This is a genomic window from Streptomyces sp. NPDC006332 (assembly GCF_040612855.1).
Classification (GTDB): domain Bacteria; phylum Actinomycetota; class Actinomycetes; order Streptomycetales; family Streptomycetaceae; genus Streptomyces.
Map to the genome: position 1 here is coordinate 112,618 of NZ_JBEXRA010000009.1, position 57,536 is coordinate 170,153.

The 57,536-nt window shown below is 71.3% G+C and carries 47 protein-coding genes and 4 pseudogenes (1 of these 51 running past the window's edge); 28 read left to right on the forward strand and 23 right to left on the reverse strand.

What is annotated here, in order from left to right; all coding sequences use genetic code 11:
- From ABZ027_RS11175 to ABZ027_RS11205, 7 genes and pseudogenes are all read right to left on the reverse strand, one after another.
- Positions 1-130: the beginning of a hypothetical protein gene (locus ABZ027_RS11175; RefSeq protein WP_356766726.1), read on the reverse strand. 416 nt of this gene lie to the left of the window's left edge; the window shows 130 of its 546 coding nt (coding positions 1-130); it begins with the start codon at positions 128-130; the stop codon falls past the left edge of the window.
- Entirely contained in the window at positions 127-1,911 is a 1,785-nt protein-coding gene (locus tag ABZ027_RS11180) for a nickel-dependent hydrogenase large subunit (RefSeq protein WP_356766728.1), read from the reverse strand. Before ABZ027_RS11180 ends, ABZ027_RS11175 begins: the two co-directional genes overlap by 4 nt.
- Before the next feature lie 79 nt (positions 1,912-1,990).
- Positions 1,991-3,079, reverse strand: coding sequence for a hydrogenase expression protein HypE (locus ABZ027_RS11185; protein ID WP_356766730.1), 1,089 nt, complete (start codon positions 3,077-3,079; stop codon positions 1,991-1,993).
- Positions 3,080-3,142: 63 nt separating this feature from the next.
- Positions 3,143-4,920 (reverse strand): annotated as a pseudogene (locus ABZ027_RS11190) (hydrogenase maturation protein).
- 191 nt (positions 4,921-5,111) lie between these two features.
- Positions 5,112-5,369 (reverse strand): hypothetical protein, encoded by a 258-nt coding sequence (locus ABZ027_RS11195; RefSeq protein WP_356766732.1) that lies wholly within the window; start codon positions 5,367-5,369, stop codon positions 5,112-5,114.
- Entirely contained in the window at positions 5,356-5,670 is a 315-nt protein-coding gene (locus tag ABZ027_RS11200) for a DUF6400 family protein (RefSeq protein WP_356766734.1), read from the reverse strand. The genes ABZ027_RS11195 and ABZ027_RS11200 overlap by 14 nt, the downstream gene beginning before the upstream one ends.
- 189 nt (positions 5,671-5,859) lie before the next feature.
- Positions 5,860-7,080 (reverse strand): acyl-CoA dehydrogenase family protein, encoded by a 1,221-nt coding sequence (locus tag ABZ027_RS11205; protein ID WP_356766886.1) that lies wholly within the window; start codon positions 7,078-7,080, stop codon positions 5,860-5,862.
- Positions 7,081-7,309: 229 nt separating this feature from the next.
- Between ABZ027_RS11205 and ABZ027_RS11210 the strand changes: the two genes are divergently transcribed.
- From ABZ027_RS11210 to ABZ027_RS11235, 6 genes are all read left to right on the forward strand, one after another.
- Positions 7,310-8,134, forward strand: coding sequence for an enoyl-CoA hydratase-related protein (locus ABZ027_RS11210; RefSeq protein ID WP_356766736.1), 825 nt, complete (start codon positions 7,310-7,312; stop codon positions 8,132-8,134).
- Positions 8,135-8,282: 148 nt separating this feature from the next.
- Positions 8,283-8,915: a hypothetical protein gene (locus ABZ027_RS11215; protein ID WP_356766738.1), complete on the forward strand. Its 633-nt coding sequence runs from the start codon at positions 8,283-8,285 to the stop codon at positions 8,913-8,915.
- Positions 8,912-11,608, forward strand: a complete 2,697-nt coding sequence (locus tag ABZ027_RS11220) for a putative PEP-binding protein (protein WP_356766740.1) — start codon at positions 8,912-8,914, stop codon at positions 11,606-11,608. The genes ABZ027_RS11215 and ABZ027_RS11220 overlap by 4 nt, the downstream gene beginning before the upstream one ends.
- Positions 11,605-12,741, forward strand: a complete 1,137-nt coding sequence (locus ABZ027_RS11225; protein ID WP_356766741.1) for an acyl-CoA dehydrogenase family protein — start codon at positions 11,605-11,607, stop codon at positions 12,739-12,741. The genes ABZ027_RS11220 and ABZ027_RS11225 overlap by 4 nt, the downstream gene beginning before the upstream one ends.
- 90 nt (positions 12,742-12,831) lie before the next feature.
- Entirely contained in the window at positions 12,832-13,251 is a 420-nt protein-coding gene (locus ABZ027_RS11230) for an OB-fold domain-containing protein (protein ID WP_356766742.1), read from the forward strand.
- Positions 13,248-14,402, forward strand: a complete 1,155-nt coding sequence (locus ABZ027_RS11235; protein WP_356766744.1) for a thiolase family protein — start codon at positions 13,248-13,250, stop codon at positions 14,400-14,402. Before ABZ027_RS11230 ends, ABZ027_RS11235 begins: the two co-directional genes overlap by 4 nt.
- Positions 14,403-14,519: 117 nt before the next feature.
- Here ABZ027_RS11235 and ABZ027_RS11240 read toward each other — a convergent pair whose 3' ends face one another.
- A complete protein-coding gene (locus ABZ027_RS11240; RefSeq protein WP_356766746.1) occupies positions 14,520-15,176 on the reverse strand; it encodes a TetR/AcrR family transcriptional regulator in 657 nt (218 codons plus the stop codon).
- Between the two features lie 143 nt (positions 15,177-15,319).
- On the opposite strand from ABZ027_RS11240, the gene ABZ027_RS11245 reads away from it, so the two are divergent.
- A complete protein-coding gene (locus tag ABZ027_RS11245; RefSeq protein WP_356766748.1) occupies positions 15,320-15,937 on the forward strand; it encodes a helix-turn-helix domain-containing protein in 618 nt (205 codons plus the stop codon).
- Positions 15,938-16,105: 168 nt separating this feature from the next.
- Here the strand turns inward: ABZ027_RS11245 and ABZ027_RS11250 are convergent, their stop codons facing one another.
- From ABZ027_RS11250 to ABZ027_RS11265, 4 genes are all read right to left on the reverse strand, one after another.
- Positions 16,106-17,596 carry a 2-oxo acid dehydrogenase subunit E2 gene (locus tag ABZ027_RS11250; protein WP_356766750.1) on the reverse strand — a complete coding sequence of 497 codons (1,491 nt, stop codon included), beginning with the start codon at positions 17,594-17,596 and terminating at the stop codon, positions 16,106-16,108.
- 5 nt (positions 17,597-17,601) lie between these two features.
- A complete protein-coding gene (locus ABZ027_RS11255; RefSeq protein WP_356766752.1) occupies positions 17,602-18,627 on the reverse strand; it encodes an alpha-ketoacid dehydrogenase subunit beta in 1,026 nt (341 codons plus the stop codon).
- Between the two features lie 5 nt (positions 18,628-18,632).
- Positions 18,633-19,643 carry a thiamine pyrophosphate-dependent dehydrogenase E1 component subunit alpha gene (locus ABZ027_RS11260; RefSeq protein WP_356766754.1) on the reverse strand — a complete coding sequence of 337 codons (1,011 nt, stop codon included), beginning with the start codon at positions 19,641-19,643 and terminating at the stop codon, positions 18,633-18,635.
- A gap of 106 nt (positions 19,644-19,749) precedes the next feature.
- Entirely contained in the window at positions 19,750-20,241 is a 492-nt protein-coding gene (locus tag ABZ027_RS11265) for a VOC family protein (RefSeq protein ID WP_356766756.1), read from the reverse strand.
- Between the two features lie 249 nt (positions 20,242-20,490).
- Here ABZ027_RS11265 and ABZ027_RS11270 point away from each other — a divergent pair, with 249 nt between their 5' ends.
- The 4 genes from ABZ027_RS11270 to ABZ027_RS11285 all read left to right on the forward strand — a co-directional run bounded on the left by ABZ027_RS11270 (position 20,491) and on the right by ABZ027_RS11285 (position 24,841).
- Positions 20,491-21,765, forward strand: a complete 1,275-nt coding sequence (locus ABZ027_RS11270; protein ID WP_356766758.1) for an aromatic ring-hydroxylating dioxygenase subunit alpha — start codon at positions 20,491-20,493, stop codon at positions 21,763-21,765.
- The gene (locus tag ABZ027_RS11275; RefSeq protein ID WP_356766760.1) at positions 21,762-22,586 is read left to right on the forward strand and encodes an SDR family NAD(P)-dependent oxidoreductase; all 825 of its coding nucleotides are present in this window, start codon (positions 21,762-21,764) and stop codon (positions 22,584-22,586) included. The genes ABZ027_RS11270 and ABZ027_RS11275 overlap by 4 nt, the downstream gene beginning before the upstream one ends.
- A gap of 103 nt (positions 22,587-22,689) precedes the next feature.
- Positions 22,690-24,426: a PEP-utilizing enzyme gene (locus tag ABZ027_RS11280; RefSeq protein ID WP_356766762.1), complete on the forward strand. Its 1,737-nt coding sequence runs from the start codon at positions 22,690-22,692 to the stop codon at positions 24,424-24,426.
- An 88-nt stretch (positions 24,427-24,514) separates the two neighbouring features.
- Entirely contained in the window at positions 24,515-24,841 is a 327-nt protein-coding gene (locus ABZ027_RS11285) for a putative quinol monooxygenase (RefSeq protein WP_356766764.1), read from the forward strand.
- Positions 24,842-24,921: 80 nt separating this feature from the next.
- On the opposite strand, the gene ABZ027_RS11290 is transcribed toward ABZ027_RS11285, so the two are convergent.
- Genes ABZ027_RS11290 through ABZ027_RS11305 form a run of 4 tightly spaced genes read right to left on the reverse strand, consistent with a single transcriptional unit; the run spans position 24,922 to position 27,918 of the window.
- On the reverse strand, positions 24,922-25,968 hold the full coding sequence (locus ABZ027_RS11290; protein WP_356766766.1) for an NADP-dependent oxidoreductase: 1,047 nt from the start codon (positions 25,966-25,968) through the stop codon (positions 24,922-24,924).
- A 4-nt stretch (positions 25,969-25,972) separates the two neighbouring features.
- The gene (locus ABZ027_RS11295; RefSeq protein ID WP_356766768.1) at positions 25,973-26,191 is read right to left on the reverse strand and encodes a transposase; all 219 of its coding nucleotides are present in this window, start codon (positions 26,189-26,191) and stop codon (positions 25,973-25,975) included.
- A gap of 3 nt (positions 26,192-26,194) precedes the next feature.
- On the reverse strand, positions 26,195-26,515 hold the full coding sequence (locus ABZ027_RS11300) for a 2Fe-2S iron-sulfur cluster-binding protein (protein ID WP_356766770.1): 321 nt from the start codon (positions 26,513-26,515) through the stop codon (positions 26,195-26,197).
- On the reverse strand, positions 26,512-27,918 hold the full coding sequence (locus ABZ027_RS11305) for an aromatic ring-hydroxylating dioxygenase subunit alpha (protein ID WP_356766772.1): 1,407 nt from the start codon (positions 27,916-27,918) through the stop codon (positions 26,512-26,514). The genes ABZ027_RS11300 and ABZ027_RS11305 overlap by 4 nt, the downstream gene beginning before the upstream one ends.
- Positions 27,919-28,357: 439 nt before the next feature.
- Between ABZ027_RS11305 and ABZ027_RS11310 the strand changes: the two genes are divergently transcribed.
- The 4 genes from ABZ027_RS11310 to ABZ027_RS11325 are packed head-to-tail and all read left to right on the forward strand — an operon-like array spanning position 28,358 to position 33,321.
- Complete coding sequence (locus ABZ027_RS11310; protein WP_356766774.1) at positions 28,358-29,500, forward strand: substrate-binding domain-containing protein; 1,143 nt, start codon at positions 28,358-28,360, stop codon at positions 29,498-29,500.
- A 60-nt stretch (positions 29,501-29,560) separates the two neighbouring features.
- Positions 29,561-31,144 (forward strand): sugar ABC transporter ATP-binding protein, encoded by a 1,584-nt coding sequence (locus ABZ027_RS11315; RefSeq protein WP_356766776.1) that lies wholly within the window; start codon positions 29,561-29,563, stop codon positions 31,142-31,144.
- A gap of 1 nt (position 31,145) precedes the next feature.
- Complete coding sequence (locus ABZ027_RS11320; protein WP_356766778.1) at positions 31,146-32,276, forward strand: ABC transporter permease; 1,131 nt, start codon at positions 31,146-31,148, stop codon at positions 32,274-32,276.
- A gap of 1 nt (position 32,277) precedes the next feature.
- The gene (locus tag ABZ027_RS11325; RefSeq protein WP_356766780.1) at positions 32,278-33,321 is read left to right on the forward strand and encodes an NAD(P)-dependent alcohol dehydrogenase; all 1,044 of its coding nucleotides are present in this window, start codon (positions 32,278-32,280) and stop codon (positions 33,319-33,321) included.
- A gap of 260 nt (positions 33,322-33,581) precedes the next feature.
- Here ABZ027_RS11325 and ABZ027_RS11330 read toward each other — a convergent pair whose 3' ends face one another.
- Genes ABZ027_RS11330 through ABZ027_RS11340 form a run of 3 tightly spaced genes read right to left on the reverse strand, consistent with a single transcriptional unit; the run spans position 33,582 to position 36,418 of the window.
- Complete coding sequence (locus tag ABZ027_RS11330; RefSeq protein WP_356766782.1) at positions 33,582-34,367, reverse strand: ThuA domain-containing protein; 786 nt, start codon at positions 34,365-34,367, stop codon at positions 33,582-33,584.
- Between the two features lie 3 nt (positions 34,368-34,370).
- A complete protein-coding gene (locus ABZ027_RS11335) occupies positions 34,371-35,135 on the reverse strand; it encodes an SDR family oxidoreductase (protein WP_356766784.1) in 765 nt (254 codons plus the stop codon).
- A gap of 41 nt (positions 35,136-35,176) precedes the next feature.
- Positions 35,177-36,418 carry an acyl-CoA dehydrogenase family protein gene (locus ABZ027_RS11340; RefSeq protein ID WP_356766786.1) on the reverse strand — a complete coding sequence of 414 codons (1,242 nt, stop codon included), beginning with the start codon at positions 36,416-36,418 and terminating at the stop codon, positions 35,177-35,179.
- Between the two features lie 303 nt (positions 36,419-36,721).
- On the opposite strand from ABZ027_RS11340, the gene ABZ027_RS11345 reads away from it, so the two are divergent.
- The 4 genes from ABZ027_RS11345 (at position 36,722) to ABZ027_RS11360 (ending at position 41,226) form a co-directional block, all read left to right on the forward strand.
- Entirely contained in the window at positions 36,722-38,260 is a 1,539-nt protein-coding gene (locus ABZ027_RS11345) for an AMP-binding protein (RefSeq protein WP_356766788.1), read from the forward strand.
- A gap of 37 nt (positions 38,261-38,297) precedes the next feature.
- Positions 38,298-38,903 carry a histidine phosphatase family protein gene (locus ABZ027_RS11350; RefSeq protein ID WP_356766790.1) on the forward strand — a complete coding sequence of 202 codons (606 nt, stop codon included), beginning with the start codon at positions 38,298-38,300 and terminating at the stop codon, positions 38,901-38,903.
- 53 nt (positions 38,904-38,956) lie between these two features.
- Positions 38,957-40,144 (forward strand): acetyl-CoA C-acyltransferase, encoded by a 1,188-nt coding sequence (locus ABZ027_RS11355; protein WP_356766792.1) that lies wholly within the window; start codon positions 38,957-38,959, stop codon positions 40,142-40,144.
- A 74-nt stretch (positions 40,145-40,218) separates the two neighbouring features.
- The gene (locus ABZ027_RS11360) at positions 40,219-41,226 is read left to right on the forward strand and encodes a PDR/VanB family oxidoreductase (protein WP_356766794.1); all 1,008 of its coding nucleotides are present in this window, start codon (positions 40,219-40,221) and stop codon (positions 41,224-41,226) included.
- Between the two features lie 40 nt (positions 41,227-41,266).
- Here the strand turns inward: ABZ027_RS11360 and ABZ027_RS11365 are convergent, their stop codons facing one another.
- Positions 41,267-42,268, reverse strand: coding sequence for a LacI family DNA-binding transcriptional regulator (locus ABZ027_RS11365; RefSeq protein WP_356766888.1), 1,002 nt, complete (start codon positions 42,266-42,268; stop codon positions 41,267-41,269).
- Positions 42,269-42,502: 234 nt separating this feature from the next.
- Between ABZ027_RS11365 and ABZ027_RS11370 the strand changes: the two genes are divergently transcribed.
- From ABZ027_RS11370 to ABZ027_RS11390, 5 genes are all read left to right on the forward strand, one after another.
- A complete protein-coding gene (locus ABZ027_RS11370; RefSeq protein WP_356766796.1) occupies positions 42,503-43,453 on the forward strand; it encodes a TIM barrel protein in 951 nt (316 codons plus the stop codon).
- Between the two features lie 9 nt (positions 43,454-43,462).
- Positions 43,463-44,890 carry a sugar porter family MFS transporter gene (locus tag ABZ027_RS11375; RefSeq protein WP_356766798.1) on the forward strand — a complete coding sequence of 476 codons (1,428 nt, stop codon included), beginning with the start codon at positions 43,463-43,465 and terminating at the stop codon, positions 44,888-44,890.
- 23 nt (positions 44,891-44,913) lie between these two features.
- On the forward strand, positions 44,914-45,933 hold the full coding sequence (locus tag ABZ027_RS11380; protein ID WP_356766800.1) for a Gfo/Idh/MocA family oxidoreductase: 1,020 nt from the start codon (positions 44,914-44,916) through the stop codon (positions 45,931-45,933).
- Positions 45,930-46,796, forward strand: a complete 867-nt coding sequence (locus ABZ027_RS11385) for a sugar phosphate isomerase/epimerase (RefSeq protein ID WP_356766802.1) — start codon at positions 45,930-45,932, stop codon at positions 46,794-46,796. The genes ABZ027_RS11380 and ABZ027_RS11385 overlap by 4 nt, the downstream gene beginning before the upstream one ends.
- 179 nt (positions 46,797-46,975) lie before the next feature.
- Positions 46,976-47,980: a sugar ABC transporter substrate-binding protein gene (locus ABZ027_RS11390; protein ID WP_356766804.1), complete on the forward strand. Its 1,005-nt coding sequence runs from the start codon at positions 46,976-46,978 to the stop codon at positions 47,978-47,980.
- 67 nt (positions 47,981-48,047) lie between these two features.
- Here ABZ027_RS11390 and ABZ027_RS11395 read toward each other — a convergent pair whose 3' ends face one another.
- Entirely contained in the window at positions 48,048-48,989 is a 942-nt protein-coding gene (locus ABZ027_RS11395) for an aldo/keto reductase (protein WP_356766806.1), read from the reverse strand.
- A 46-nt stretch (positions 48,990-49,035) separates the two neighbouring features.
- Here ABZ027_RS11395 and ABZ027_RS11400 point away from each other — a divergent pair, with 46 nt between their 5' ends.
- Positions 49,036-51,528, forward strand: coding sequence for an aminotransferase class I/II-fold pyridoxal phosphate-dependent enzyme (locus ABZ027_RS11400; RefSeq protein ID WP_356766808.1), 2,493 nt, complete (start codon positions 49,036-49,038; stop codon positions 51,526-51,528).
- A 54-nt stretch (positions 51,529-51,582) separates the two neighbouring features.
- Here ABZ027_RS11400 and ABZ027_RS11405 read toward each other — a convergent pair whose 3' ends face one another.
- The gene (locus ABZ027_RS11405) at positions 51,583-52,608 is read right to left on the reverse strand and encodes a 6-phosphofructokinase (RefSeq protein WP_356766810.1); all 1,026 of its coding nucleotides are present in this window, start codon (positions 52,606-52,608) and stop codon (positions 51,583-51,585) included.
- A gap of 172 nt (positions 52,609-52,780) precedes the next feature.
- Positions 52,781-54,426: pseudogene (locus ABZ027_RS11410) on the reverse strand (NAD-dependent malic enzyme).
- A gap of 199 nt (positions 54,427-54,625) precedes the next feature.
- Here ABZ027_RS11410 and ABZ027_RS11415 point away from each other — a divergent pair.
- The 3 genes and pseudogenes from ABZ027_RS11415 to ABZ027_RS11425 all read left to right on the forward strand — a co-directional run.
- A pseudogene (locus ABZ027_RS11415) lies at positions 54,626-55,861 on the forward strand (SMI1/KNR4 family protein); the annotation flags it as partial.
- 309 nt (positions 55,862-56,170) lie between these two features.
- Positions 56,171-56,605, forward strand: a pseudogene (locus ABZ027_RS11420) (peroxiredoxin-like family protein); the annotation flags it as partial.
- Positions 56,606-56,823: 218 nt separating this feature from the next.
- Positions 56,824-57,357 carry a TerD family protein gene (locus ABZ027_RS11425; RefSeq protein WP_356766812.1) on the forward strand — a complete coding sequence of 178 codons (534 nt, stop codon included), beginning with the start codon at positions 56,824-56,826 and terminating at the stop codon, positions 57,355-57,357.
- Positions 57,358-57,536 lie beyond the last annotated feature (179 nt).

Sequence of the window (57,536 nt, forward strand, 5' to 3'; positions counted from 1 at the left end):
ACCGTACGAGTTCCTCCGCCGCCGCGGCGGCGGCCGGGTCGCCGCTCGCGGTCAGTCGTTCCAGGACCTCCTCGACCCGGCGTCCGGTCTGCTCCGGGCTCACCGGCACGGCGGTCGTTCTCGCGCTCATCCGCCCAGTCCGCTCAGGCCGGTGGGCACGTGCATCGACTTCACCGTCTTGCCGCCCCCGACGTACATGTGGACGCCGCAGGGCAGACACGGGTCGAAGCTGCGGACGGCGCGCATGATGTCGATGCCCTTGAAGTTCTCCGGGGTGTTCTCCTCGAAGATGGGCGTGTTCTGCACGGCGTCCTCGTACGGGCCCGGCGTGCCGAAGGTGTCCCTGGTGCTGGCGTTCCAGGGGGTGGGCGGGTACGGGTGGTAGTTGGCGATCTTGCCGTCGCGGATCACCATGTGGTGGGAGAGGACACCGCGGACCGCCTCGGTGAAGCCGACACCGATGCTCTCGTCCGGTACCTCGAACTTCTCCCAGGTCTGGGTGCGTCCGGCCCGGACCTCCTCGAGGCCCTTCTCCGCGAAGTGCAGGGCGACGGCGGCGGTGTAGGCCTGGAAGTAGGTGCGCGCGCGGTTGCGTTCCAGCGCGTTGCTCCACTTCGGGATCTTCCACTCGAAGGTGGTCTCCGGCCTGGTCATGGTGCGGGGCAGGTTGATGACGACGCTGTGGCCGGTCGCCTTCACGTATCCGGTGTCGACGAGTCCGGACAGGGCGGTCGACCAGAGGCGGGCGATGGGGCCGCCGCCGGTGTCCAGGGCGAGGTGGTCCTTGCCGTCGAACCACCGCGGGGACATGACCCAGCTGTACTTGTCGTCGAAGTTCCGCTTCTGCGGGGCGGGGATGGTGTGCTGGTTCCACGGGTGGCGCGGGTCCACCGGGTTGCCGAGCGGGTCGTGGGTGACGAACTGTTCCTGGCCCTGCCAGTCCTCGTAGTAGGAGCTGCCCAGCAGGATGCGCATGCCGAGGTTGATCTCGGTGAGGTCGTTGGTGACGAGTTTGCCGTCGACGATGATGCCGGGGGTGACGAACATGCGCCGGCCCCAGTCGGTCATGTTGGCGTAGGTGAAGTCGCAGTACTCGGGGTCGTTGAGCGCGCCCCAGCAGCCGAGCATGACCCGGCGGCGGCCCACCTCCTCGTACCCGGGCAGTGCCTCGTAGAAGAAGTCGAACAGGTCGTCGTGCAGGGGCACGACGCGCTTCATGAACTCCACGTACTTCATCAGCCGGCTGAGGTAGTCCGTGAAGAGCTGTACGGAGGCGATGGTGCCGACGCCGCCCGGGTAGAGCGTGGAGGGGTGCACATGGCGGCCTTCCATCAGGCAGAACATCTCCCGCGTGTAGCGGCTGACCTGAAGGGCCTCGCGGTAGAACTCCCCTTCCAGGGGGTTCAGCGAGCGCATGATGTCGGCGATGGTGCGGTAGCCGTGGTCGGCGGCGTGCGGGGCCTCGGTGCGCTCGGCGAGTTCGAGGACGCCGGGATTGGTCTCCTTGACCATCTTCTCGCAGTAGTCGACCCCTACCAGGTTCTCCTGGAAGATGTTGTGGTCGAACATGTACTCCGCGGACTCACCGAGGTTGATGATCCACTCGGCGAGGTGCGGGGGCTTCACGCCGTACGCCATGTTCTGCGTGTACACCGAGCAGGTGGCGTGGTTGTCGCCGCAGATGCCGCAGATGCGGCTGGTGATGAAGTGGGCGTCTCGGGGGTCCTTGCCGCGCATGAAGACGCTGTAGCCGCGGAAGACCGACGAGGTGCTGTAGCACTCCGCGACCCGCTTCTGCTTGAAGTCGATCTTGGTGTGGATGCCGAGGCTGCCCACGATCCGGGTGATCGGGTCCCAGGCCATTTCCACCAGGCCGCTGCCGTCGCCGGCCGCCTTCGTCTTCGGTGCCATCTGTGTGCCGTGCCCTTCGTTGCGCGGGAGGTTCGTGGGGGGTGCACGAAGCGGGGAGCGGATCACCTGCGGCGAATGCTCACCAGGGGGGTCGGTATCCGGTGGTGATCTTGTCTCCGGTGCGGCGCCACTTGGGCTCCATGTCCACCGTCTTCGCGGTGATCGACCGCAGTTTGCGGACCACGGCGCCGTACGCTCCGCTGGCGTTGCTGGACACCTTGGCGCCGGGGGGTTCGTCCATGAACGGCATGAACTTGTCGGGGAATCCGGGCATGGTGCAGGCGATGCAGATGCCGCCGACGTTGGGGCAGCCGCCGATGCCGTTCATCCAGCCGCGCTTGGGCACGTTGCACTTGACGACCGGGCCCCAGCAGCCGAGCTTGACCAGGCAGGTCGGCGAGTCGTACGACAGGGCGAACTGGCCCTGTTCGTAGTAGCCCGCGCGGTCGCAGCCCTCGTGCACGGTGGCCCCGAACAGCCAGGTCGGACGCAGCTTGTCGTCCAGCGGGATCATCGGGGCGGCGCCGGCCGCCTGGTAGAGCAGGTAGGTGAGCGTCTCGGAGAAGTTGTCGGGCTGGATCGGACAGCCGGGGACGCACACGATGGGGATGCCGGCGTGGGACTTCCAGTCCCAGCCGAGGTAGTCCGGAACGCCCATCGCGCCGGTCGGGTTGCCCGCCATGGCGTGGATGCCGCCGTAGGTGGCGCAGGTGCCGATGGCGACGACCGCCAGGGCCTTCGGGGCGAGCCGGTCGATCCACTCGCTGGTGGTGATCGGCTGCCCGGTCTCCGGGTTGTCGCCGAAGCCGCACCAGTAGCCCTCGGGTTTGATCGCCTCGTTGGGGACGGAGCCCTCGACGACCAGCACGAACGGGTCGATCTCGCCCCGCTCCCCCTTGAAGAACCACTCGATGAACGTGTCCGAGCCGCCGATCGGGCCGCACTCGAAGTCGATGAGCGGCCAGTGGACGGCGATCTTCGGCAGACCGGGCAGGACACCGAGCGCGATCTCCTCGATGCTGGGCTGCATGGCGGCCGTCAACGAGACCGAGTCGCCGTCGCAACTCAGACCCGCGTTGATCCAGAGGATGTGGATCGTGGGTGTCTCGTCGGCGAGCGCGCCGTCCGCGTCCGCAGCGCCGACCGTGTCCGGCGTCGCCTCAGTCATGGGACCGCCTCCCGGGGAGGTAAGGGATGAAGGCCTGCATTTCGGCCGTCGCTCTTCTTCGTATCAGGGGTTCGGCGGTGACGAGACGTCATCGAGGGCCGTTCCGGTGACATCGGCGGAGGGGGTCGGGCCGGTCAGGCGAACGGGGCGCGAGCGAGGTGCGGCGGGGTGCCCTGGGGCCGCTCCTTGTGGACGAAGGAACGGCGCAGGGCGTGATACGGGGCGCCCGGGTCGTCGAAGGTCCAGCGCATCCGGGCCAGCTCCCACGCACGGAAGCCGGCCAGCGGGGTCGTGCTCTCCAGCCGGTCCAGTGCCGTCTTCTTCGCGGCGATCCGTGACGCCGTGGCCGGGAGTGACGCCAGCCGCGCGGCCAGGTCGCCGACCTCGCGTGCGAACGCGTCAGGGCCGCGGTCGACCACCCGGTCGACGAGACCGAGGCTCAGTGCGCCCGCCGCGCTCACCGGGAGAGCCTCATGCATGAGCCGTTCGGCGGTCGCGGTACCCACCCTGCGCGGCAGGGTGTACGTCCAGTACTCCGAGCCGTACAGGCCCATCAGACGGTAGTGGGGGTTCAGCACGGCGCCGGAGCGGCACCACACCTCGTCGGCGGCGAGGGCGAGCATCACCCCGCCCGCCGCGGCGTTGCCCGCGACCGCGGAGACCACCAGGCGGTCCGTCGTCGTCAGGACGGCCTCGACCAGGTCGTCGATGGCGTTGATGTTCGCCCAGGACTCGGCGGCGGGGTCGTCTGCGGCCTCGATGACGTTGAGGTGGATCCCGTTGGAGAAGAAGTCGCGTTCGCCGCCCAGCACCAGTACCGACGTGGGACGCGTGCACGCCTGACGGTAGGCGTGCAGCAGACGCCGGCACTGGTCCGTGCTCATCGCACCGCCGGGGAAGGAGAAGGAGAGGAAGCCCACGTTCCCTTCCTCCCGGTAGCGGATGTCCGTCCAGGTCTCGTACCGCGGAGCGGGCAGCAGGGGCAGGGTGTGTTCGGGCAGCGGCGGCAGCCGGTCGCCCAGGGCACGCACGGCGGGCAGTTTGAAGGTGGGCGGCTGCCCTGGCACGCGCCGGGGCCGCAGCTCGGGGATCCACACGGCGCCGTCCGTGGTGGCACGGCAGATGGCCCCGGCCCGGGTGGCGAGCAGTTCGCCCGGGCGGCCGCGCAGCACGCTGTCGGGATGACCGCCGTGCAGATACCACTCACCGCCGAGCAGCACATCCAGCACGCCCGGCTGCGAGTCCGCCGCTCTCAGCTTGCGCAGGACGGTCCGAGTGGGGTCCTCGGCCCAGTCGATCCGCCGGACGCTCTGGTCGAGGTAGGGGCGCGTGCGCAGACGGGCGTCGGTCGTTGCTGCCGCGTCCTGCTTGCGCGGTACGTGGGTTCCCGCGGCGTAGCGTTCCACGGCGAGCAGGAGGGCTTGGAGCGCGGCGTCGGCGATCTCGCCGCGGTACAGCTCGCTCTTGGAGACCGGGGGGACCCGGCACGGTACGCAGGCCCACACGTCGCCGGCGTCCATCTCCGCGTCGGCCTGCAGGACGGTGACACCCCAGTGCTCGACGCCCTCGTGAATCGCCCAGTCCAGGGAGGACGGCCCACGGTCGCCCACCGGCCCCGGATGGACGATGAGGCAGGTGTACGCCGCCCACACCTCCTCGGGGATCACCGCCTTCAGCATCGGCGCCACGACGAGCTGCGGTGCGTGCCGACGTACGGCGTCCGGCAGCGGGTGGCCGGGCAGGGCGAGTTCCACCGCCACGGTGTGGCCGCGGTCGCGCAGCTCGGCGTGGGCGCGCTGGGTGAGACTGTTGAACGCGCTGGCCAGGATCAGGATGTGCACGGCTGCCTCCGGGCGGACGAACGGCTGGCAGGGAATGGCCACCGACCGCGATCGTCCGCCAGGAGGGGACGCCGTCCCCGACGACGGCCGGTGAGGTCATCCGAAAAGCGGGCGCCGATCCGCCGTCCGGCCTCACCGGTCATGGCCGCGGGAGGGACGACCCGCTCATCGGGTCGGCGGTCGTCAGGGGATCACTGTCGTCGCAGGCCGCTGGTGACGCGCCGCCACGGGGAGCGGGTGGCACCGAAGTGGGTCTCGTGGGTCCAGATGTGGGTGCACGAGCGGCACTGCAGGTGGAGCAGGCTGCCGACGTTGGAGAGCAGGTAGCGCCAGTGCTCGGAGCAGGTGCGGCCCTGCTCGCAGGTGTCGCACCCGCGCCGGTCGTCGCAGTTGGGGCAGGCCACCCAGGCGCGACGCCCGATGTCGGCCTGCGGGTCAAGCGGCAGCACGGCCGCCCCCTCTCCGCGGCAGCACACCGGCCGAGACCAGCTCGTCGTACACCCGCTGCTGTTCCGCGTCCAGGCCGGAGTACAGCAGCGCGTAGGCCGCTTCCTCGCCGTTGAGCGCGGCGACGGGGTCCCAGTCGGGGCCGAGGGCGTCCAGGACATGAACGCGCCTGAGCAGTTCGTGGGAGCTCAGGTCGATGGCCAGGTCGAGTGTGGGGAGGGCGTCAGGTCGGTCCGCCGCAGGCCTGCTCGCCTCAGCGGGTTCGTCCGGTTCGCCGGGATGGGCGCGACCATGGGGGGACATGCGACCGAACGTTAGGTAAGCGCCGCTCGCCCCGGCAAGGGCAGGTGGGGGAAGTCACAGTCCTCCGGAAGCCGTACGGACTGGGACAGTAATCCCCGTACCGCACGGTTTCCGGTGACCTTTCCCATTGAGTTAACTGTATCAAGCGTAAAGAAAGTAATGCGGCAGGAGCAGTCGGCCGACGTTCCGTCAGGAGCCGCTGGGTTCGGTCTGCCGGGGTCGGCGGTACGGCTTCACCGCGCGGCGGGCGATGGCGAACCGGTGGGTCTCGGACGGGCCGTCGTAGATCCGGAACGGCCGCACCTCCCTGATCAGTCGCGCCAGCGGGGCGTCCTCGGCGGAGATGCCCAGCGCGCCGCAGATCTGCACCGCCCGGTCCACGATCCGGCCCACCGCCTCCGCCACGAAGACCTTGGACACCGACGAGAACTGGTTGGCGCTCGCGGAGCTGTTGTCCAACTCCCAGGCGGTACGCCAGATCAGCGCCCTGCTCGCCTCGATGTCGATCTCGGAGTCGGCCAGCATCTGCTGCACCATGCCGAGATCCCCCAGCAGCGAGCCGAAGGCCTCCCGGGTCGCGGCCCGTTCCAGGGCGACGTCCCGGGCACGGCACGCGGCCCCGAGCCAGCGCATGCAGTGCGTCAGCCGGGCGGGGCCGAGGCGGACCTGGGCGTTCTCGAAGCCCCGGTCCACCTGGCCGAGCACCTGACCCTCGCCGACCACACACTCCTCGAACACGACCTCGCTGTGTCCGGCGAACAGGCTCTCGTCCAGCGTGTCGATATTCCTGACCACGCGCATACCCGGGTTGCCGGCGTCGACGAGGAACATGGTGGCGCCGCCCGGACCGCCGGGGCTGCCGTCGGTGCGGGCCATCACGATGGTGAAGTCGGCGCCGTCAGCCCCGGTGATGAACCACTTGCGCCCGTCGATGCGCCAGCCCCCGGGGACACGTACGGCCGTGGTCCGCAGGGCGCGGGGGTCGGCGCCGGCGCCCGGCGCGGGCTCGGTCATCGCGAAGCACGAGCGGAAGTCGCCGGCGGCCAGCGGGCGGAGGTAGCGGGCCTGCTGCTCCTCGGTGGCCACCTTCTCCAGCAGGTGCATGTTGCCCTCGTCCGGGGCCGCGCAGTTCAGCGCCAGCGGGCCGAGCACGGAGTACCCGGCGGCTTCGAACACCACCGCCTGTCCGCGCAGGTCGAGCCCGTGCCCGCCCCACCGCTCGGGGACGTGCGGCGCGAACACGCCCGCCTCGCGGGCCCCCTGCTGCAGGGCCTCACGCAGGGCCCGCGGGGCGTCGTGGACGGACCCGCCGCACTCGCGCTCGGCGGGGATGACCACCTCGCGGACGAACTCGGCGGTGGCCTCGGCGAGCCGGGCGACTGACGGATCGACATCGAACTGGATCGGCACGGTTCCTCCCGCCGACAGGCGAGCGGGCGCCGGTGCCCGTCGCATCGCGGAAACTGTACAACGAATCAAGTATCTATTGACCCGAATGAACAGAGAAGCCTCGACGGCGAGCCAATCTCCGTCGGCGACAGCGAACCGGCCATTGCCGAAACTGTAGGTCGGGTCCAGTATGTGAGCGCCGTTCCCGAGGAGGGGAACGGCCGTTCCCGACGAGGGGAGAAGATCTCCGATGAGCACCCAGCCGGTCCGGGTCGTCCGCCATGTCGACGGGGTCGTCGAGCTGCTGCTCGACGACCCCGCCCGTGGAAACGCCCTCGACCTCCCGACCGCCGAGGCCCTGCGCGACGCGGCCGCCCAGGTCACCGCGGATCCCGGCGGGGCGGTGCTCCTGCGGGCGGCGGGCGGGAACTTCTGCGTGGGCGGTGACCTGCGCGCCTTCGCCGGGCGTGGAGCGGACACCGCCACGTACGTCCAGGCGGTCGCCGGCGCCGCGCACGAGGCCGTGCGGGCCCTGCACGACCTGCCCGTCCCGGTGGTGAGCGCCGTGCGCGGGGCGGCGGCGGGCGGCGGGGTCGGGCTGGCCCTGGCGGGCGACATCGTCGTGGCGGCCCGCTCGGCGCGCTTCCGGCTGGCGTACACGGCGATCGGGCTCACCCCGGACTGTGGCGCCTCCTGGATCCTGCAGCGCCTGCTGGGCCCCGGGCGGGCCGCGGACCTGATCCTCACCAACCGGGTCCTGACCGGCGAGGACGCCGAGCGATGGGGGCTGGTGTCCCGGGTCGTGGAGGACGACGAACTGGACGACACCGCCCACCGGACGGCGGCCGGGCTGGCCGCCGGCTCCAACACCGCGCTACGGGCCGCGAAGGCGCTGCTGCGGGCGGGCGCCGAGGCACCGCTCGGCGAGCACCTCGCCGCGGAGGCGCACTCCATCGCCACCCTGGCGGGCGGGGCGGAGGCCCAGGACGCGATGGCCGCGTTCCTCGCCGCACGGTCCGGCGGCAGGGGGTCCGCTGAGCGGACGGCAGCCGAGGAGCCGCAAAGTGTTTCTTGAGTACCTCTTCACTAACAGGGGGGCTTGAGCGTAACCTCCGGGCAACACAGATCGCAGTCCCCTGCGTCGCACCACAGATCGCAGTCCCTGCGACCCGGCAACCGTCGCCGCGCGGCCTGAGTCCGCGCCCCACAGAGAAGGTGTGGAGATGCATTCTGCTGCCGCCGAGCGGACAGACGCTCTCGACCATTCCCTCACCGATGCCGTCGTCGACCTCGTCCTGCGCGGCATGTGGCGCGGTGAGCCGGAATCCCGCTACCGCCCGCTGGTCGACGCGGGGCTCGCCATGGTCAAGGGCCAGTTGGTGCTGCCCACCGAGTACGCCAAGAGCGCCGCCGCGAAACTGCTGCGGATCCCGGCGGGCTCCGAGCTCCAGGACCGGATCACCGCGGTCTACGAGGCGTTCCTGCCGGTCAACAGGCAGGTCCGCGAGGTCTGCACGGCCTGGCAGTGCCGCCCCGACGGCAGCGTCAACGACCACACCGACAGCGTCTACGACGCCGAGGTCCGCGAGATGCTGGAGGACGTCCACGAGGCCATCCAGCCGGTGCTGCGCAGGCTGGAGCGGCTGCTCGCGGGCAGCGGCCGGTATCTCGCCGGCCTGGAGGAGGCGCTCGACCGGTTCGACGACGGTGACGCCCAGTGGCTGGCCTCGCCCCTGTGCGACTCGTACCACACCGTCTGGATGCGGCTGCACCAGGAGCTGCTGCTGGTCCTGGGCGTCAGCCGGACCGAGGACGAGGCCCTCGAGGAGGAGCTGGTCCGAAGGAGCCGGGGTTGAGCGTCACCGACGGCCGGGCGGACGCTATCGGCCTGCCCCAGGACATCCCTCAGGTCCCGGACTCCGCCCAGGTGCCGGACCCCGCCCAGGCCCAGGACACCACTCAGACCCGGGACACCGCTCAGCCGCAGGCACCAGGCCTCGCCCTGGTGCCGTACGGCCAGGGCCGCATCCGGGGACTCTACGCGGACGAGCTGGGCGCGCACGGCGTCGCGATGGACCGGCTGGTGGCCCTCGGGCTCCCGGTGGTCCCCGGACTGACCGTGCCCGCGCACTTGGCGTCCACGCTGGGCGAGCCCGGCACCGCGCGCGCGGCCGTCGACCTCGTGGAGCAGCTGTCCGGACGCCGGATCGGGGACCCGGCCCGGCCACTGCTGCTGCGCCTTTCGGCGAGCGCGCCGAGCGAGGTCGCCGGGCTGCCGCCCGACCTGGCCTGTCTCGGCGTCACCCCGGGCAGCGTCGACGACCTGTCCGCCGTCATCGGCCGCGCGGAGGCGCTGTACGAGGTGTGGGCGGCCACCGTCCGGATGATCGCGGAGTACGCCCTCGACGTACCGGCCGCGCTGCTGGACGACGCTCTCCTCGACACGCCCGAGCCCCGCGCCCGGGTCGAGGCGCTGTTGTCCCTCGTCGCACAGCACGCCGAGCGGCCCTTCCCGGACGACCCGGCGCAACAGCTCGCGCTGGCGGCCCGGGCGGTACTGGCCCGCTGGGACTCACCCCGCGCCAGAAGGTCGCGCCGGGCCCAGCGGCTCGCCGCCGACCTGGGTATCGCCCTGCACGTACAGGCGCTGCGCATCGGACCGGCGGACCGCTCCGGATACGGCACCGCGGTCAGCCGGCACCCCGAGACGGGCCGGTTCTCCGCACACGGCACGTTCTTCCGGGGCGTACGCCGAAGCGCGCCGCCCCCGCACACGGGTGAACCGCTGGAGAAGCTCGCCGCGGGCACCACGCTGCTGGAGCATTCGCTGCTCACCCTCGAGCGTCATCTGCACGCGCCGGTCTCCGTCGACTTCGAGGTGCGCGACGGCGAGGTATCCCTGCTCGCCGCCTCGGCGCACAGCCGCCCGCCGTTGCGCGCCTCGGTGTGTCTGGCGGCCGACCTCGCCCGGGACGGGGCGCTCGGCAAACAGGAGGCGGTACGGCGGATCAGGCCCGCGCAGGTGCAGGAGCTGCTGCACCCGCAACTGAGGCTGACCGGCGGCGAGGACCTTCTGGTACGCGGGTTGCCCGCGTCCCCCGGGGCGGCCGCGGGCGTCGTCGCGCTGTCCAGCGAACGGGCCCTGGAGCTGGCCGCGGAGAACATGCCCGCCGTCCTGGTGATGCACGAGACGACACCGGCCGACGTCCCCGGGATGCTGGCCGCCGCCGCGGTGCTGACCGGCAGCGGTGGTATCGCCTCGCACGCGGCGGTGGTGGCGCGCGGCGCCGGGAAGCCGGCGGTCTGCGGCGCGGAGGGGCTGCGAGTGGACCAGGCGGCCGGGACCCTACGGATCGGGGAGCGGGTGCTGAGCGAGGGCGACCCGGTGTCGCTCGACGGCCGCACCGGCGCCGTCTACGCCGGAACGCTGCGGATCAGTGTCGCCGGACCGCCGCCGGAGCTGTCCACCCTGCTGGAGTGGGCCGACGGCGCACGGCGGCTCGGTGTACGGGTCAACGCCGACACCGCGTCGGAGGTGAACACCGCCGTCGCCCTCGGCGCGGAGGGTGTGGGCCTGTGCCGTACGGAACACCAGTTCCTCGGTGAGCGGCTGCCGCTGATCCGCAGTGTCATCCTGGCCGCCGACCCTGCGGCCCGCGAGGAGGCGCTGCTCGCCCTGGAGCACGCACAGCACGAGGACTTCAAGGCACTGCTGGCCGCGGTCGGCGACCGCCCGGTCACCGTGCGCCTGCTGGACGCGCCGCTGCACGAGTTCCTGCCCGCGCCCGGCGAGGCGGGCGACGAGGGGGCGGAGCAGCGCGCCGCGTCCTTGCGGGAGGCCAACCCCATGCTCGGGCTGCGCGGAGTACGTCTGGCGCTGCTGCACGAACGGCTCTACCCGGCGCAGGCCGAGGCGCTCTTCTCCGCGTGGGTCGATGTCGCCGCGACCGGTGTCACGCCCCGGCTGGAGGTCATGATCCCGCTGGTCAGCCTGCCCGAGGAGCTCAAGGCGGCCGCCGATTTCGTACGCGGCGCCGCCGCTGCGGTGGCCGCCCGCACCGGCGTGGAGGTGCCGTACCGGCTGGGCACGATGATCGAGACTCCACGGGCCGCGCTGCTGGCCGACGAACTCGCCGAGCACGCCGAGTTCTTCTCCTTCGGGACGAACGACCTCACGCAGCTCACCTACGGGTTCTCCCGGGACGACGTGGAACGGCAGGTGCTGGCCTCGTACCAGGAGCGAGGGTTCCTCACCGCCAGCCCGTTCGCCCGGCTCGATCCGCACGGGGTCGGCGCGCTGATCGCGCTCGCGGTGCAGAAGGCCAGGAGCGTACGGCCGGACATCAAGCTCGGCGTGTGCGGTGAGCACGGCGGCGACCCCGAGTCGATCGCGTTCTGCGACGACCTGGGGCTGGACTACGTCTCCTGCTCCGCGCACCGCGTACCGGTCGCCCGGATGGCGGCGGCGCACAGCGCGCTGCGCGGGAGCGGAAGCGGAAGCGGAAGCGGAAGCGACGGGGACAGAGACAGGGACGTGACGGCGACATGACGACGGTGACCGACCGCGCCGGAGGAGCGACCGAGGTGCCCGAAGCCTCCGCGGCCGAACTGGAGGATCTGCGCGAGACCGTGCGCTCGGTGTGCGCGGACGCGGGCGGTATCGCCGCGGTGCGCCGCCTGAACGAGCACCGCCCCGGTGTCGACGCCGGCCTGTGGGACACCCTCGGCAGGCAGGTGGGCCTCGCGGCTCTCGGGCTGCCGGAGTCCGTGGGCGGCGTCGGGGGCCTCGCGGAGATCGCCGTGGTGTGTGAGGAACTCGGCAGGACGCTGGCACCGGTGCCGCTGCTGTCCTCCACCGTGCTGGCCGGTCAGGTGCTGGCCGGCTGCGGTACCGCCGCGAAGTCACTGGCGGAGCTGGCGAACGGCCGGGTGTACGCGCTCGCCGTGGTCGCGCCCGACGGGGTGTGGCGGCCGGAGGCCGTACCGGTCGGGGTCACCTGGCGGGGCGGCGGCGCGGTCCTCGACGGCACCGCGCCGTTCGTCCTGGACGGGGCGGACGCCGAGGCCCTGGTGGTCGCGGCCGCCGGTCCGGACGGTGTGGACCTCTTCCTCGCCGACCCGCACGAGCCGGGCGTGACCGTCCGCCCGGTGCCCACCCTGGATCTCAGCCGCGGCCAGGCGGTCGTCACGTTCTCCGGTGCCCGGGTCCGTGCGCTGACCGCCGGGGGCGAGGGGACGGAGGTCGTCACCCGCGCCCTGGACACCGCCCTGGTGGCGCTGGCCGCCGAGCAGCTCGGCGGGGCGCAGGCGGCGCTGGACATGACGGTGGCGCACGTCCGCGACCGTACGCAGTTCGGCCGGGCGATCGGCAGTTTCCAGGCGGTCAAGCACACCTGCGCGGACATGCTGCTCCAGGTCGAGTCGGCGCGGTCCGCGGTGGTGCGCGCGGTCCGTGCGGCCGGGTCCCCGGGGGCGCTCGCGGAGGCCGCGTCCGTGGCTCAGTCGTGGTGCGGGGAGGCGTTCACGTCCGTCACCGCGGAGTGCGTGCAGCTGCACGGCGGCATGGGCTTCACCTGGGAGCACGACGCGCACCTGTACTTCCGGCGCGCGCAGTCCGACGCCGTGCTGCTGGGCGGTGCCGCACACCACCGGGAACGGCTCGCCGGGCTGCTGGGCTGGTAGCCCGCGCCCCACCGGCACGAGTCCGTGGCCGGCAAGACATGAGCCCGTAGCCGGTAAGGACACGTAGCCGGTAGGAGACAGGACGACAGCATGACCACCAGACTCATCGACGAGGGCCTGTTCGCCGCCGTGGATCCGCCGCGTCTCGTGGGGGCACGCTGCGCGGGGTGCGGCACCGTCGTCTTCCCCCGGCAGGACTCCTGCCCCAGGTGCTCGGACGGGGCCATGGCCGGACACCCGCTGCCGGTGACCGGGCGGGTGTGGTCGTGGACGCGGCAGGCGTTCGCGCCCAAGCCGCCGTACCGGATGCCGGCCGACGGCCACCAGCCGTACCACGTGGGCTATGTGGACCTCGGCGAGGTACTGGTCGAGGCACGCCTCGCGGTCTCCCGCCCGGACATCCGGATCGGGCTCCCGGTCCGGCTCACCACGGTGCCCGCGTACCAGGACGAGGACGGCACCGAGGTAGTGACCTTCGCGTTCCGCCCGGACCCGGAAGGACAGCGATGAGCCGGGCCGACGAGGTCTACGTGGTCGGATGCGCGATGCACCCCTTCGGCCGCGACGAGTCCGTCACCGGGATGGACATGGCCGCCCGCGCGGTACGTGAGGCGCTGGCCGACGCCGGTGTCGCCTGGGAGGACATCGGTTACGCGGCGGGCGGCTCCGACGTGTCCGGCAAACCCGACACGCTGGTGAGCCGACTGGGGCTGACCGGTGTGCCGTTCGTCAATGTGCAGAACGGCTGCGCCACCGGGGCCTCGACGGTGCTCACGGTGGCCAACGCGCTGCGGGCGGGCGAGGCGTCGCTGGGCCTGGCCGTGGGGTTCGACAAGCACGAGCGGGGCGCGTTCCACGTCTCCGCGGCCCGGTACGGTCTCGGCGACTGGTACGCGGAGACCGGGATGATGCTGACGACCCAGTTCTTCGCCCTGAAGACGCAGCGGTACCTGTACGAGCACGGAATCGGGGAACGGGCGCTGGCGTCGGTGGCCGCGCGCGCCTTCCGCAACGGAGCCCGCCACCCCCTGGCCTGGCGGCGCAAGGAGTTGACGGAGCAGGAGATCCTCGACTCCGCCGAGGTGAGCCCGCCCCTCACGCAGTACATGTTCTGTTCACCGGGGCAGGGCGCGGCCGCGCTGGTGCTGGCACGCGGAGATCGAGCGTTCGACCTGTGCGAACGGCCGGTCAGGCTGGCGTCGTTGGCCTTCCGGACCAGACGGTTCGGCTCCTTCGAGGTGTTCGCGCCCTGGCTGCCACCGGGTCCGCACCGCAGCCCGAGCGTGGACGCGGCCCAGGCGGTCTTCCGAGGCGCCGGCGTCGGGCCCGGGGATGTGCGGGTGGCCCAGTTGCAGGACACCGACAGCGGCTCGGAGTTGATACACCTGGCGGAGACGGGGCTGTGCGGGCACGGCGAGCAGGAGGAACTGCTGGCCGCGGGCGAGACCGACGTCACGGGCCGGATCCCGGTCAACACCGACGGCGGGTGCCTGGCGAACGGGGAGCCGGTCGGCGCCTCGGGGCTGCGCCAGTTCCACGAGGTCGTACGGCAGTTGCAGGGTCGTGCCCCGGGCGTACAGGTGCCGGGCGGCCCCCGGGTGGGATTCACCCATGTGTACGGGGCGCCCGGAATCAGCGCCTGCGCGGTGCTGACGGTCTGACGGCCTCCGGGGCCTCGCCGGGGAGCGTACGGCCGCGCACGCCTTCGGCCGGTCGGCACGGAACCGAGGAGAACTGGCCGCAGCCCTGGTGAACCGGCTTCCCTGACGCCCGCTCTCTCAGGCCGTCGTGGCCGCGGACTCGGTCTTCTGGTCGGCGGCGACGATGCGCAGCGCCAGGGACCTGACCGCCTCGTGCACCGACCGGGACGGCAGCTGCGACAGCGGCCCGCCCTCCGCCCGCAGCGCGGTCACCAGGATGGTCGTACTGATCAGCGTGCGGACCGCGAGGGCCTGCGACGCGTGCCGTGCCTTGGCCGCCCGAGGGCCGCGGGTGGTGCTCTCGGGCAGATAGTCGTACGCCCGCTGGATGTGCCGCTGCTCGAACTCGTCGCGCAGCAGCTTGATGTTGCCGTTGGCGGAGGCGATCTGGACCTGGTAGAGCCGCGCTTCGTCCGGGTTCTTCTCCACCCAGTCCCACACCGCGTCGATGACGCGCACCAGACCTTCGGCGTCACCCGGCTCGGTGTCCGGCCGGGCGGTCTCCACGACGGCGTTCAGCTGGTCGAAGACGCGCCGCATCGCGAGTTCGAGCAGCTCCTCCTTGCCCGCGAAGTGGTAGTACACCGCCGTGGGCACCACCTGGGCCTCGTCCGCGATGTCCTGCACACTGGTCTCCGCGAAACCGTTGCGGCCGAACACCCGGACGGCCGCGCTGATGATGTGCTGACGTCGCGAGGGTCGGTGGGCGGGCTGCTTGCCGTTCGTGGTGGCCATCACGCTCCCTGGCGGTTGCCGCGACCGGTGCCCGTGCGCCCCGGCGTACTGACCATGCTATCTAGTTACTCCCGTGGGTCGTACCCGTCAAACCTGGTGCGTGTGTGGCTCAGGAGCGGGGAGGGCACGGCATACTTGACATCATGACTACATCCGGGACCCGCGCAGCCCACCGCCCTTCGCGCAGGCAGTGGGTGATCGAGGCAGCCACGGAGCTCTTCGCCACCCAGCCTCCGGACGAGGTGACGGTGGCCGACATCGCGGCGCGGGCGGAGATGACGTCGGCCGCGGTGTACTACCACTTCTCCTCCAAGGACCAGGTCCTGGTGGAAGGCATGCGGGTGTTCGCCGCCGCGCTGCGCGAGCAGTTGGAGACGCTCACCGAGGCACACCGGCCCGGTTCGGACATCGGTCCGACCGTCACGTCGCTGGTGGTCTGGCTGGGCGAGCACCGGTCGGCAGCGACCGTCTTCTTCGTGTCCTCGGCCGGAATGAGCCAGGAGGCGGAGGCCCTGCGCCAGGAGATCCGCACGCAGTTGCTGGACGAACTGGTGCGACTGGTACGCAAAGGCCGTGAACCGGTCACGGACGCGGAGGCGGCGGTGATCGGCCTGGGGGTGCTGGCGCTGCTCGAAACCGCGGCGGTCTCGCAGGTGCGGGGGGACGACGTCTACCGCTCCCTCGGGCACCGTTCCTTCATCAACGAGGTCGGTCGGCTCGCCGAGCGGATCGCGGATCCGGCGGCGGACCAGCGGCCCTGAGTGGCGGGCGCCAGCAGCAGTCCCTGAGTGGCAGGTGCCAGCGGTGGCCCTGAGCAGCAGGCCCGAGCCACGGCCCGTCGGCGGTTCTGAGCCCGGAGCCACTCCCGTCGACCGGATGCGGTGGTGGCGGCCGACGGGAGTGGAGACCGGGGGTGGAGACGGGGAGTGTCAGACCAGCAGCCGCAGAGGCGTGCGCAGCAGCTCACCGATCGTGCGCAGGTATTCGGCCGCCGGTGCCCCGTCCACGGCGCGGTGGTCGAAGGTGAGGCTGAGGGTGAGCACCCGGGTCCGCCGCGGCTGTTCGTCCGCCCACTCCACGCCGTCCCTGAGCCGGCCCACTCCGAGGATGGCGACGTTGCCGGGGTTGATCACCGGGGTGAAGAAGTCGACGCCGTACCCGCCCAACGAGGTGACGGTGAACGTGGCCCCTTCGAGCAGAGCCGGGGAGATCCGGCCGGAGCGGGCCTGGTCTGCCAACTCCCTTGACCGGGAGGCGAGGTGGGGCAGCGACAGGTCCGCCGCGTCCTCGATCACGGGGACCAGCAGGCCGCCCGGTACGGCGACGGCGAACCCGAGGTGGACACTCTCGTAGAGGTGAACGCCGTCGTCGGTCACCGTCGCGTTGAGCAGCGGGTGGGCGCGAAGCGCCAGCGCGGCGGCCCTCATGAGGAAGTCGCCCAGGCTGGGCACCGACAGGTCCGTGTCCGCCCATTCCTGCTTCAACTGGTCCCGCAGCGCCACGACGGCGTCCATCCGCACCTCGTAACCGTGCGTCAGCTGCGCCATCTCCTGGAGGCTGGCGTGCATCCGGCGGGCGATGGTGCCACGCATCCCGGTGAGCGGGATGACGTCCCCGGGCTGCGGCGATGCGGTGGCCTGGCGGGCCTTGGCCGGGGTCGGCGCCGGTGCGGCCGACGGTGCCGTCGGTGTAGTGGCCGTCGGTGTGGCGGTGTCGAGATCGGCCCGGCGGATGCGTCCACCCACCCCCGTGCCGCGTACGTCCGCCAGGTCGATGCCACGTTCCTTCGCCAGTTTGCGGACCAGGGGCGAGGCGGGGGTCACCGAGTCTGTCGGCAGGGAGGCGGGCGGCTGTGGCGTCGGGATGAGCAGGTACTCCTCCACGTCCTCGGAGACGATCCGGCCGCCGGGCCCGGTGCCGCGTACGGCAGTGAGGTCCACGCCGGTGTCGGCGGCGACCCGCCGGGCGTTCGGCGAGGCCAGGAGGTGGGCCCCCGAGCCGTTGAGCCCAGTCGCGCCCTTGATGCCAGTCGTGCCGTTCAGCCCGGTCACGCCCGTGATCCCAGTCGCGCCATTGAGCCCAGCGGTGCCGTTGAGCCCCGCCGTGCCGTCGGGCGACGGCGTCACGGAGGGAACGTCCCCAGGGGTGGGAGGCGGCGTGCCCCCCGTGCCGGGCGGCGGTTCGCCCTCGGCGAGCAGCCAGCCGATGAGTGCCCCGGCCGGGACCGTCGTTCCGGCCTGGACCGCGGGGTGGAACACTCCCCCGGCCTCCGCCTCGACATCCACGTCGACCTTGTCGGTGGCCAGCCGCAGCAGCGCGTCGCCCTCCGCGACGGCGGCGCCGGCCGGCACGAGCCACTCGTCGATGGTGCCTTCCTGCATGGTCAGGCCGATCTTCGGCAGCAGAACCTCGACCGCCACGTCGGTCACGACCTTTCGAGGAGACGGCGACAACCCTGCGCGATGCGGGCCCGGTCGGGCACATAGGCCTTCTCCAGCACCGGCGAGAACGGCACCGGGGAGAAGGGGGCACCGATCCGCAGAACCGGCGCGTCCAGGTAGTCGAAGGCCGCGTCCTGGATCTGGGCGGCGATCTCCGCGCCGAGCCCGCCGAAGGTGACGGCCTCGTGCACGACGAGCACCCGGTTGGTGCGTCGCGCGGAGGCGATCATCGTCTCGGTGTCCAGGGGCTGCACGGTGCGGGGGTCGATCACCTCCACCTCGATGCCCTCGGCGGCCAGTTCCCCGGCCGCCGCGAGGGCCTCGCCCACCATGCGGCCCAGGGCGATGACGGTGACGTCGGAGCCCTGCCGTGCGGTGTGCGCCCGGCCGAGCGGGATGCCGTAGATCTCCTCGGGCACCTCGGCCTTGCTGCCCAGCAGGACCTTGTTGAGCATGACGACGACCGGGTTGTCGTCGCGGATGGCGGAGACGGTCAGACCCTTGGCGGTGTACGCGTCGCACGGCATCACGACCTTGAGGCCGGGCACGTGCGCGAGCCAGGCCTCCAGGCTCTGGCTGTGCTGTGCGGCGGCGCCGAGTCCCGCGCCGGAGGCGGTGGTGATGGTGAGGGGCACCGACACCGAGCCGCCGAACATGTACTTCATCTTGGCGGCCTGGTTGACGATCTGGTCCAGGCAGACGCCGATGAAGTCCATGAACATCAGGTCGACGACGGGGCGCAGTCCCCGGGCGGCGGCACCCACGCCCAGACCGACGAGCGCGGCCTCGGAGATCGGGGTGTCGATCATGCGGCGGGGGCCGAACTCGTCGAGGAGGTTGTCGAACATGCGGAAGACGCCGCCGTAGCCGGCCACGTCCTCGCCGGCGACGAAGACGTTCTCGTCCTCGCGCATGGCCTGGGCCAGGCCCTCGTTGAAGGCCTTGACGTAGGTGAGCTCGCGGGCCGTGCCGGCCGGGGCGACGGCTGGTGCTTCGGAGATGGTGGTCATGGCGGTCACCCCGAGTAGACGTTGAGGAGCAGGTCTGCGGTGTCGGGCAGCGGACTGGCCTCCGCGTAGGCGATGGCCTCGGCGATCTCGTCGCGGGTGCGCTGCCAGGTGTCGTCCAGTTCGGCGCGGGTGGCCGTGCCGTCGGCGAGGGCACGGGCCTCCAGCAGGTCGATCGCGTCGCGGGCCTTCCACTCGTCGACCTCCTCCTGCGAGCGGTAGGGGTGCCGCAGTCCCTTGACGCCCTGGTGGTCGTAGTAGCGGTAGGTCTTGGCCTCGATGAACATGGGGCCCTCGCCGGCCCGGGCGCGTTCGACGGCCTCGACGGTGGCGTGGTGGACGGCGACCGCGTCCATGCCGTCGACGATCACGCTGGGCATGCCGTAGGCCGCGGCCCGGTCGGCGACGTCGGTGATCAGCATGTGCTTCGACTGCGGGGTGAACTCGGCGTAGCCGTTGTTCTCGCAGATGAACAGCACCGGCAGGCGCAGTATCGCGGCCATGTTGGCGGCCTCGTGGAAGCTGCCGATGTTGGTGGCGCCGTCACCGAAGAAGGTCACGGCGACGCTGTCCTCGCCCTTGTACCGGGCGGCGAAGGCGGCGCCGACGGCGATCGGGATGCCGGCGCCGACGATGCCGTTGGCGCCGAGCATGCCGAGGGTGACGTCGTTGATGTGCATGCTTCCGCCGCGGCCGAGGCAGGCGCCGGTGACGCGGCCGTACAGCTCGGCGTACATGTGCCGGAAGCTGACGCCTTTGGCCACGGCGTGCCCGTGTCCGCGGTGCGTGGAGGTGATCTGGTCGTCGTCGCGCAGGGCCGTCATCACACCCGCGGCCACGGCCTCCTGACCGACGTAGAGGTGCAGAAAGCCCGGCAGCTTGCCGGCCTCCATGAGTTTTCCCGCCTCGGTCTCGAAGAGGCGGATGCGCACCATGCGTTCGTGCAGATCCCTGATGACCTGCGCTGATGCCTGGTTCGCGGCCGGATCGGCCGACTTCTTCGATGCCCTGTGAGCCATCGTCCGCCCCTTCGCCCCGAGCGAGGTGATCCAAGCAGTCTGACTTTCTTGTGCCGGTCTACAGTAACCAGCAGGAGGTCACCTTACTGAAGTCAGTCTCTAATTACTACGCCTCGGGCCGACCCGGCTCCCGCTCGTCGACCAGCTCCAGCACATTGCCCTCCGGATCCGCCCAGAAGCTGATCCGGCGACCGCGCGCAGGCACGACGACCGGGTCCGACAGCGACCGGGCGCCACCGACCGCCAGGGCCGCCGCGACCGGACCGAGGTCGTCCACGGGGAAGGTGAGATACGACAGACCCCGGCGCGCCGTCAGCGGTACGACCGGCTCGCAGGGCGCCGAGCCGGCCTGAGGCAGGATCAGCTTGACGCGCCCCCCGGCCGGAACCTGAAGCCACACGACGAGCAGCTCCCCGCCCAGCCCGGCCGCGGCGGCGATGGATGCCGGGACGCGGGAGCGGTGCACCTCGAAGCAGCCGAGCACCTCGCGGTAGAAGCGCTCCATCCGCTCCAGGTCGCGCACGACGACCCCCGCCTCGAACGGCGCGGTCAGGTGCGCCCGCACACCGGACACCGGGCCGGTCGGACCGTCGGCCATCACACCACCTCCACATAGAGCGTGCAGACATCACACGCCGGCAACTGGAGGCGGTCAATAGAAAGATCGCCGCTCGTCTGGGAGCTTCGTGCACGGCGAAGGCGATGTGACCTGCGAGGCACCGAACGGCCGACTTCCGCACTTTCTATTGACAGACAACACTAACCCCTGTTGTCGTGTCGCTCACAGCCCAGCTACCTCAGCAGAAGCCCCTCACCAGCTTGCGGCTGGAAGGATTGTGAGGACATCGTGGTCCAGACCAGTTCACCGGAGACCCGGGCGGACGACGCCGACCGTCAGCCGCCCCCGGCGCCGGAATACTCCTCGTGGATCAGCCAGGACCGGTCGAGCGACCCGGCGTCCGTGGCTATGCGCCAGGAGGCCGCCGAGCTCGTCGAGCGCGTCATGGAGCACTACCGGACCAACACGACACACGAGGCGGACGGTCAGTGGACCGAACCCGTCGCGCACTATCTCGACGCCGACCGCTGGCAGCGGGAGATGGACGCCGTCCACCGCACCGTCCCCCTTCCGCTCGCCATGTCGGCCGAGCTTCCGGGGCCGAACACCTACAAGGCGCTGGACGTGCTCGGTCTTCCGGTCCTGATCACCCGGGACCGGCAGGGCGTCGTGCACGCGATGATCAACGCCTGCCGGCATCGCGGTGCCAAGATCGTCGAACCCGGTTGCGGTGTGTCCAAGCGGCTCACCTGCCCTTACCACTCCTGGTCGTACGACCTGGCCGGGGAGCTGCGGGGCGTGTACGCGGAGAAGACCTTCGGCGAGGTGCCCCGCGAGGGGCGTGGTCTGGTGCGGCTCCCGGCCGGGGAGCGCGCCGGGATCGTGTTCGTCTCGCTGGATCCGGCGGCGGAACCCGACCTCGACGAGTGGCTCGGTGATCTGCTGCCGCTCCTTGAGGGGCTGCGCCTCGCGGAGTGCCACCACTACTCGACCAAGGAGCTGACCAGCCCCAACTGGAAGGTCACGCTCGACGGGTACCTGGAGACATACCACTTCGCCTCGCTGCACCCGAAGACGGTGTTCGAGACCAACCTCTCCAACATGATGGCCCATGACACCTGGGGTCCTCACCAGCGCATATCCCCCGCTCTGCGCCCTATCGCGCAGGCGGTCGAGCTGCCGCCGGACCAGCGCGACCCCGGAGACTGCGTGGGGGCCATCTACTGGCTCTACCCCGGGCTGGCGATCGCCGGGGGCTGGCGCCACAAGATCGCTGTCTCCCTCGTCCTCCCCCGGACGGCCACCGAGTCGGTCACCCAGCAGATCATCCTGCTGCGCGAACCGGCGGTCACCGAGGAGGAGCGCGACGCCGCCGACAGGTTCGGCGAATGGTTCCACGAGGTGGTCCGCGACGAGGACTACGCGACCACCTACGGAGTCCAGCAGGGGCTGAAGGCCCTGGACGGGACCGACTTCGTCTTCGGACGCAACGAGCCCGGACTCCAGCACTTCCACCGCACCGTTCATCAACACCTGGACCAGGACGACAGATCCGCCAGGTGACCGACCGACAAGACGCGCAGGAGAACAACATGGTGGCTACGGGCAGCCTCGACGGACGTGTCGCGGTGATCACGGGCAGCACACGCAGCATCGGACGCGCCATCGCCGAGGCCTTCCTGGCCCAGGGCGCCACGGTCGTCATCAGCGGCCGTTCCGAACTCAAGGGAAAGCAGGCCCTGGAGGAGATGGACGCCGGGGACCGGGCGGTCTTCCACCCCTGCGACGCCAGCCGCCAGGAGGACATCGAGGAACTGGCGGACTTCGCCGCGGAGCGCTTCGGCCGGCTCGACATCTGGGTCAACAACGCCGGCGGCAGCACCGGCTTCGCCCCCGTCCACCAGCTCAGCGACGAGGCCTGGCACGACGCCCTCAACCTGAACCTCAACGCCTACTTCTACGGCACCCGACGGGCGCTGCCGAAGATGCTGGAGGGCGGCTGGGGCCGCGTCATCAACATCTCCTCCGTCGAGGGCAAGCAGGCCAACAAGCCGGCCATCAGCCACTACATCACCAACAAGCACGCCATACACGGCCTGACCAAGGCCACCGCCTTCGAGTACGGCACCCAGGGCATCACCTGCAACGCCATCTGCCCCGGCGCCGTCGACACCGACCTGATGCGGGCCGCCGGCCCGGCCGCGGCCGAGGCCGAGGGCATCAGCTACGAGGTGTGGCTGGGCCGCTTCGCCGAGCACGCCGCCACCAAGCAGATCACCACCGTGGAGCAGATCGCCGCGGTCGCCTCGCTGCTCGCCGGCGACGCGGGCGCGGGCATCACGGGCACGCTGATCAGCGTCGACGGCGGGACGGCGCAGTGGTAGGCAGCGGCGCAGTGATGGAGACCGGCGCAGCCGTCAGGACAGGCGTGGTCGCCAGGACACGTGTGGTCGTCAGCACCGGCACGGACAGCGGGAGGGCCTCGGCATGAAGAGCTGGATCACGGACTGGCAGCGCAGTGAGCGTCTGCCCCACTACACCCGCGCCAACGCGGGCGAGACCCTGCCGGAGCCGGCCAGCCCGCTGGGCTGGTCCCTGGTGTGGGGGCGCGGTCTGCACGGCTGGCGCAACGGCTTCGTCGGTTTCGGCATCTACCGCGAGGAGGAGGTGGCCGGCCCCCGGCCCCCCTTCGTCGGGATGTTCGGCGGCTACTTCTATCTGAACCTGTCGCACATGCGGCTGTTCGGCATCCGGATGGGGCAGACCGCCGACCAGATCGACACCGCCTTCGTCGGCCAGCGCTCCGACACGCCGGTGTACGTCGCGCACCCGGAGGACCAGGACGGGGAACTGACGGCGAAGGCCGGGGCGACGGTCCAGCGGATGCTGGGACAGACCACCTTCCCCGAGGCCGACGCGGATCAGGAGCGGCTGCGCCGTGTCCGCCGCGAGCGGCCCGACCTGGGGCGGCTGTCCGACGCGGAGCTGGTGGCGCACGCCCGCTCACTCCTCGACGAGGTGGAGACGACGTTCCAGCGCCATGTCGAGTCGTCGCTGCCTGCCTCCGTGGGACCGGCGATCCTCGGACCGCTGTGCGCGAGCCTGGACCGTCCCGGCGCCATGCTGGACCTCATCGCGGGGCTCGGTGACGTCGACTCCGCCTCCCCCTCCACCGGGCTGTGGACGCTGTCCCGGCAGGTGGTCGCCTCGGCCGAGCTCACCGCGCTGTTCGACCAGGGACCGGCCGCGGTGCAGCGGGCACTCGCCGGGGCGAGCGGGGACGTCAAGGCGTTCCGTGACTCCTTCGACGAGTTCCTGGCAGCCTCCGGCGACCGTGGCCCGAACGAGTGGGACATCCACGCACTGTCCTGGGAGGCGGCGCCCGTCCAGGCGCTGGCCCTGGTCGACCGGATCCGGCACAGCGCCGACGACGACTCCCCGGCCGAGCGGCACCGCCGGCTGACCGAGCGCCGCACGCAGGTCGCGGCGGAGATCCGCTCGGCACTCCCCGAGGACACGCGGCCGATGTTCGACGCGGGAATGCACGCCTCGCAGGTATGGATCCCGGCCCGCGAGCGGACCAAGGCCAACTGCGTGTCCGTCATCAACGAGATCAGGATGGCGCTTCGGGAGCTGGGCCGCCGTGGAGTCGAGGCCGGACTCTTCGAAGCGCCCGAGGATCTGATGATGCTGCTGGACACCGAGCTCGACGACTATGTCGCCGACCCCGCGGGCTTCGCTCCCGTCATCGCCCGGCGGCTGGTGGAGTACGCCGGTCTGCGCGAACTGGAACCGCCGTTCTTCATCGCGGCGGACGCGCAGACCGAGATCGACACATGGCCGCGACGCAGCGAGGAAGGTGCCACGGCCGCCGAGGAGAGCGATGTGCTGACCGGCGTCGGCGGCAGCCAGGGCGTCTACACCGGCAGGGTGCGGGTGGTCACCGACCCTGCCTCGTGCGAGGCACTGGAACCGGGTGAGGTACTGGTGGCCCCGATCACCGACGCCGCCTGGACCCCCCTGTTCCTGGTCGCCGGTGCCGCGGTGGTGGATGTGGGCGCGCTCAACAGCCATGCCGTCGTGGTCTGCCGGGAGCTGGGCATTCCCGCCGTCATCTCCGTCGAGGGCGGGACGCAGCGACTGCGGGACGGCATGGTGATCACGGTCGACGGCACCCAGGGCACCGTCACCGTGGACAGCGTCCCGGCCGCGCTCGGCATCTGAACGTCCGCGGGCCCGTCGCTCCTTCCTGACAGAGGGCGGCGGGCCCTCGGGCATGACTCCCAGGGGCATGACCTCGGAAAGGACCACCGTGGCAGAGGAAAGCGCAGGCGAGATCATCGTCGCCGGCTGGATGGACTACGAGCCGGCCGATCGCGCCACGATGCTGAGCCACCTCGTGGAAGTCGGGATCCGCACCCGTGCCGAAGAGCCCGGCTGCCTGGATTACGCCATGACGGCCGACCCCGCCGACGAACGCCGGATCCGGGTGTACGAACGGTGGGTGTCCCAGCAGGCCCTGGACGAACACTTCGCCACGGCGCACATCAAGGACTTCCGTGCGGCCACGGCCGGGCTGACCCGGGTGGGCGTTTCCCTGGAGACCTTCAGCGTCGCGGCGGCACGTTCCATGCGGTAGGCGTCCGCATGTTCAAGCCACACACAAGGGGGGCGTCGGCCACGGAAATCGCGGCCGACGCCCCCCTTGTGCTGGGCCCTTCAACTACGCGCGCTGTACGGGTCCTCGGCCAGCCGGACCAGCATCTTGCCGACGTTGCCACCGGCCAGCAGGGCCGACAGGGCCCCAGCCGCGTTGTCGAGGCCTTCGGTCACCGTCTCACGGGCGGTGATGCGGCCCGAGCGCAGCCAGTCGGCGACCTTGCTCTCGAACTCCGGCCGCAGGTCCTCGTGGTCGCGGACGATGAAGCCGCGCAGGGTCAGCCGCTTGAGCACCGCCTGGATCAGCTGGTTGAGGTCGGCGGTGTGCCGCTCGCCGCCGAACTGCGACATCATGCCGCACAGCGCGACCCGGCCGCCCGGCCGCAACGCATGCAGGGCGGCGGCCAGTTGCTCGCCGCCGACACTGTCGAAGTACACGTCGACGCCGTCGGGAGCCAGCCGGGCCAGGGCCTCACGCACCGGCTCGGCGCGGTAGTCGGCGGCGGCGTCGTAGCCGAACTCCTTGACCAGCAGGGCGCACTTGTCCGGCCCCCCGGCGGTCCCGACGACGCGTTCCGCGCCCAGCAGCCGGGCGAACTGTCCGGCGGCGCTGCCCACCGCCCCGGCCGCCGCCGACACGAGGACGGTGTCACCCGGGCGCACTGAGGCGATCCGAGCGAGTCCCACGTAGGCGGTGAAACCGGTCTGCCCGAGCAGCCCCAACCACGTGGGCAGCGGGGCGAGTTCGGGGTCGATCCGGCCCGCGGCATCGGTGTCGGCGGCATCCAGCACGGCCCACTCGCGCCAGCCGAGCTGGTGGCGTACGAACGTGCCCGGCGGCACGGAGGGGCAACGGCTGTCCTCCACGACGCCGAGCGCCCGGCCGTCGAGCGGTGAGCCGGGCGTGAAGTTGTGCGTGTAGTGCTTCTCGGTGCTCTCCAGCCGTCCGCGCATCGACGGATCGACGCTCATGTAGAGGTTGCGGACGAGCAGCCGGCCCGCGCCGAGCGGTGGGAGCGGACGCTCCTCGACGGCGAAGTCGCCGGGGGCCGGCTCCCCCTCGGGACGGCGCACCAGGCAGACCACCCGGGTGGTACGGGGCAGCACCGGCTCACTCCTGCGGCGGGCGGACGCTGCGCCGCTGGGCGAGGCGGCCCACCCAGCCGGCCATCTGGAGGTCGGCGTGACGCAGTTCACCGGACTGCCAGCGGGCCTGGAAGTCGAAGACGCCCCGCGCCCCGGTCTTCGGGTCGGTCACCTCCACCATCCCGTCCTCGGTGAGCCGGTACACGTGCCCGGTCAGCGGATGGATCACTTGCTTGGTGCTCACGGCTCACTCCTGTGGTCTGCGGCGCACGCCGCGCTTGGTGACGGTCACCGGGCCGTCGACCCGGAGCCGGCAGGCGAGCCGGGTCAGGCCGTCCACCGGTCTGCGCAGGGCCTCGATGCCCTCGCGTTCCAGCGGGCCCACGGGGGAACAGTTCTCGGCGCCTTCCTCGACCTCCACGAAACAGGTGCGGCAGGTGGCCTTGCCGCCGCAGACGGTGGGCCAGCGGTAGCCGAGCCGCTGGGCGGCGCTGAACAGGTCCTCGCCGTCCCGTACCTCCAGCTCGACGCCCGAGGGCCGGACCGCGACCCGGTGGGTCACGGTCACCGGTTCATCCAGTGGTCGAGCGTCTGGTTGAAGTGCCGGATGCGGCTCTCCTGGTAGTTGGACAGGGTGATGCCCGGCTTGCGCATCGTCTTCAGGCCCTGCTGGACGTAGGGAAGGTTCTCGCAGTCCTGGTCGAAGACGGGGCCGAGCACTCCGAGTTCCGGGATGTCGGCGAAGAGCATGTCCTCGGGCACCCATCGGATTTTGACGGGGGGCGGCATCTCGCCGGGGTTCTTCGGGGCGGACATGAAGATGATCTCGGCGGTGCAGGAGTCGGGGTCGAGGCCGTTGGGCTTGAACCGGTAGATGATGTTGGACTTGGCGCCGCCCCAGGGATTGAAGTTGGGGAACAGCAGGTAGTTGATGGCGTCCAGCAGTTCGGTGTCGGCGGTCTGCGAGAAGTCCTGGTGCGAGGTGGCCGCGAGCTGTGCGCGCATCCGTTCGGCGAGGACCTGGCGGGCGGTGCCGCCGGGCGGGATGGCGGGCAGTTCGTCGCCCTCCCGCATCACCAGGTCACGGCCCTGGGCCGCCGCGTAGAAGGCCCGCGAGTCGTAGAACGTCTCCAGCACGTCCTCCTCCGTGACCGAGTCGGCCACGTGGGGGCTGGGCGCACCCTGGATGTTGATCATGCGGTTCCAGTGGGGCTGGTCCGCCATGACGTCGTACTGCGAGTTGGCGTCGGCGAGCCACGGCAGCATCTGCGGGTGCGTGGCGATCACATGGAAGGACTCGATGAACGCGTCCTGGGCGATCTTCCAGTTGCAGGGCAGCACCTTGGCGATGTGCAGCGACTTGTAGCGGTCCTGGAGCGGCCAGATGTAGTACTCGTCGAAGGTGCCGCGGTAGCTCTCGAAGGACTCCGCGTAGGGGTCCATGGTGATGAAGACGAAGCCGCGCCAGGTGGCCACCTTCGCCTCGGGAAGGGCGAACTTCTCCGGGGTGACGTGCGGGAAGTCCCAGGCGCAGGGCGGCGTCTGCATGGTTCCGTCGAGGTTCCAGGCGAAGCCGTGGAACGGGCATCGGAACTCGCCGACGTTGCCGCCGCCGGTGCGCAGTTTGCGGCCGCGGTGCAGACACGCGTTGACGTAGGCGCGGATCTCGTCCGGCGCCGTGCGCACGATGATCAGTGAGTCGTCGCCGATCTCGTAGATCTCGTGGTCGCCGACCTCGGGGATCTCGCTCTCCAGGCAGGCGAACTGCCATGCGCGGCGCCACACCTGCCGCATCTCGCGCTCGGCCCACTCGCGGGAGGTGAAGCGGGTGGTGTCGATGTCTTCGCTGCCGAGGTAGTCGTTGTTGTCGAACCTCAGCGCGGCGGGAACCGGCCGGCTGTCCCGGTCGAGGTAGTCCTGGACGCTGGGCCCGGGGCACCGCGCCGTGCCCGACTCCGACGTTTCGTCCATCTTCTCTCCTCCGGCAGAAACTTTAGATGGAGTGTAGTTACCGGCCCGGCCCGGGAGCAACACTCACGACACCGGCCGGACACCGCAAAACCCGATGTGGCGAGAGATCGGCATCCCTCACCATGAATTCGTCGCCCCCAACCCCTCCCCAAGCCCGGAGGAGCGTGTCACACTCCGTCGCACCCGAGGCTGTAGAGCCTCACAAGTTTCTCTCCGGCCTGGGGCGGTGTCCGACCCCTCTGGGCCACAGCGCCGTCCGATCGCATCGGCGGCCCGCGCCGTACCCCACGACGGCGATCCACTCAGCCCGACCGATCAGCTGTGCGTGCCGTCCCGGACCGGGCGGCACAGGATCCGCCTGTAGAGAGCCGGCCGCCGCGAACGCGGGAGCGACGCGGGCCGCGGCAGCGCAGGCGCCACACCACGGGAGTACTCAACGATGAGTTCCAGACCCGGACGCGCGGTCCGTCGCGCGCTCACCGCGATCGTCCCCGTCACCGCCCTGTTCGCCCTGGCGGCATGCGGCAACGACACGACTCCGGCCGCTGATTCCGCCAAGGCCGCGGCTCCGGACTCCCCCGGCCTGACCGCGGCCCGCGCGGCGCTGCAGAAGTACTCGGCGCACCCGGACAAGATCCCGGTCACCGAACCGGTGGGGAAGAAGATCCCCGCCGGCAAGAAGATCGACTTCATTCTGTGCGGCGTGCAGTCCTGCCAGGACCTGGCCGACTTCTTCACCGAGGCGGCCAACCAACTCGACTGGAAGGTCAAGGAGCTCGCCACCCAGGGCACACCGGAGTCCGTCCAGGCCGCCTACGACCAGGCGCTGCGCGACAAGCCGGACGCCGTCGTCGCCTCCGGATTCCCGCGCGCGGTGTACGCCAAGCAACTGGCGCAGCTCAAGGCGGCGGGTATTCCGGTCATCCAGTCGAACGCCGACGACGTGGTCGGCGACGGCATCTCCCTGCTGAAGAACGGGCCCAAGGACGTCGCCGTCCAGGGCGAGATGCTCGCCTCGTGGGTGGTGTCCGACAGCGGCGCCAAGGCCGACACGGTCTACTTCGACCTGCCCGCCTACACCATCCTCAAGCCGGTCAAGGACACCTTCGCGGCCAAGTACAAGGAGTGGTGCGCGGGCTGCGCGCTGGACACCGTCGACGTGCCGATCACCTCGATCGGCAAGGACATGCCGGACCGGGTGGTGTCGTACCTGCGCTCGCACCCGAAGGTGGACCACGTCGTCTTCTCACTGGGTCTGCTCAACGTGGGCGTCCCGGCGGCGCTGAAGACCGCCGGCGTCACCGGCAAGCACATCGCCGTGAACGTCGGTGACGGGCAGAACTACCAGTACATCCAGAGCGGCCTCAGTGACGCCGCGATGGCACTGAACTCGCACGAGACCGCCTGGCTCCAGGTCGACGCGCTGGCCCGCCACTTCACCGGCCAGTCCATGGACGTGGATCAGAAGGCGGTGCTGCCCAACATGCTGATCACCAAGGACAACCTCCCCAAGGTGCTCGGTGACTTCCCGCTCGTCGAGAACTACCAGGCGCAGTTCGAGGCGCTCTGGGGCCTGAACTGACCGACCCCGCGTGCCGCCGGCAGTGTGCCGGCGGCACGTCATTCGACGGATGGAGCAGCGGTGCACGCTGACACGTCAACGGAGACGACCGAGCCGGCCGAGTCAGTGCGCGGGGCGGCCCGGGCCGAGGCGAGGGACCGGCCCGTGCTGCGGGTGTCGGGGCTGTCGAAGCGATTCGGCGGAACCCAGGCGCTGCGGGACGTCGACCTGGACATCGCGCCCGGCGAGATCCACGCACTGATCGGACCCAACGGCTCCGGCAAGTCCACCCTCATCAAGATCCTCGCCGGCTACCACCACGCCGAGCCCGGCGCGGTCGCCGAACTCGACGGTGAGCCCTTCGACCTGGGGCCGGTCACCGGTTCACGGCACGACCTGCTCCGCTTCGTCCATCAGGAGCTGGGGCTGGTCGGCGAGTTGAGCGCCACCGACAACCTCGCGCTCAGCCGCGGCTTCGCCCGTACCGCGTTCGGCAACATCCGCTGGTCGGAGATGCAACGGCGGACGACCGCCCTGGTCGAGCGGTTCGGCCTGGGGATCGACGTACGCCGTCCCCTGTCGACGGCCACTCCCGTGCAGCGGGCGGTGGTGGCCATCGCCGCCGCCCTGCAGGGCTGGGAGGGCCGGCGCGGCGTTCTGGTCCTGGACGAGCCGACCGCCGTGCTGCCGCCGGGGGAAGTGGCCCAGCTCTTCGACATCGTGCGGGAGATCCGCGACGCCGGTGCGGGCGTGCTGTACGTCTCGCACCGCATGGACGAGATCTTCGCGCTGGCCGACCGGGTCACCGTGATCCGCGGCGGACGCCGGATCGCCACCCGCCCGGTCGCCGAACTCACCCCTCGCTCGCTGGCGGAGCTGATGGCGGGCGAGGAGATGGAGACCGAACACCGTCCACAGCCGCCCTCGGACCCCGCCGAGACCGTCCTGGAGGTCCGTGACCTGTCGGCCGGCCCGCTGCGCGGAGTCGGCTTCACCCTGGCCCGGGGCGAGCGACTGGGGATCACCGGCCTGGTCGGCTCCGGCCACGAGGCCGTGCCGTACGCGGTGTGCGGAGCGTACGGAGGTCCCGTGCGCGGCCAGGTGCGGGCACCCGAGAGCTCCCGGCGCTGGGTCGACGCGCGGGACGCGCGCGGTCTGGGCATTCCGCTGGTCCCAGCGGACCGGGCCGCCGAGGGCGTGATCGGCGACTTCTCGGTCGGGGAGAACCTCACCCTCCCGCTGCTCGAGAGGCTGCGCGCGCGGGCCGGACGGCTGCAGCGGCGCCGCGAGGCCTCACTCGCCGAGGAATGGATCCGGCGGGTCGGGGTGCGCACAGCGGGCCGCGGCGCCCGGATCACCACACTCAGCGGCGGCAACCAGCAGAAGGTCGTCATGGCCCGCTGCCTGGCCCAGCAGCCCGCGGTGCTGGTGCTGTGCGAACCCACGGCGGGCGTCGACATCGCCACCCGCCTCCAGCTGTACGACCTCATCGAGCGTCAGGCCGACGACGGCATGGGCGTGATCGTGTCCTCGTCCGACACCGAGGACCTGCTCGCGCTGTGCACCCGCGTCCTGGTGGTACGGGACGGCCGGATCGTACGGGAGATCAGCGGCCGGGACATCACCGAGGCCGCGCTGCTCCACGCCATGGAAGGAACCGAGTGACATGACATCCACCCCGACCCGGGCCGCGGAGCTCCGGCCGGCCGGACCGGACGAGCCCGCGAGCCCCGCCGTGGGGACACCGGGCGCGCTCGGCCGGCGGGCGGTGGCCGCCCTGTCCTTCCGCAACGTCGGCGCCGTCTACGTGTGGCTGCTGATCGCCGTGATCTTCTCCGTGTGGGCGCCGGACACGTTCCCGACCGTCACCACGGTCAAGCAGGTCCTGAACGGCAACGCCGTGGCCGGACTGGTGGCGCTCAGTGTCGTACTGCCGCTGGCCGCCCGCGTGTTCGACCTGTCGGTCGCCTACACCATGTCGCTGACCAGTGTGCTGACCGCCCACTTCCTGGTCTCCACGGGCCTAGGCCCCGCGACCGCGATCGCCCTGGCGATGGCCGCGGCCCTGCTCGTCGGGGTGGTCAACGGACTCGTGGTGGTGGTGCTGCGGGTCGACTCGTTCATCGCCACCCTGGCGACCGGCGCGCTGATCCAGTCACTGATCACCATGGTCACCAACGACAGCTCGATCACCGGCGTGCAACTGCTGGCCAAGCCGTTCTCGAGCATCGCCCAACTGGACGCCGGCGGCATCACCCTGCCGGTGCTGTATCTGCTCCTCGCCGCCACCGCCATCTGGTTCCTGCTGGAACACACCGCGACCGGGCGGCGGTTGTACGCGACCGGCTTCAACGCCGACGCCGCACGTCTGCAGGGGGTGCGCACCGACCGGCTGCGTTTCCTGACGCTGGTGACGTCCGCGCTGCTGGCGGGTTTCGCCGGCGTGGTCTTCGCCTCCTCGGTGGGGTCCGGGTCGCCCAGCGCCGGCACGCCGTATCTGCTCTCGGCCTACGCGGCGGCCTTCGTCGGAGCGACCCAGCTGCGCGCGGGCCGCTTCAACGCCTGGGGCACGGTGATCGCGGTCCTCCTGCTCGGCACCGGCATCACGGGACTCGGGCTCGCCACCAGCGCGCAGTGGGCCGCGAGCCTGTTCACCGGCTCGGTGCTGATCGTGGCGCTCGTCCTCACCGGCGGACGGATCGCCCTGCCGACCGTGCTGCGGCGGCGGAAACCGCCCCAGCACGGCGCGGGTTCCGCGGCAGGCGGCTCTGTATCCATCCCCGACAAGGAGGCCTGACATGAAGGCAGTTCAGTACCGGAAGGTGGGCGCCGCGCCGGAGGTCGTCGAGGTTCCCGTGCCCGAGCCGGGCCCTGGCCAGGTGCTGCTGAAGGTGACGGCGGCGGGGCTGTGCCACTCGGACCTGGCGGTCATGAGCTGGCCCGAGGAGCAGTTCCCGTATCCGCTGCCCATGACGCTCGGGCACGAGGGTGTCGGCACCGTCGTCGCGCTGGGCAGCGGCGCCACGGACGTGGCGGAGGGCGACGAGGTGGCGGTGTACGGCCCGTGGGGCTGCGGCCGCTGCCGCAAGTGCGCGGAGGGCAAGGAGAACTGCTGCCCGCACGCCGCCGGGCTCGGCATCATGCCGCCCGGGCTGGGTGCTGCGGGCGCTCTCGCGGAGTACATGGTGGTGGACTCCTCCCGCCATCTGGTGCCGCTGAACGGCCTCGACCCGGTGCAGGCCGCCCCGCTCACCGACGCGGGGCTGACTCCGTACCACGCGATCCGCACCTCGCTGCCCAAGCTGGTGCCGGGCGCCACGGCGGTGGTGATCGGCGTCGGCGGGCTGGGCCATCTCGCCGTACAGCTGCTGCGCGCCCTGACCTCGGTCCGGGTGGTCGCCCTGGATGTGAGCGCGGAGAAGCTGGAGCTCGCGCGTGCCGTCGGCGCCCATGAGACGGTGCTCTCCGACGGCGCCGCGGCGTCCCGGGTGCGGGAGCTGACCGGCGGCACGGGTGCCGAGGTGGTGCTGGACTTCGTGGGCGCCGAGGCGACCCTCGCGGTGGCCGCCGCGTCGGTGGCGACGGAGGGCGATGTGTCCGTGGTCGGCATCGGCGGCGGCACCCTCCAGGTCGGCTTCGGCGGCGGTCTGCCGTTCGAGGTGTCCGCCTCGGCCCCCTACTGGGGCAGCCGCCGGGAGCTCATCGAGGTGATCGACCTGGCACGAGGGGGCCTTGTCTCCTCCCACGTCGAGACCTTCTCGATCGAGGACGCGCCCCTGGCGTACGAGCGCCTGCACGCCGGGGAGATCCAGGGCCGCGCGGTGGTGCTGCCGCAGGGCTGAGGGGGGACGCGGCCATGGTTTTTCGCCCCCGCCGCCCCTACCCGTCCCGTCCCGTCCCGTCCTTCTGGGGCTCCGCCCCAGACCCCGCTCCTCAAACGCCGGAGGGGCTGCATTCAGCCCGACCGGCTGCATTCAGCCCGTCCGGCGTTTGAGGACGAGGCCCGTTCAGGGCCGAAGCGGGGGTCTGGGGGCGGCAGCCCCCAGGTACGGGACGGGTAGGGGCGGCGGGGGCGAACCCCCTCGCGGCACCCCGTCTTCGCTCAGCTGCGTGCCGGGCTCCGTACCCCCACCACCCTCTCCACACACCGCCCCAGCACCGTCAGGAACTCCGGTGTCTCCCACGGCCCCCGATCCACCCGCCCGGTGTCGTCCACACCGAGGTCCTGCACGTCGTACCGCCCACGGCAGTGGCCGAGGGTGAAGTAGCAGACCTCGCCGAGCCCCCTCCGCTTGAGGTACAGCACGGGACGGGGCGCGTCGTCGAGCGCCGCCGTGTCACCCTCGGCGAACCCGCGGCACGGCCCCGTGTACTCGGCGTGCAGCAGCACCTCCAGCGCCCCGTGCAGCTCACACACGTACAACTCGTCGGCCACCGTGAACGGTTGGATGCCCTCGACGAGCGGATGGTCCGGCCGGGTCACCCGTACCTCGTACGGTTCGATCGGCGGGTGCGCCAGGAACTGGCTGCCCAGCACACCCGCCAGGTCCCCCAGCAGCCGCGGGGTGGTGAACACCCGGGGCCGGCCGGCGGCCGGCGCCTCGATCACCGAGTTGGTGCCGTGCAGGGCGAGCCAGCGCCCGCCCCGCTCCACGAACCGTGCCAGCGCGGCCCGTTGGGACGGGCGGGGCCGCACGTCGCAGGTGTAGGTCACCAGCAGGTCGGCCCGCTCCAGGTCGGGCAGGCAGTCGTAGTCCTGGTGGACGGTGGTGCGGACGTGGGGATGCCCGCCCAGCAGGTCCAGCAGACGCAGCCGCGCGTAGTCGAAGTCGTGCCATCTGCCGCCGCAGACCAGTACGGCGTCCAGGCGGCCGGCCGGGCCCGCCACGGCTCAGTACTGGACGCGGGTCAGCAGCCCGCCGTCCACCACGAGGTTGACACCGACGCAGAAGGACCCGGTCACGCCCAGCAGGAACGCCACCGCCGCGGCCACGTCCTCGGCGGTGCCGTAGCGGCCGATCGGCAGCTTGGCGAGCACCTCCTCGTACACCTCCGGGCGGCTGGTGCGGATGGTCTCCCAGGCGCCGCCGGGGAAGTCGATCGGGCCGGGCGAGACCGTGTTGACCCGGATGCCCTTCGGGGCGAGGGCGTGGGCGAGTGCGGAGGCGTGCTGGACGACGGCGGCCTTCATGGCGGAGTACGAGTTGGCTCCGGCCGGGCGGGCGGTGTCGGAGGCGTTGGTGGTGCCGATGGCCACGACCGCGGCCCGGTCGGAGGCCTCCAGGTACGGCAGGGCCGCCTCGACGAGTCCCGCGAACGGGATCAGGTCGCCGCGCAGGCTGGCCTCCCACGACTCGGGGCCCTTGACGTTGCCCGCCGACACGTTGGACACCAGCAGGTCCAGGCCGCCGAGTTCACCGGCGGCCCGCTCCACGAAGCCCGCGAGCGCGGCCGGGTCGGTGACGTCGACCGGCTCGGCGAACACGGTCGTGCCCTCGCCGCGCAGCTCGGCGGCGGCCTTGGCGAGGGCCTCCTCGCCGCGGGCGCACAGGGCCAGTGCGCAGCCCTCGGCGGCCAGGGTGGTGGCGATCGCCCGGCCGATGCCCCGGCTCCCACCGGTCACCAGCGCCTTCGCGCCTGTCAGTCCCAGATCCATCGTTTTCTCTCCTCGTTGTAAGAATGCGTCCGGTGTCGGGTTCAGTTGCCGGACAGTTCGGAGAACGGCACCCGGTCGACCCGTGGCTCCCCCGGCAGCTTCAGCACCCGCTCGCCGATCAGGTTGCGCTGGATCTGGTCGGTGCCGCCGGCCAGCCGGTAGCCGGGGGCCCCGAGCAGGTGTTCCGTCCACGCGAAGGTGCCCGGCTCCCCGGTGTCGGCGCTGATCCGGGCGCCCATCAGCTCGGCGGCGACCTGCCCGGTGCGGGTGAGCAGGTCGGATGCCATGAGCTTGGTCAGCGACGCCTCGGGGCCCGGCCGCCCGCCGGCCGCACTCGCCCGGGCGACCCGGTCCACGGTGGCGGCCCGCAGCACGCCGCGTACGTACAGGTCCGCGAGCCGCTGGCGTACCAGGGGGTCCTCGGTCCGGTGCAGCGAGCGGGCGAGGGCGAGTACGTCGTCGAAGGTGCCGCCCTTGCGACGGTTTCCGGAGCCGGAGGCGGTGCGCTCGAAGGCGAGGGTGGCGTTCGCGACCTCCCAGCCCTGGCCAGGGCGTCCGATCCGTAGCTCGTCGGGGACGCGTACGCCGCTGAGGAAGACCTCGTTGAAGGAGGCGCCGCCGCTCATCTGACGGATGGGCCGGATCTCCACTCCCGGGCTGTCCATCGGGACCAGGAAGGCGGTGAGGCCGGCCTGTTTGACGACGTCCGGGTCGGTGCGGGCGAGCAGCAGGCCGTGGTCGGCGAACTGGGCGCCCGACGTCCACACCTTCTGGCCGTCGATCACCCAGCTCTCGCCGTCCGGACGTGCGCGGGTGCGCAGCGCGGCCAGGTCGGACCCGGCGCCGGGTTCGCTGAACAGCTGGCAGGCCAGCAGATCCGTACGGAGGAAGGCGCGGGCGTAGGTCTCGCGCTGCTCGGGTGTACCGAAGAGGGAGACGGCCATGGCGACCAGCCGCACCGTGACGCTGATCAGCTCGGTGGAGGGCGGCACGTCGAACGCCGCCTCCTCCTGGGCGAAGACGGCGGCGTGGGCCGCGGTCAGGCCCTGGCCGCCGTTCTCCTTCGGGAGAGTGAGGGCCTGGTAGCCGGCGTCGTGCCGGGCTCGCTGGTAGGCGCGGCAGCGGTCGAGCAGCCGTCGTTCCTCGTCGTCCGGGAGGTTGTGGAAGACGGCGAGATCCGCGGCACCGTCGCCGGTGGTCTCGGCGGGTTGCCGGCGTTCCAGCGCGGTGGCCAGCCACTGGCGGACCTCATCCCGCCACTCGTCCACCTTCGGTTGGGACATGGCGACCTCCTCGGCACACGTGTCCGGACGGAACTCATCGAACGGAACTCATCGAACGGGCTCACCGGATGGCACGCGCCCGCTGACACTTACCAGATGGTTGCTTCAGTAACAGAGCCTCTGCGCGGGGGGACCACACCTGCCCAACAAGGGAGAGTGCCTCCGACTCGGATCAGAGTGTTCCGTACTTTCTTGATAAACGCTACAGTCTTGGCGTCGACTCTCCCACCTGTCGGCCGATGGGCAGACGGGGTTGCCCGCTGGAGCCGGGGAGAGGACGAACCGAGGACCGCCGGAGGATCGATGTCCCTACAGCCACTCGACGTGCGTGCCCGCGAGCTGCCGGACGCGACCGCCCTGGCCGACGACACGGAGAACCTGTCCTGGTCCCGGCTGGCCGATCAGGTGGCCCGCCTGACCGGCCGCTTGCTGGAGGTCGCGCCCGGGCCGCAGGACCGCGTCGCCGTCCTCGGCGACAATGCCGTGGCGACGATGGTGAGCCATCTCGCCGGGCTGCGGGCCGGCGTCGGCACGGTGGCCGCGTCCCGGCAGCTGACCGCCCGCGAGCTGGTCGACCTGCTGGCCGACGCGGGCGCGAGGGCGGTGATCAGCGGCCCGGCGGGCGAGTCGGCCGCCCGGCAGGCCGGCGCCGAACTCGGTCTCCCGGTCGTGGTGCACGGGACGCCCGCCAAGGACGACGCCATCGACTGGGCCCAGTGGCTGGCGGGCGCCGAGCCGGTACCGGTGCCCGTCGGCCGCCCGGCCCGGCCACCGCTGGTCTACACCTCGGGCACCACCGGACGGGCCCGGGGCACGGAGGTGCGCTGGGTGCGGGGCCCGGTGACCGACAGCGCCGCCTACCTGGAGGCGGTGGCCGCCCGCCCCGGCTTCCCGCCGGGCCCCCATCTGGTGTGCGGGCCGCTCCAGCACAACGGGCCGCTCACCTCGCTGCGCCACCTCGCGGCAGGCCGACCCGTGGTGATCCTCGGCCGGTTCGACGCGGAGACGTTCCTGCACCAGGTGGAGCGCCGACGGGTGACCTCGTCGGTGATGGTGCCGACCCACTTCACCCGGCTGCTCGCCCTGCCGGAGGAGACACGTGCCCGCTACGACGTCACCAGCCTGATCCAGGTCTCGCACACCGGTTCCGCCTGCCCGCCGGAGGTCAAAAGGGCGATGATCGACTGGCTCGGTCCGGTGCTGACCGAGTCGTACGGAGCCAGCGAGGCGGGCACGGTGGCGCGCATCGACAGCACCGAGTGGCTCAAGCACCCCGGTTCGGTGGGGCGCGTCCAGCCGCCCTTCGACGTCCTGGTGACCGGCGACGACGGTCGTCCGCTGCCCGCCGGGGAACTCGGACTGCTGGCCTTCCGGGCACCCGAGGGCCGCGGCGTGCGCTACCACGCGGACGAGGAGAAGACCAAGGCCGCCTACGTCGCCCCGGGCGTCTTCACCCTCGGCGACATCGGCTATGTCGACCCGGACGGCTACATCTTCATCACCGACAGGGCCGCGGACGTCGTGGTCTCCGGCGGGGTGAACCTGTACCCGGCGGAGAGCGAGGCGGTGCTGGGTGAGCACCCGGCAGTGGCCGACGTGGCGGTCATCGGCGTGCCCGACCGGGACTTCGGCGAGTCGCTGCGGGCCCTGGTCGTGGTGAGGGACGGGAGCGCGCCGACCCACGAGGAACTGGACACGTTCTGCCGCGAGCGGCTGGCCGCCTACAAGTGCCCGAAGTCGTACGAGGTCGTCCCCGCACTCGTCCGCAACGCCATGGGCAAGCTCGACAAGCGCGCGATGCGCCGCCCCTACTGGAACTCCGACCGGACGATCGCCGGCTGAGTCCGGCCCGCCCGTCCTCCCCTGTGAAGGATCACCCATGACGGAACTTCTGCTCGTCCGGCACGGCCTGCCCGTCGCCGGCGTGTTCGACCCGGGACTGTCGCCGGAGGGCACCGCCCAGGCCGAGCGCCTCGCCCCGTGGCTGGCGGAGGAGGGCATCGACGCCCTCTACACCAGCCCGTTCCGGCGGGCCCGAGAGACGGTGGCGCCGCTCGAACGGCTGACGGGCATGACGGCGACCGTGCTGGACGACCTGCGTGAGTGGGACACCGACGTCTCGCACCCCTACACACCGCCGGAGCAGATCAACGTGGACGACCCCCGGTCGGTGGCGCTCTCCGAGGGGCGGTACGAGGACTTCGTACCGGACCTGGACTGGGACGCCTTCCGGGGCCGGGCGGTGCGAGCCATGAACACCATGCTGGACGCCCATCCGGGACAGCGGATCGCGGCCGTGTGCCACGGCGGCATCACCAACACCTATCTGGCGACGGTGCTCGAGATACCCCGGATGTTCTGGTTCCACCCCGGCTACACCTCGGTCAGCAGGGTGCGCCGTATGCCCGGCGGACGGATCGTGCTGCACTCCGTGAACGAGACGGCCCACATGGTCGCGGTACGCGCCGCCGACCCGGTCGGCTGACCTCCCGTTCCCGCCGCCCCTTCCCCATCGACACCCTTCAGGAGGCACCGGACATGCCCGGTTCCGTCATCGTCGCCGGAGCGAGAACGCCCATCGGCAAGCTCCTGGGCGGGTTGAGCAGCCTGTCCGCCGCCGACCTCGGCGCACAGGCCATCGGCGCCGCGCTGTCCGCGGCGCGGCTCGACCCGGCTGCCGTGGAGGCCGTCGTGATGGGCCATGTCGTCCAGGCCGGCGCCGGTCCCAACACCGCCCGGCAGGCCGCCGTGAGCGCCGGCATCCCGTTCGCGGTACCGGCGAGCACCGTCAACAAGCTGTGCCTGTCCGGGCTGCACGCCATCGCGCTGGCCGACCTCATGGTCGCCTCCGGACGCCACGAGGTGGTCGTCGCGGGCGGTATGGAGTCCATGTCCGGCGCCCCGCACCTGCTGCGCGGGTCCCGCACCGGCTGGAAGTACGGGGCGGCGACCGTGGAGGACGCCCTCGACCGCGACGCCCTGATCTGCGCCTTCGACGGGGTGCCCATGGGCGCCGCCACCGAGCGCTACCAGCAGCCGTTCGCGCTCAGCCGTGCCGAACAGGACGAGTACAGCGCCCTGTCGCACAGGCGGGCCCACCACGCGCAGGAGTCCGGCGCGTTCTCCGCCGAGATCGCGCCGGTCACGGTAGCCGGGCGCCGGGGCGAGACGGTGGTGGAGGCCGACGAGGGCATCCGGCCGCAGAGCACCGCGGAGAGCCTGGGCCGGTTGGCGCCCGCCTTCTCGGCCGAGGGCACGATCACCGCGGGCAACGCCTCGCAGCTGTCCGACGGGGCTGCGGCCGTCGTGGTGATGAGCGCGGACCGTGCCCGCCGGGAGGGTCTGACCCCGCTCGCGGAGATCGGCGCCTACGGCACCGTGGCGGGCCCCGACCCCTCGCTGCTCGTCCAGCCGGCCGGTGCGGTGCGTGACGCGCTGGCACGCGACGGCCGCCTGAAGGCAGCCGACCTCGACCTCTTCGAGATCAACGAGGCGTTCGCCGGGGTGGCCCTGGCCTCCGTACGGGAACTCGGCGTCCCGCTGGAGAAGGTGAACGTCAACGGCGGCGCGATCGCCCTGGGCCATCCGGTCGGCATGACCGGCGCCCGGCTCGTCCTGACCCTCGCCCAGGAACTGCTGCGGCGCGGGGGCGGCACCGGGGCGGCCGCCCTGTGCGGCGGCGGCGGTCAGGGCGACGCGCTCCTGCTGCACGTACCGCGCGGCTGACCGGCTCCGCGCACGCCGCGCCGGCCGGCCACCACTGCCCCCATCCCACCCGTACGAGACTCAGGTTGACGCACATGACCAGCCAGCCGCTCCAGGCCCCCCGGGCCTTCGACGTTCCCCGGTCCACCCCGACGGACCGCGACGAGGCAACTCTCGTCGTGGACGCCCGCGTTCAGGCCGCCGACGGTGTCGTGTCCCTGGTACTGCGCCGCCCTGACGGCGGCCCGCTCCCGGCCTGGGCGCCGGGCGCCCACATCGACCTGCTGCTGGACAACGGCCTCGTCCGCCAGTACTCGCTGTGCGGGGATTCCGCCGATCCCGCGGTCTGGCAGATCGCCGTGCTGCGCGAACCGGAGAGCCGCGGCGGTTCCTCGTACGTCCACGACCGTCTCGCGGAGGGCTCGGCCGTCCGGGTGCGCGGGCCGCGCAACACCTTCCCGCTGCGCGCGGCGGAGCGTCATCTCTTCATCGCGGGCGGGGTCGGCATCACCCCGATCCTGGCGATGGTGGAGGCCGCCGCAGCGGCGGGAGCGGACTGGCGACTGCTGTACGGCGGGCGCACCCGCCGTTCCATGGCGTTCCTGGACCGCCTCACGCCCTACGGGGACCGGGTGCTGATCCGGCCGCAGGACGAGTACGGCCTGCTGGATCTCGCCGGCTTCCTCGGGGAGCCCCGCGACGGCACGCTGGTGCATGCCTGCGGTCCCGAGCCGCTGCTTCGTGCCGCGCAGGAGCAGTGCGCGGGTTGGCCCGCCGGCACGCTGGGCGTCGAGCGGTTCGCCCCGGCCCCGCCGACGTCCGGGGGCGCCCCGTCGAACGCCTTCGACGTGGTGCTCGCCCGGTCGGGACGCACGCTCACCGTGCCGGCGGACCGGTCGGTGCTCGAAGTGGTGGAGGACGCCGGGGTCCCGGTGCTGTTCTCCTGCCGGGAGGGCACCTGCGGCACCTGTGAGACGGACGTGCTGGACGGTACGCCGGACCACCGGGACTCGTTGCTCGACGAGGACGAGCGGGCCGCTGGTGACACCATGCTGATCTGCGTCTCGCGTTCCTGCGGCCCCCGGCTGGTGCTCGACCTCTGACCACGGACCTGCTCCCACGATCGTGGTCGGACCACGCGGCTCAGACCTGGGACTCCCGGGCCGGTCCGCTGGTTCCCCTGACCACCAGTTTCGGGTCCAGCACGGCCTCCCGCGGTGCCGTGTCCCCGCCCTCCAGCCGCTCCACGGCGAAGCGCACCGCGTGCTCCGCCATGAGGAACGCGTCCTGGCGCACCGTGGTCAGTCCGATCGGCATCAGGTGGGACAGATGACTGTCGTCGTAGCCGACCACCGACATGTCCCGGGGAACATCCACCCCCGCCCGCGTCAGTGACATCAACAGCCCCCACGCGCACCGGTCGTTGCCCGCGAGGACCGCGGTCGGCAGGGGCTGCCCGCTGTCACGCTCCGCCAGCAGCGCCTCCCCCGTCTCGATGCCCGACTGCTCGGTGTGGTCCCCGGGGATGACCCGCGCCTCGGACTGCAGCCCGTGGCGGCGCATCGCGGCCCGGTAGGCACGCCGCCGCTCGGCCGACCCGGGGCCCCGGCCGCCGTCGACGTGCACGATCCGACGGTGCCCCAGCTCGACCAGGTGGTCCATGGCCTGCCGCACACCCTTGCCCTCGGCGGAGTGCACGAAGTCGACGTGGGCGTGGGGCACTCGGCGACTGACCGACACGGTGACCGTACGGCGCCCCAGCCCGTCGAGGTAGGCGGCCTCCGCGTCGGGGCCCAGCAGGATCACCGCCTCACACCGGTGGCCGAGGAGCGCCTCGATCGCCTTGGCCTCCTCCCGGCTGTGGGTCGCCGCGGAGAGCAGGACGTCGTATCCGAGCCGTTCGGCCTCGGGGTAGATGCCGGCGATGAGGTCCGAGTGGAAGGTCTGGTGCACGGTGAACATCACACCGAGCGTGCGGCTGCGGCCCCGGGCGAGCAGCCGGGCGGCGTTGTCGGGGTGGTAGCCGATCTCGTCGGCCACGCGCAGGACGCGTTCGCGGGTCTCCTGGCTGGCCCCCGGCCGGCCGCGGAAAACGATCGACACGAGCGCCCTGGACACCCCCGCCTTCGCGGCGACGTCCGCCATCGTGGGCCGTTGCTTGGCTGACGCATCCACCAGTGAACCTCACCCTTCGACGCGCCCCACCTTACGGCCGACCGCGAAATCCCCCGGCAACAAGCTATTGACATGACATTTGGACAGGGCTCATCGTACTTGCCTAGAGCGCGCTAGTAGAGCGCGCCAGGGCAGAAACGCCCCCTTCCCACTGAAGCCACGTCCGACTGAAGTCCCCGCCCCTCCTGGCAAAGGACACACCACATGGCAACGGCGCCATCCACCCTCCGCACCATCGCGGGCAACCTGTGCCTGGGCTCCGCCCCCGACTCCTGGGGTGTCTGGTTCCCCGAGGACGAGCACCAGGTGTCGTACACCCGCTTCCTCGACGAGCTGGCAGCGGCCGGTTACCGGTGGCTCGAACTGGGGCCCTACGGCTACCTCCCCACGGATCCCGAGCGGCTGACGGCGGAGCTGGACTCCCGTGGGCTGCGGGTCTCCGGCGGCACCGCGTTCGGCGCGCTGCACCGTCCCGAGGCGTGGGGCGAGACGCTCGCCCATGTCCGTCAGGTCGCCGCCCTCACCGCCGCCGCGGGCGCCCACCACCTGGTCCTCATCCCGCCCATGTACCGGGACGAGAAGACCGGCGCGTTCACCGAGCCGCCCGAGCTGACCGCCGAGCAGTGGGCCGGATTCGGCGACAACGCCGACCGGCTGGGCAGACTGCTCCTCGACGAGTACGGCGTACGGCTCGTCATCCATCCGCACGCCGACAGCCACCTCCAGACCCAGCCGGAGATCGAGCGGCTGCTGAACGAGTCCGACTCCCGCTACACCAACCTGTGCCTGGACACCGGTCATGTGGCCTACGGCGGTGGCGACAACCTCGACCTGATCCGCCGGTTCGGTGAGCGAGTGGGCTACGTGCACATCAAGCAGATGGACCCCGAGATCCTCGCCCAGGTGGCCGCCGAGGACCTCTCCTTCGGCGAGGCGGTCAGGCGCGGGGTGTGCGTCTCGCCTCCCGCGGGCGTGCCGAACCCGGCCGACGTGGTCGCCGAACTCGCCCTGCTCGACGCCGAGTTGTTCGTGATCGTCGAGCAGGACCTGTACCCGTGCGCTCCCGGTGTGCCGCTGCCCATCGCGGTCAGCACCCGTGAGCACCTGGTCGGCTGCGGGCTGACGGGTACCCGACGCCCGACTCTCGACCGCTAGGAGGCGCCCATGGACGTCAGGGACGACGCGACCCACACCCGTACCACTTCCACAACCGATGACACCCCGCCGGCGGTCTCCCGACGGCTACGCCTCATCACCGTCATCGCCACCTTCGGCGGGCTCCTGTTCGGCTACGACACCGGCGTCATCAACGGCGCCCTGCCGTACATGACCGACGACCTCGGTCTGACCCCCTTCACCGAGGGCATGGTCACCAGCTCGCTCCTCCTCGGCGCGGCCCTGGGCGCGGTAACCGGTGGGCGGCTCTCGGACGCGCGCGGACGGCGCCGTACGATCCTCGTCCTCGCCGTGGTCTTCTTCGTCGGCGCGCTCGGCTGCACGCTGGCGCCGAACACGGCGGTCATGGTGGCCGCCCGGTTCGTGCTCGGCCTCGCGGTCGGCGGTGCCTCGGTGACCGTGCCCGTCTACCTCGCCGAGGTCTCCCCCGCCGAACGGCGCGGCGCACTGGTGACCCGTAACGAACTCATGATTGTCAGCGGCCAGTTGCTCGCCTTCACCTCCAACGCGATCATCGCCCGGGTCGGCGGCGAGTCCGGCGGTGTCTGGCGCTGGATGCTCGTTCTCGCCACCGTCCCGGCCGTGGTGCTCTGGTTCGGCATGCTGGTGATGCCGGAGAGCCCGCGCTGGCTGGCCTCGCAGATCCGCTACGGCGAGGCCCTCGACGTCCTGCGGCAGGTCCGGTCCCGGCAGCGGGCCGAGGCCGAGATCGCCGAGGTCTCCGCGCTCGCCGTCAAGGAAGGGCGGGAGAAACTCGGCGGCTGGCAGGACCTGAGGACCACGCCGTGGCTGCGCAGGCTGATGTTCGTCGGTTTCGGGATCGCGATCGTGCAGCAGATCACCGGCGTCAACACGATCATGTACTACGGCACCCAGATCCTCACCGACGCCGGTTTCGCCGCCGACAGCGCCCTCACCGCGAACATCGCCAACGGCGTCATCTCAGTGCTCGCCACCTTCGTCGGCATCTGGCTGCTGGGCCGCGTCAACCGCCGACCGATGCTGATGATCGGTCAGATCGGTACGACCAGCGCCCTGTTGCTGATCGGAGTCTTCTCCCTGGTACTGCCCTCCGGTGACGGCCGCGCCTACGCCGTGCTCGCCATGACGGTCACCTTCCTCGCCTTCCAGCAGGGCGCGATCTCGCCGGTGACCTGGCTGATGCTCTCGGAGATCTTCCCGATGCGGATGCGCGGTTTCGGGATGGGCGTCGCGGCCGTGGTGCTGTGGCTGACCAACTTCGCGATCGGGCTGGTCTTCCCGTCCCTGGTGTCCGGCATCGGGATCTCCAACACCTTCTTCCTGTTCGTCCTGGCGGGCGTCGCCGCCCTCACCTTCGTCAACCGCTGCGTCCCGGAGACCAGGGGCCGCTCCCTGGAAACCCTGGAAGCCGAACTCCGCGCCCGTTTCTCCTGACTCTCCGTCCACAAGGATTCGACATGACCGTCCGTGTAGGTGTCATCGGCGCCGGAATGATCGGCCAGGACCACATACGACGACTCACCGAGGTCGTCACCGGGACCACCGTCACCGCGGTGACCGACATCGACCAGGCCCGCGCCGCCGAGGTCGCCGCCCGCGTCGGCGCCTCCGCCCTGCCGACCGGGGCCGACCTGATCGGCGCCCCCGACGTGGACGCCGTCCTCGTCACCTCCTGGGGCCCCACCCACGCCGAACACGTACTCACCGCCGTCGCCGCCGGCAAGCCCGTCTTCTGCGAGAAACCCCTCGCCACCACCGCCGAGGACTGCCTGCGCGTCGTCGAGGCCGAACGCGCCCGCGGCCGCCGCCTGGTCCAGGTCGGCTTCATGCGCCGCTTCGACACCGGCTACCGCCAGATGAAGGAGGTCCTCGCCTCCGGCGCCCTGGGCAACCCGCTGATCGTCCACTGCGCGCACCGCAACCCCACCGTCCCGGACTCCTACACCTCACGGATGGCCGCGCAGGACACGGCCGTGCACGAGATCGACGTGCTGCGCTGGCTGCTCGACGACGAGATCGTCTCCGCCCAGGTGATCACCCCGCGCGCGACCCGCAAACGGTTCGACCACCTCCAGGACCCGCAACTGATGTACTTCGAGACCGCGAACGGCGTCCGCATCGACCTCGAGGTCTTCGTCAACTGCCAGTACGGCTACGACATCCAGTGCGAGACCGTCGGCGAGGAAGGCCTGGTCCGGCTCCCCGACCCGGCCACCGTCGCCGTCCGCGGCGCCGGACGGCACGGCACCGCCGTGCCGCAGGACTGGAAGGCCCGCTTCGTCGACGCCTTCGACACCGAGTTCCGCGAGTGGATCGCCTCCGTCGAGGCAGGCGCCGAGCCCACCGGCCCCTCCGCCTGGGACGGCTACGCCGCCACCGTCATCACCGACGCCGCCGTCCGCTCCCTGGAGTCCGACGGCGCCGTCGTCACCGTCGACATGAAGCCCCGACCCGCCCTGTACGGAGGCACCGCGTGAAGATCGCCCTCGACCCCTACATGTTCCGCGCCCTGCCCATCGACGCCATGGTGCGCACCGTTGCCGAACTCGGCTACGAGTACATCGAGTTGTCGCCCCGCGACGACTTCATGCCGTTCTTCGTGCACCCGCGCGCGGACGACGGGCGGATCGCCGAGCTGAAGACCGCCCTGCGCACCCACGACGTCAAACTGTCCTCCGTCCTGCCGCTGTACAAGTGGTCCTCCCCCGACGAAACCGAGCGGCAGGCCGCCGTCCGCTACTGGAAGCGCATGATCGAGATCGCCGCCGACCTCGCATGTCCGCTGATGAACTCGGAGTTCAACGGCCGTCCCGAGCGAGCCGCCGAGAGCGAGGCCGCGTTCTGGCGCTCGATGGAGGAGCTGCTGCCGCTGTTCGAGCGCGAGGGCATCGCCCTCAACCTGGAGGCCCACCCGGACGACTTCTGCGAGGAGAACACCCCGGCCGTGGACCTCGTCCGCGCGATCAACAGGCCCTGGGTCAACTACCTCTACTGCGCCCCGCACTCCTTCCATCTCTCCGGAGCGGATCCGACGGCGGACATCGCGGCGATGATGCGCTACGCGGGCGACAAGCTCCAGCATGTGCACATCGCCGACTCCTTCAACCACAAGGGTTCCTCCGGCCTGCGGTACATCCTCAACCCGCCCGGCACCCCCGCCCGTATCCACCAGCATCTGGACATCGGCCAGGGCGAGGTCGACTGGGACGCCTTCTTCGGCACCCTGCGCGAGCTGCGCTTCGACGGCGTCGCCACCGCCTGCGTCTTCGCCTGGGAGGAACGCGCCCGCGAGTCCTCCGCTTTCATGCTCGACCGCATCACCAAGGAACTGGCCGCCTGACCTGGACCTGCGTGTCACCGGGCCACGATCAGCGGCGTTCGCCGCGCATCCGGCCCGCCGACGACCGGCCCACCCTCCCGAAGGCAGCCCACCCTCCCCAAGCCGCTCCACCCCTCCCGAAGCCGTTCCACCCCATCCAGCACTAACCACCCTGACCAGCACAGTGAGGTGCGAGGGACATGCACAGACATCACAGATCCGTCATCCTGTCCGCGGTCGTCGTCGCCGGCGCCCTGCTCGCCACCGGCTGCTCCAGCAGCTCCGGCGGGAAGAAGTCCGAGGACGGCCCAGCCGCCGCTTCGGCGGGCAAGGCCTCCACTCCCCGCATGACCGTGGCCATGGTCACCCACGCCTCCCCCGGTGACACCTTCTGGGACCTCATCCGCAAGGGCGCCCAGGCCGCCGCCGCGAAGGACAACATCAAGCTCGTCTACTCCAGCGACCCCAACGCCGGAAACCAGGCCAACCTCGTACAGAACGCCATCGACCAGAAGGTCGACGGCATCGCCCTCACCGCCGCCAAGCCGGACGCCATGAAGGACGTGGTCGCCAAGGCGACGGCGGCCGGCATCCCGGTGGTCGGTTTCAACTCCGGGGTGGACGACTGGAAGAAGCTCGGCATGCTCGAGTACTTCGGCCAGGACGAGAACATCGCGGGCGAGGCTTTCGGCGAACGCCTCAACAAGCTGGGCGCCAAGCACGCCCTCTGCGTGATCCAGGAGCAGGGCCAGGTCGCGCTGGAGGCCCGCTGCGCCGGCCTGAAGAAGGGCTTCAGCGGCAAGACCGACATCCTCTACGTCAACGGCACCGACATGCCGTCCGTGAAGTCGACGATCACCGCCAAGCTCACTCAGGACTCCTCCATCGACCAGGTCGTCACCCTCGGCGCACCGATCGCGCTCACCGCCCTGCAGTCGCTGTCCGACTCGGGCAGCAAGGCCAAGGTCGCGACCTTCGACCTGAACAGGGAGCTGGTCAAGGCCGTCCAGGACGGCACCATCGAGTTCGCCGTCGACCAGCAGCCCTACCTTCAGGGCTACCTCGCCGTCGACTCCCTCTGGCTCTACCGGACCAACGGCAACGTCAGCGGCGGCGGCACCGCGCCCGTCCTCACCGGCCCGGCCTTCATCACCAAGGACAACGCCGACAGCGTCGCCGAGTTCGCCGCGAAGGGCACCCGGTGACGAGTGTGACCAGCGGGCTGAGCCGGCGGTGACCTCACCGCCGGCCAGCGGTACGTGGGTTGACGGGTCAGGCCGCGGAGTCGAGCCGTTCGCGCTGCTCGGCGGTCAACTCGAGTGACACTCCCGCGATCGCCTCGTCCAGCTGCTCGACCGTGCTGACGCCGACGATCGGCGTGGCAGCCGGGTTCCCCCCGGTCAGCCACGCCAACACCACCCGGTTGCGGTTGGTGCCGGTCTCGGCGGCGACCTCGTCGAGCGCCGCGAGGCGACGGGCCGTGCCGGGGTGGTCGTACTCCGTCGGCAGGGGCTTGTCCACGCGCGTGTAGCGGCCGCTGAGCAGCGGTGTGTAGGCCCACAGAGCCATGTCCGGGTGGTGCTCCAGGTAGTGGAGCACCTCGTCGGTGACCGCACCGAACCGGTGCACCACGGTGGGCCGGGTCGCGGGGCGCGGTTGCAGGTAGGTGTGATGCTGCTGCACCGCGGTGAAGCCGGCGCTGCCCTCGGCCCGCGCGATCTGACGGGCCCGCTCGATCTGCCAGACAGGGTAGTTGGAGCAGCCGAGACGGCCCACCGTGCCCGCGGACACCAACTCGTCGAGGGCGGCGACCGTCTCGTCCAGCGGCACGGCCGGATCCGGCTTGTGGGCCCAGTACAACTCGACGTGGTCCGTGCCGAGTCGGCGCAGGCTGCCCTCGATCCCGCTCTTGACGGCCCCGGCCGACAGACCTTCCGCCGTCTCCGGGAACCGGCCGGCCTCGGTCGGCTCGCAGCCCACCTTGGTGCTGATCCGGACGCGGTCACGGACGCCCGGACGGCTCGCCAGCCAGCGCCCGAGCAGGGTCTCGCTCTGCCCGCCGAAACCGGTCGGGTCCGCCCAGAACGAGTAGCAGTTTGCGGTGTCGATCCAGACGCCTCCGGCGTCCACGAAACGGTCGAGGAGCTCGTACGATCGGCGCTCGTCCTGAACCGTGCCGAACAGCATGGCGCCAAGAACCAGGTTTTCCGTCATGCGCCTGACGGTATGCGGATTCGGATCGGCGGTACGCTCCAATCTCGTGGCTGATTCCCAGACCAATCTCGCGTGGGCGACGCTGCTGGACGTCAGCCCACCGGAGCGCGGCCGGCGGCGCCTGCACGATCGTCTGGCTCACGCGCTGCGCACCTCGATCCGTGACGGCCGGCTGCCGGAGGGCGCCGCCGTGCCACCGAGCCGGGCGCTCGCCGAAGCGCTCGGCTGCTCCCGTTGGGTGGTGACGGAGGCGTACGGGCAGCTCGTCGCGGAGGGCTACCTCAGTGCCCGAGTGGGCTCGGCCACGCGCGTCTCGTGGTCACCGGACACCGCGCCGCGACAGTCTCGCGTGCGTCCCGCACCGGCGCGGGCCTCGATCCGGTACGACCTCGCGCCCGGCCTGCCGGACCTGCGGGCGTTTCCGCGCCGCCGCTGGGCGGAGGCGGTCAGAACGGTCACCGGCTCGGCCGTCCACTATGACCTGGGCCTGCCCGACCCCGCCGGACACGTGGTGCTGCGTACCACCGTCGCGCAGTACCTGCGGCGCTCGCGCGGCGCGGACACGCACACCGAGTCCGTGTCGGTGTGCGCCGGCGTCACCGACGGTCTGGTTCGCGCGTGCCGGGCGCTGCGTGCCGAGGGGATCGACGATCTGGCCGTGGAGGACCCGGGCTGGGGGCGACTGCGGGACGCCGCGACGAGCGCCGGCCTGCGCGTGCACCCGGTGCCGGTGGACCACGACGGCCTCCGCGTCGACGACCTCGCCCGTACTCCGGCCCGGGCCGTCGTCGTCGGCGCGGCGCACCAGTTCCCCACCGGCACGGTCCTGTCCCCGGCACGCCGGGCACGTCTGGTGCGCTGGGCCCGCGAGGTGGACGGTTTCGTCATCGAGGACGACTACGACGCCGAGTTCCGCTACGACCACCACCCGGTCGCGGTGATGCAGGGGATGGATCCGAGCCGGGTCCTGCTCCTCGGTTCGGTCAGCAAGACGCTGTCGCCGGCCCTGGGACTGGGCTGGCTGGTCGCTCCTGCCGCACTGACCTCGGCGCTGCGGGCAGCGAACCCCGTCGCCACCGCTCCACCGGTGCTGGACCAGCTCGCGCTCGCCACCTTCATCGACCGCGGGTGGTACGACGCCCATCTGCGCGCGTCGCGGCGGCGGTTCCGCTCCCGCCGCGACCTGCTGATACGGACGCTCGGCGCCCAGGTTCCGCAGGGCCGGGTCGCCGGCACCGCCGCCGGGTTGCACATCGTGCTCCATCTGCCGGACGTCACCGACACCCGCGAGGCGGTCCGGTCCGCGACCGCCGTCGGGCTGCGCCTGGCGGACCTCGACGACTACCGCATGGAGCCGTCGGTGAAGCGCGCGCTCGTCCTCGGGTACGCAACATCAGCGACACGGAGATCCCCCCGGCCGTGGCGCTGCTGGGTGCTGCGTTGCGTTCTGCCGTCCCGCGGCCCGGCTCGACGCCCGCGGGTGAGGGGGCGCGTTCGCTCGACCGGTGAGCGGGTAAGCCGGCGATGTGCGGTCGGGTCCCGGCAGCCGCGTCCTCTCCGGGCGCCGGAACGGCCCTGGTGGAACAGTGGGAGACGGGAGAGATGGGCCGGGTGGCGCCCGCGAGGTGCAGGCCGGGCGAAGGAGGCCGCGATGAGTCACCCTGTGCTGGCGGGTGTGGACGGGTCCGAACGCAGTTCGGCGGCGGCCGACTGGGCGGCCCGTGAGGCCGTCCTGCGTGGGGTTCCGCTGCTGCTGCTCCACGCCTCGGTGGCGCTTCCCGGGAGCACCGTGCCGGGCCCGGCACTGGACAGGCTGCGTCACGTGGGTGCGCGGATCCTCCAGCGGACGGTCGCCGACCTGTGCGAGCGCCACCCGCACCTCGACGTGCGGGGCGAGCAGGCCGACGACGCCCCGGCCGCGGCTCTCCTCGCCGCGGCACGCGAGGCCGAGCTGTTGGTCGTAGGTATGCGCGGAACGGGCGGTTTCCAGGGTCTCGCGGTCGGCTCGGTGGCCCTGCGGATGGCGGCTGCGGCCCCGTGCCCGGTCGTGTTGGTCCCCCACCGGCCCGGCACCTTCGGAGCAGGGATCCGCACGGCAGGCGACACCGGCCAGGTCATGCTGGGGTTCGACGCGCATCATCCGGTCGGTGAGGCCGCGGACTTCGCGTTCTGGGAGGCCGAGACACACACGGCGGGTCTGCGAGTGGTCCAGGCATGGGTCGTGCCCGCCGAATCCGTGTCACCGCGGATCCTGGTGGTGACCGAGGAGGACCGCGCGACCTGGGAGGACCAGGAAGTGTTGCGGCTCTCCGACTCCCTGCGCACGTGGGAGGACAAATATCCCCGGGTGACGGTCCGTACCGATGTCATGCTGCTTCACCCCGCGGAAGCGCTGCTGAACACGTCCCGGAGTGCGGACCTGCTCGTCGTGGGCCGCCGCACCGACCCCCGGGCGGCCGAAGGCCGACTGGGCCCGGTCACGCACGCCGTCCTGCATCACGCCCGCTGCCCGGTGGCGGTCGTACCCCATGCCGACTGACGGCTGCCGTGGTCGGGCCTGAGTGGGTGGCTGGGTGATCAGCGTCGGCCCCGGTCAGCCGAAGAACACCTCGAACTCGTCGTACAGCGACGGATCCACCACCTTGTTCTCCGCGGTGGCGTCGGCGAGGGGGTACCGGACGATCCGGGTGCTCTGCAGGGCGACCATGACGCCGAAGTCGCCGTCCTTGACCGCGTCGATGGCGTGCAGCCCGTAGCGGGTGGCCAGCCAGCGGTCGAAGGCGCTCGGGGTGCCGCCGCGCTGGACGTGCCCCAGGACCGTGGTGCGGGCGTCCTTGCCGGTACGGTCCGAGATCTCCCGGGCCAGCCATTCACCGATGCCGGACAGCCGCACATGACCGTACTCGTCCAGCGACTGGTCCTTGACGACCATCTGTCCCTCCTTGGGGGCGGCCCCCTCGGCCACCACGACGATCGGCGCATAGTTGATCTTGAACCGGCTCTTCACCTGCTCACAGACCTGATCGATGTCGAACGGCCGCTCCGGGATGAGGATCACGTTGGCGCCACCCGCGATGCCGGCGTGCAGGGCGATCCATCCGGAGTGCCGCCCCATCACCTCCACCACCAGGCTGCGCATGTGTGACTCGGCCGTGGTGTGGAGCCGGTCGATCGCCTCGGTGGCGATACCGACGGCGGTGTCGAAGCCGAAGGTGTAGTCGGTGCCCGAGACGTCGTTGTCGATGGTCTTCGGCACGCCGACCAGGCGGATCCCGTGCCGGCTCAGCTCGGTGGCCACGCCCAGCGTGTCCTCGCCGCCGATCACGACGAGCGCGTCCACGTCGTGCGTGGCGAGGGTGTCCTGCACGCGGCGCAGTCCGTCCTCGTGCTTGAACGGGTTGGTGCGGGAGGAGCCGAGGATGGTCCCGCCGCGGGGGAGGATCCCCCGCACGCCTGCGATGTCCAGCGGCCTGACGTCGCCCTGGAGCAGACCGAGCCAGCCGTCCCGCACGCCGACGAAGTCGAAGTCGTACTCCTGGACGCCTTTGCGTACGACGCTGCGGATCACGGCGTTGAGGCCGGGACAGTCACCGCCGCCGGTCAGCACTCCGACCTTCATGGGCTGCCTCCCATCCGCCGAACGCCCCCGTGCCTCCAGCGTCCCTCCGTTCGAACCGCAGTGGCCACTCGGCGGGCCAGGCCGCTGTGCGACGTCGGGCAGGGCGGCGTGTCCGGGCTGGTACCGCCTGCCTTCCGCTGCCCGCACCGAGCGCGGACGGCAGGCCTGGCGGTCACTGTACGTACCTGGGGCTCCACTGGGCCGCCTCGATGGCCGCGCGCAGTTCCTCCCGGGTGGCCTTCGGGGCGACGCCGTCTTCCACCGCCGCTGTCGCCGCGGCCAGCGCGATCTCCCGGGCCGCGTCCCGCATGTGCCGCAGCGGCGGCAGCAGCGGCGCGGGGGCGTCACTGTCATCCGGCGCGAACCGAGCGGCGCAGTCACCCACCGCGCGGGCGGCGGCCACCATCATCCGGTCCGTGACCCGGGTGGACCGGCACGCGGTGACCGCCAGGCCGATGGCAGGAAACACGTACACGTTGTTCGCCTGCGCGACCGGCATCTCACGACCGTCGACCGTGACGGGCGGGAACGGGGAGCCGGCGGCGACCAGCACCTTGCCGTCCGTCCAGCGCACCAGGTCAGCGGGGTCGGCCTCGGCGTGGGAAGTCGGGTTGGACAGCGGGAAGATCACCGGGCGGTCGCAGGAGGACGCCATCCGCCGCACGATCTCCTCCGTGAAGGCGCCATGCGCGGTGGACAGCCCGATCAGCACGGTCGGCTCCACCCGGTCCACCACCTCGGCAAGGCTGTACGACTCCTGTTCGTCGTCGCGGGCATACACCCGCTGTTCGTCGGTCAGGTCGTCACGGGCACCGGTCAGCAGCCCGTCGATGTCCACGAACCAGAAGCGGGAGACGGCCTCCTCCTCCGGCACGCCGTCGTCGACCAGAGCGACGCGGATCATGTCGGCCACGCCGACCGCGGCGGAGCCCGCGCCGAGGATCACGATCCGCTGGTCGGCCAGCCGGGTCCCCGCGACCCTGGTCGCCGTGGTCAGTGCGCCGAGCGCGACGGCGGCGGTGCCCTGGATGTCGTCGTTGAAGGTCAGCAGCCGGTCGCGGTAGCGGGTGAGGATTCGCCGGGCGTGCACCGTCGCGAAGTCCTCCCACTGCAGCAGCGTCCCCGGCAGCTCAGCCTCCACGGCCGCCACCAGCGCCTCCACCAGCTCGTCGTACTCGGCCCCGGTGACCCGGCGCTCGCGGCGGCCCAGGTAGTGCGGGTTGTTCAAAAGCTCCTCGTTGTCCGTCCCGGCGTCCAGCAGGATCGGCAGCGTACGCGCGGGATGGATGCCGCCGATCGCCGAGTAGAGGCTGAGCTTGCCGATCGGAATGCCCATGCCACCCACCCCCTGGTCGCCCAGGCCCAGGATGCGCTGGCCATCGGTGACGACGATCACGTCCACCTCGTCCTGCGGGCGGTTGCGCAGGATCTCCCGGAAGCGGTGCCGGTCCTCGTAGGAGAGGAACAGCCCGCGTGGGCGGCGGGGTAGATCTCGCTGAAGCGGCGGCACGCGTCGCCGACGGTCGGGGTGTAGACGACCGGCAGCATCTCCTCCAGGTGGCGGGTGACCAGTCGATGGAACAGCACCTCGTTGGTGTCCTGGAGCTGGCGCAGGTAGATGTGCCGGTTCAGCGGCTTGTCGTAGCCGAGGAACGCCTCATACGCCCTGTCGGCCTGGTCGTCCAGGGTCTCCACGGCAGGTGGCAGCAGCCCGTCGAGGCCGAGCTCTGCCCGCTCCGCCGCGCTGAACGCGGTCCCCTTGTTACGCAGAGGGTCGTACAGAAGTGCGGAGCCTTGGCGGGAATCGTTCGCTGTCATGCCGTCTCGCCTGCCCCGCATACTGGGGCGCTCACGCCCAAGCCACGGGAAAGGCATCGGCAAGGAACGGTCACACTGCCGCCGCCCTCTGCCGGACGCGGACCCGACCACTCAGCACCCGCGCCGCCTCCTTCAGATCGAATCGTCGGCGGCGGCAGGCAGAGGAGCGCTGTCAGTGGTGGGTGGCAACATCGGACGCATGACGGACACCACGGCATTCGACTGGCGGTCCTTCCTGCTCAGGTGGAGCGGGGAGTGGGCGGATTCCCTGCCGGACGGCGAGACCCAGAGTGAGGACGACGAGGCCGCACGGCGGGCACGGTGGCTGGGGTTCCCGTCCGCGTCCGCGGAGCGGATCGCAGCCATGGAGGAGCGCCTCGGTCTACGGATGCCCCCGTCGTACCGGGAGTTCCTCAAGGTCAGCGACGGGTGGCGGCACGCGGGCGGGTTCGTGCGGCTGCTGGCGGGGACGGAGGACGCGCGCTGGCACAACGACGAGTCGGGGCTCGGGGTCATGTTCGAGGAGGACCTGGACGAGGATGCCGGGCCCGAGGAGCGGCGGGAGGCGGACATCTGGCGGCGCGGACTGCAGCTCGACGTCGAGTCCGACGCCACATATGTCCTGATGGACCCCGAGGACGTTGACGAGGACGGCGAGTGGGCCGTTTACACCTGGGCGAGCTGGCGGGCCGCACCACCCGAGCGGCACTCGAACTTCCTCGAGTTCATGCGGGACATGCACCGGGAGTTCCACAGCCTGCGGGCGCACCGGAGCGACACGGAGCCGGTGTTCGCCAACGACACGACACGGGAGCTGGACGCCCAGGTGGAGGAGGCCCGGCTGGAGGCGGTGCGCGGTGGCTGGGAACGGGCCGTCAAGGCGCTGGACGAGGCCAAGGAGTACGGCCGGCCGCGCGCCGCCGGGCTGGGCGACCAGATACGCCGCCTGCTCGGACAGACCTACATGGTCTACTTCGGCGGCCTGGTGACGGACCCGCAGTACGCGCCGGAGCTGCTGCCGCCGCTGGTCGCCGAGCAAGCAGCGCACTCGTACCGGGACGACTCCACGCTGCGGTTCCATCTGGTTGGCGCTGACGACGACCTGGTGTCACTGGCTTACGCGACGCTGGATCAGGTCAGGGATGGCACGTACCGGTACACCGCGGCCGGACCGTTCGGGGAAGCGGTCGAGCGGGCGCGTGAGCTGGCGCGGCGGGGAGACCCCGACGAGGCGTGGCGGACACTGATGAATGCTCTGCCCTTGTGGAAGCCGCTGGGGCCGGATCACCTGGCGCCGCTGGGGTGGGTGGCCGACCCGGTGCTCGGGCCGCTGCTCACCCCGGAGCGGGGCCGCGAGCTGCTGTCCACGCCCAGAGGCGGGCAAGTGGGCGACGCGCCGAGGCCGACGGACGGGCTCGACCCGGGCGACCTGGCGTGACTCGCGCAGCCGGACCCGGGAGTCGGGCGTGTGGAAGAAGGGCCGGAGTGAGATCCAGTCGGCGTCAGGGCTCAGGCGGCGCGGTCCCGCGGCTGGTGCACGGCGACACGGGACGCGCCCCCGTGCGGATCGCGAACCCTGGTACCTCGTAGCCCGATGCCGCCGCCCGTGCGAGCCTCGCTCAGCACGGACAGCTCGGGTTCATCCGGGAATAGGCGGTGCAACGGCCGCACGATCAGGCAGGTGAGCACGGAAAAGGGGCGGGGTGCCCGTGGCGGGCGCCCGCCAATCTGTTCACGACCGGCCCCCGTCGTCCTGACCTTCAACCGGGGCGCCTGGTGCCCGTACTGCAACATCGCCCTGCGCGCCCTCCAGCAGCACCATGACGAAATAACCGCACGCGGCGCTCGCCTCGTCGCCGTCTCCCCCCAAGTCCCCGACGAGCCCCTCTCCCTGGCCGAGAAGCACGAGCTCGCCTTCAGCGTCCTCAGCGACATCGGCTCTGACACCGCCAAGCAGTACGGCCTCGCCTTCGACCTCCCTGACGACCTCGCAACCGTCTACGACAAGCTCGGCTTCGACCTCCAGCGCGTCAACGGAGGACACCCGCGAACCCTGCCGCTGCCCGCTGCCTACGTCATCGACCGCGAGGGTGTCGTCCGCTGGGCCTTCATCGACACGGACTACACCAAGCGCGCCGAACCCGCCGACATCCTGGCCGCCCTCGATGCCCTGGGCTGAGTGCCGGTCCGAGCCTGCATGGTCCCGACGGTGGGCCCGACGACAGTGGCGGCCTGCGACGCACCGTCGCCACGTCCTCCCGGAGGGCTCTTTCGACGGGGCCTCTCATGGAACTGGTGGCGTGAGCCGTCCGAAGCTTCAACAGGATCACCGACGGCCATACTTGCTCATGCGGGCGCCTTCGCGTGATGGCGTGAAATGAGAGAGGCAGCAATTCGGTGAGCAGCGACAGCCCTGAAGTCGGGAAGGTCGAGGTACGGCTCAAATGGGACCCGAGCCCCTGGGACCGGCCACCCCATCATCTCGACATCATCGCCACCACCTATTCGGTGGACGCCCCCTTCGGGCGGCCGGTGTACGTCGTCCACTTCGACAGCCGCTCACCGGACGGCACCATCAACATGAGCCGACACAGCCAGACCGGACAGGGCCTCGGCTACGTGGAAGCGATGACCCTGGAGCTCGATCGCCTCGCACTCTCCTTCTCACGGGTGGTGGTGGGTGTGGCGATCCACCAGAACAACGGCCACAAAACTTTCGGTGACATATCGAACGCCGGCGTTCTGGTTGTCGAGAAGTACAGGGAGCTACTGAAGGACGACTTCGCACAGCTCGCCCGAAACACCGCCGCGACAGTCGCGGAGTTCACCAGGGACGCCTCCGGAACGTGGGAGTTCCACCAGAGTGTCCGAGGATTCGACAGCGACCCCGTGACCTTCACCGCCGAGATGGGCAGCACCCCACAGCCCTGACCAAGCAGCAGCGCAGGACCGCTCCCGGCGCGGCTCACATCGCCGGCGGCCGGCCGAACTCCGGGACGAATGGGGGTACGACTGCGACCGCCGACGGCGCAAACTCCCGCCTCACCAGCGCGCGTTCATCGGCCGGGGATACCTGCGAGAGGTGCCCGCTCAAGGTGCTGCACGAGACC

Excerpts from the sequence above, each read along its gene's own strand:
- ABZ027_RS11180 (WP_356766728.1), bottom strand. The coding sequence starts at position 1,911 with ATGGCACCGAAGACGAAGGCGGCCGGCGACGGCAGCGGCCTGGTGGAA.
- ABZ027_RS11185 (WP_356766730.1), bottom strand. The coding sequence starts at position 3,079 with ATGACTGAGGCGACGCCGGACACGGTCGGCGCTGCGGACGCGGACGGC.
- ABZ027_RS11200 (WP_356766734.1), bottom strand. The coding sequence starts at position 5,670 with ATGTCCCCCCATGGTCGCGCCCATCCCGGCGAACCGGACGAACCCGCT.
- ABZ027_RS11210 (WP_356766736.1), top strand. The coding sequence starts at position 7,310 with ATGAGCACCCAGCCGGTCCGGGTCGTCCGCCATGTCGACGGGGTCGTC.
- ABZ027_RS11215 (WP_356766738.1), top strand. The coding sequence starts at position 8,283 with ATGCATTCTGCTGCCGCCGAGCGGACAGACGCTCTCGACCATTCCCTC.
- ABZ027_RS11225 (WP_356766741.1), top strand. The coding sequence starts at position 11,605 with ATGACGACGGTGACCGACCGCGCCGGAGGAGCGACCGAGGTGCCCGAA.
- ABZ027_RS11230 (WP_356766742.1), top strand. The coding sequence starts at position 12,832 with ATGACCACCAGACTCATCGACGAGGGCCTGTTCGCCGCCGTGGATCCG.
- ABZ027_RS11235 (WP_356766744.1), top strand. The coding sequence starts at position 13,248 with ATGAGCCGGGCCGACGAGGTCTACGTGGTCGGATGCGCGATGCACCCC.
- ABZ027_RS11240 (WP_356766746.1), bottom strand. The coding sequence starts at position 15,176 with ATGGCCACCACGAACGGCAAGCAGCCCGCCCACCGACCCTCGCGACGT.
- ABZ027_RS11245 (WP_356766748.1), top strand. The coding sequence starts at position 15,320 with ATGACTACATCCGGGACCCGCGCAGCCCACCGCCCTTCGCGCAGGCAG.
- ABZ027_RS11255 (WP_356766752.1), bottom strand. The coding sequence starts at position 18,627 with ATGACCACCATCTCCGAAGCACCAGCCGTCGCCCCGGCCGGCACGGCC.
- ABZ027_RS11260 (WP_356766754.1), bottom strand. The coding sequence starts at position 19,643 with ATGGCTCACAGGGCATCGAAGAAGTCGGCCGATCCGGCCGCGAACCAG.
- ABZ027_RS11265 (WP_356766756.1), bottom strand. The coding sequence starts at position 20,241 with ATGGCCGACGGTCCGACCGGCCCGGTGTCCGGTGTGCGGGCGCACCTG.
- ABZ027_RS11280 (WP_356766762.1), top strand. The coding sequence starts at position 22,690 with ATGAAGAGCTGGATCACGGACTGGCAGCGCAGTGAGCGTCTGCCCCAC.
- ABZ027_RS11305 (WP_356766772.1), bottom strand. The coding sequence starts at position 27,918 with ATGGACGAAACGTCGGAGTCGGGCACGGCGCGGTGCCCCGGGCCCAGC.
- ABZ027_RS11310 (WP_356766774.1), top strand. The coding sequence starts at position 28,358 with ATGAGTTCCAGACCCGGACGCGCGGTCCGTCGCGCGCTCACCGCGATC.
- ABZ027_RS11320 (WP_356766778.1), top strand. The coding sequence starts at position 31,146 with ATGACATCCACCCCGACCCGGGCCGCGGAGCTCCGGCCGGCCGGACCG.
- ABZ027_RS11325 (WP_356766780.1), top strand. The coding sequence starts at position 32,278 with ATGAAGGCAGTTCAGTACCGGAAGGTGGGCGCCGCGCCGGAGGTCGTC.
- ABZ027_RS11335 (WP_356766784.1), bottom strand. The coding sequence starts at position 35,135 with ATGGATCTGGGACTGACAGGCGCGAAGGCGCTGGTGACCGGTGGGAGC.
- ABZ027_RS11340 (WP_356766786.1), bottom strand. The coding sequence starts at position 36,418 with ATGTCCCAACCGAAGGTGGACGAGTGGCGGGATGAGGTCCGCCAGTGG.
- ABZ027_RS11345 (WP_356766788.1), top strand. The coding sequence starts at position 36,722 with ATGTCCCTACAGCCACTCGACGTGCGTGCCCGCGAGCTGCCGGACGCG.
- ABZ027_RS11350 (WP_356766790.1), top strand. The coding sequence starts at position 38,298 with ATGACGGAACTTCTGCTCGTCCGGCACGGCCTGCCCGTCGCCGGCGTG.
- ABZ027_RS11355 (WP_356766792.1), top strand. The coding sequence starts at position 38,957 with ATGCCCGGTTCCGTCATCGTCGCCGGAGCGAGAACGCCCATCGGCAAG.
- ABZ027_RS11360 (WP_356766794.1), top strand. The coding sequence starts at position 40,219 with ATGACCAGCCAGCCGCTCCAGGCCCCCCGGGCCTTCGACGTTCCCCGG.
- ABZ027_RS11365 (WP_356766888.1), bottom strand. The coding sequence starts at position 42,268 with ATGGCGGACGTCGCCGCGAAGGCGGGGGTGTCCAGGGCGCTCGTGTCG.
- ABZ027_RS11370 (WP_356766796.1), top strand. The coding sequence starts at position 42,503 with ATGGCAACGGCGCCATCCACCCTCCGCACCATCGCGGGCAACCTGTGC.
- ABZ027_RS11375 (WP_356766798.1), top strand. The coding sequence starts at position 43,463 with ATGGACGTCAGGGACGACGCGACCCACACCCGTACCACTTCCACAACC.
- ABZ027_RS11380 (WP_356766800.1), top strand. The coding sequence starts at position 44,914 with ATGACCGTCCGTGTAGGTGTCATCGGCGCCGGAATGATCGGCCAGGAC.
- ABZ027_RS11390 (WP_356766804.1), top strand. The coding sequence starts at position 46,976 with ATGCACAGACATCACAGATCCGTCATCCTGTCCGCGGTCGTCGTCGCC.
- ABZ027_RS11395 (WP_356766806.1), bottom strand. The coding sequence starts at position 48,989 with ATGACGGAAAACCTGGTTCTTGGCGCCATGCTGTTCGGCACGGTTCAG.
- ABZ027_RS11405 (WP_356766810.1), bottom strand. The coding sequence starts at position 52,608 with ATGAAGGTCGGAGTGCTGACCGGCGGCGGTGACTGTCCCGGCCTCAAC.